This window comes from Paenibacillus sp. Y660 (genome assembly GCF_057221575.1).
Genome location: NZ_JBXBBJ010000005.1, coordinates 1 through 57,671 on the forward strand (window position 1 = coordinate 1; position 57,671 = coordinate 57,671).

At 49.1% G+C, this 57,671-nt stretch carries 53 protein-coding genes and 1 pseudogene (1 of these 54 running past the window's edge); 47 read left to right on the forward strand and 7 right to left on the reverse strand.

Features of this window, described 5'->3' with window-relative positions; translation table 11 throughout:
* Positions 1–644: transposase (locus AC2TDN_RS08110; RefSeq protein ID WP_484687588.1), on the forward strand; the 644-nt coding region annotated here is incomplete at its 5' end.
* Positions 645–904: 260 nt separating this feature from the next.
* On the opposite strand, the gene AC2TDN_RS08115 is transcribed toward AC2TDN_RS08110, so the two are convergent.
* Together AC2TDN_RS08115 and pdxR are read right to left on the reverse strand one after the other, a co-directional pair.
* The gene (locus AC2TDN_RS08115) at positions 905–1,039 is read right to left on the reverse strand and encodes a hypothetical protein (RefSeq protein WP_482066638.1); all 135 of its coding nucleotides are present in this window, start codon (positions 1,037–1,039) and stop codon (positions 905–907) included.
* 151 nt (positions 1,040–1,190) lie between these two features.
* Positions 1,191–2,621 (reverse strand): MocR-like pyridoxine biosynthesis transcription factor PdxR, encoded by a 1,431-nt coding sequence (gene pdxR / locus AC2TDN_RS08120; protein WP_484687589.1) that lies wholly within the window; start codon positions 2,619–2,621, stop codon positions 1,191–1,193.
* Positions 2,622–2,995: 374 nt separating this feature from the next.
* On the opposite strand from pdxR, the gene AC2TDN_RS08125 reads away from it, so the two are divergent.
* From AC2TDN_RS08125 to AC2TDN_RS08155, 7 genes are all read left to right on the forward strand, one after another.
* Positions 2,996–3,307, forward strand: coding sequence for a Dabb family protein (locus AC2TDN_RS08125; RefSeq protein ID WP_484687590.1), 312 nt, complete (start codon positions 2,996–2,998; stop codon positions 3,305–3,307).
* A 45-nt stretch (positions 3,308–3,352) separates the two neighbouring features.
* Entirely contained in the window at positions 3,353–3,838 is a 486-nt protein-coding gene (gene nikR / locus AC2TDN_RS08130; RefSeq protein WP_484687591.1) for a nickel-responsive transcriptional regulator NikR, read from the forward strand.
* Between the two features lie 360 nt (positions 3,839–4,198).
* Positions 4,199–5,746: an ABC transporter substrate-binding protein gene (locus AC2TDN_RS08135; protein WP_484687737.1), complete on the forward strand. Its 1,548-nt coding sequence runs from the start codon at positions 4,199–4,201 to the stop codon at positions 5,744–5,746.
* 25 nt (positions 5,747–5,771) lie between these two features.
* On the forward strand, positions 5,772–6,764 hold the full coding sequence (locus AC2TDN_RS08140; RefSeq protein WP_484687738.1) for an ABC transporter permease: 993 nt from the start codon (positions 5,772–5,774) through the stop codon (positions 6,762–6,764).
* Entirely contained in the window at positions 6,761–7,618 is an 858-nt protein-coding gene (locus AC2TDN_RS08145; protein WP_484687592.1) for an ABC transporter permease, read from the forward strand. The genes AC2TDN_RS08140 and AC2TDN_RS08145 overlap by 4 nt, the downstream gene beginning before the upstream one ends.
* A 24-nt stretch (positions 7,619–7,642) precedes the next feature.
* Positions 7,643–8,566, forward strand: a complete 924-nt coding sequence (locus AC2TDN_RS08150) for an oligopeptide/dipeptide ABC transporter ATP-binding protein (protein WP_484687593.1) — start codon at positions 7,643–7,645, stop codon at positions 8,564–8,566.
* Positions 8,556–9,155, forward strand: a complete 600-nt coding sequence (locus tag AC2TDN_RS08155; RefSeq protein ID WP_484687594.1) for an ABC transporter ATP-binding protein — start codon at positions 8,556–8,558, stop codon at positions 9,153–9,155. The genes AC2TDN_RS08150 and AC2TDN_RS08155 overlap by 11 nt, the downstream gene beginning before the upstream one ends.
* Positions 9,156–9,182: 27 nt before the next feature.
* On the opposite strand, the gene AC2TDN_RS08160 is transcribed toward AC2TDN_RS08155, so the two are convergent.
* Complete coding sequence (locus AC2TDN_RS08160) at positions 9,183–10,025, reverse strand: helix-turn-helix transcriptional regulator (protein ID WP_484687739.1); 843 nt, start codon at positions 10,023–10,025, stop codon at positions 9,183–9,185.
* 123 nt (positions 10,026–10,148) lie between these two features.
* On the opposite strand from AC2TDN_RS08160, the gene fabF reads away from it, so the two are divergent.
* The 3 genes from fabF (at position 10,149) to AC2TDN_RS08175 (ending at position 13,575) form a co-directional block, all read left to right on the forward strand.
* Positions 10,149–11,390 carry a beta-ketoacyl-ACP synthase II gene (gene fabF / locus AC2TDN_RS08165; protein ID WP_484687595.1) on the forward strand — a complete coding sequence of 414 codons (1,242 nt, stop codon included), beginning with the start codon at positions 10,149–10,151 and terminating at the stop codon, positions 11,388–11,390.
* Between the two features lie 183 nt (positions 11,391–11,573).
* On the forward strand, positions 11,574–12,653 hold the full coding sequence (locus AC2TDN_RS08170; RefSeq protein ID WP_484687596.1) for an AI-2E family transporter: 1,080 nt from the start codon (positions 11,574–11,576) through the stop codon (positions 12,651–12,653).
* Between the two features lie 94 nt (positions 12,654–12,747).
* Positions 12,748–13,575 (forward strand): uroporphyrinogen-III synthase, encoded by an 828-nt coding sequence (locus AC2TDN_RS08175; protein WP_484687597.1) that lies wholly within the window; start codon positions 12,748–12,750, stop codon positions 13,573–13,575.
* Between the two features lie 154 nt (positions 13,576–13,729).
* On the opposite strand, the pseudogene AC2TDN_RS08180 reads toward AC2TDN_RS08175, so the two are convergent.
* From AC2TDN_RS08180 to AC2TDN_RS08190, 3 genes and pseudogenes are all read right to left on the reverse strand, one after another.
* A pseudogene (locus tag AC2TDN_RS08180) lies at positions 13,730–14,656 on the reverse strand (alpha/beta hydrolase family protein).
* A complete protein-coding gene (locus tag AC2TDN_RS08185) occupies positions 14,584–15,153 on the reverse strand; it encodes a hypothetical protein (RefSeq protein WP_484687598.1) in 570 nt (189 codons plus the stop codon). Before AC2TDN_RS08185 ends, AC2TDN_RS08180 begins: the two are co-directional and overlap by 73 nt.
* Positions 15,154–15,649: 496 nt before the next feature.
* The gene (locus AC2TDN_RS08190) at positions 15,650–16,534 is read right to left on the reverse strand and encodes a helix-turn-helix domain-containing protein (RefSeq protein ID WP_484687599.1); all 885 of its coding nucleotides are present in this window, start codon (positions 16,532–16,534) and stop codon (positions 15,650–15,652) included.
* A 159-nt stretch (positions 16,535–16,693) separates the two neighbouring features.
* Here AC2TDN_RS08190 and AC2TDN_RS08195 point away from each other — a divergent pair, with 159 nt between their 5' ends.
* The 26 genes from AC2TDN_RS08195 to AC2TDN_RS08320 all read left to right on the forward strand — a co-directional run bounded on the left by AC2TDN_RS08195 (position 16,694) and on the right by AC2TDN_RS08320 (position 47,807).
* A complete protein-coding gene (locus tag AC2TDN_RS08195; protein ID WP_484687600.1) occupies positions 16,694–17,776 on the forward strand; it encodes a Gfo/Idh/MocA family protein in 1,083 nt (360 codons plus the stop codon).
* Between the two features lie 26 nt (positions 17,777–17,802).
* Entirely contained in the window at positions 17,803–18,639 is an 837-nt protein-coding gene (locus AC2TDN_RS08200) for a sugar phosphate isomerase/epimerase family protein (RefSeq protein WP_484687601.1), read from the forward strand.
* A gap of 632 nt (positions 18,640–19,271) precedes the next feature.
* On the forward strand, positions 19,272–21,656 hold the full coding sequence (locus AC2TDN_RS08205; protein WP_484687602.1) for a glycoside hydrolase family 95 protein: 2,385 nt from the start codon (positions 19,272–19,274) through the stop codon (positions 21,654–21,656).
* A gap of 5 nt (positions 21,657–21,661) precedes the next feature.
* The gene (locus AC2TDN_RS08210; RefSeq protein WP_484687603.1) at positions 21,662–24,496 is read left to right on the forward strand and encodes a glycoside hydrolase family 3 C-terminal domain-containing protein; all 2,835 of its coding nucleotides are present in this window, start codon (positions 21,662–21,664) and stop codon (positions 24,494–24,496) included.
* A 156-nt stretch (positions 24,497–24,652) separates the two neighbouring features.
* On the forward strand, positions 24,653–25,003 hold the full coding sequence (locus tag AC2TDN_RS08215; protein WP_484687604.1) for a hypothetical protein: 351 nt from the start codon (positions 24,653–24,655) through the stop codon (positions 25,001–25,003).
* A gap of 248 nt (positions 25,004–25,251) precedes the next feature.
* Positions 25,252–27,054 (forward strand): sensor histidine kinase, encoded by a 1,803-nt coding sequence (locus tag AC2TDN_RS08220; protein ID WP_484687605.1) that lies wholly within the window; start codon positions 25,252–25,254, stop codon positions 27,052–27,054.
* Positions 27,047–28,606: a response regulator transcription factor gene (locus AC2TDN_RS08225; protein WP_484687606.1), complete on the forward strand. Its 1,560-nt coding sequence runs from the start codon at positions 27,047–27,049 to the stop codon at positions 28,604–28,606. Before AC2TDN_RS08220 ends, AC2TDN_RS08225 begins: the two co-directional genes overlap by 8 nt.
* 300 nt (positions 28,607–28,906) lie before the next feature.
* On the forward strand, positions 28,907–29,866 hold the full coding sequence (locus tag AC2TDN_RS08230; protein ID WP_484687607.1) for an ABC transporter permease: 960 nt from the start codon (positions 28,907–28,909) through the stop codon (positions 29,864–29,866).
* Positions 29,867–29,878: 12 nt separating this feature from the next.
* Entirely contained in the window at positions 29,879–30,772 is an 894-nt protein-coding gene (locus tag AC2TDN_RS08235) for a carbohydrate ABC transporter permease (protein ID WP_482066657.1), read from the forward strand.
* A 71-nt stretch (positions 30,773–30,843) separates the two neighbouring features.
* Positions 30,844–32,532, forward strand: a complete 1,689-nt coding sequence (locus AC2TDN_RS08240) for an ABC transporter substrate-binding protein (protein ID WP_484687608.1) — start codon at positions 30,844–30,846, stop codon at positions 32,530–32,532.
* A gap of 92 nt (positions 32,533–32,624) precedes the next feature.
* Entirely contained in the window at positions 32,625–34,649 is a 2,025-nt protein-coding gene (locus tag AC2TDN_RS08245; RefSeq protein WP_482066659.1) for a beta-galactosidase, read from the forward strand.
* 353 nt (positions 34,650–35,002) lie between these two features.
* A complete protein-coding gene (gene spoVAC, locus AC2TDN_RS08250) occupies positions 35,003–35,494 on the forward strand; it encodes a stage V sporulation protein AC (RefSeq protein ID WP_482066660.1) in 492 nt (163 codons plus the stop codon).
* 1 nt (position 35,495) lies between these two features.
* Complete coding sequence (spoVAD, locus tag AC2TDN_RS08255) at positions 35,496–36,509, forward strand: stage V sporulation protein AD (protein WP_482066661.1); 1,014 nt, start codon at positions 35,496–35,498, stop codon at positions 36,507–36,509.
* A 6-nt stretch (positions 36,510–36,515) separates the two neighbouring features.
* Positions 36,516–36,866, forward strand: a complete 351-nt coding sequence (gene spoVAE / locus AC2TDN_RS08260) for a stage V sporulation protein AE (RefSeq protein WP_482066662.1) — start codon at positions 36,516–36,518, stop codon at positions 36,864–36,866.
* Positions 36,867–37,005: 139 nt separating this feature from the next.
* Complete coding sequence (locus AC2TDN_RS08265) at positions 37,006–37,962, forward strand: AAA family ATPase (protein ID WP_484687609.1); 957 nt, start codon at positions 37,006–37,008, stop codon at positions 37,960–37,962.
* A gap of 4 nt (positions 37,963–37,966) precedes the next feature.
* Positions 37,967–39,214 (forward strand): DUF58 domain-containing protein, encoded by a 1,248-nt coding sequence (locus AC2TDN_RS08270; protein WP_484687610.1) that lies wholly within the window; start codon positions 37,967–37,969, stop codon positions 39,212–39,214.
* 120 nt (positions 39,215–39,334) lie between these two features.
* Positions 39,335–41,443 (forward strand): DUF4129 domain-containing transglutaminase family protein, encoded by a 2,109-nt coding sequence (locus tag AC2TDN_RS08275; RefSeq protein ID WP_484687611.1) that lies wholly within the window; start codon positions 39,335–39,337, stop codon positions 41,441–41,443.
* 129 nt (positions 41,444–41,572) lie between these two features.
* A complete protein-coding gene (locus AC2TDN_RS08280) occupies positions 41,573–42,097 on the forward strand; it encodes a YqeG family HAD IIIA-type phosphatase (protein ID WP_484687612.1) in 525 nt (174 codons plus the stop codon).
* Positions 42,097–43,221 carry a ribosome biogenesis GTPase YqeH gene (gene yqeH / locus AC2TDN_RS08285; RefSeq protein ID WP_482066667.1) on the forward strand — a complete coding sequence of 375 codons (1,125 nt, stop codon included), beginning with the start codon at positions 42,097–42,099 and terminating at the stop codon, positions 43,219–43,221. The genes AC2TDN_RS08280 and yqeH overlap by 1 nt, the downstream gene beginning before the upstream one ends.
* Positions 43,222–43,258: 37 nt before the next feature.
* Positions 43,259–44,119, forward strand: coding sequence for a shikimate dehydrogenase (aroE, locus tag AC2TDN_RS08290; RefSeq protein WP_484687740.1), 861 nt, complete (start codon positions 43,259–43,261; stop codon positions 44,117–44,119).
* A 61-nt stretch (positions 44,120–44,180) separates the two neighbouring features.
* Positions 44,181–44,486 (forward strand): ribosome assembly RNA-binding protein YhbY, encoded by a 306-nt coding sequence (gene yhbY / locus AC2TDN_RS08295; protein WP_169083421.1) that lies wholly within the window; start codon positions 44,181–44,183, stop codon positions 44,484–44,486.
* Between the two features lie 95 nt (positions 44,487–44,581).
* A complete protein-coding gene (gene nadD, locus AC2TDN_RS08300) occupies positions 44,582–45,172 on the forward strand; it encodes a nicotinate-nucleotide adenylyltransferase (RefSeq protein WP_484687613.1) in 591 nt (196 codons plus the stop codon).
* Positions 45,162–45,716 carry a bis(5'-nucleosyl)-tetraphosphatase (symmetrical) YqeK gene (yqeK, locus tag AC2TDN_RS08305; protein ID WP_484687614.1) on the forward strand — a complete coding sequence of 185 codons (555 nt, stop codon included), beginning with the start codon at positions 45,162–45,164 and terminating at the stop codon, positions 45,714–45,716. Before nadD ends, yqeK begins: the two co-directional genes overlap by 11 nt.
* 26 nt (positions 45,717–45,742) lie before the next feature.
* Complete coding sequence (gene rsfS / locus AC2TDN_RS08310; protein ID WP_482066671.1) at positions 45,743–46,090, forward strand: ribosome silencing factor; 348 nt, start codon at positions 45,743–45,745, stop codon at positions 46,088–46,090.
* Positions 46,087–47,043: a CvfB family protein gene (locus AC2TDN_RS08315; protein WP_484687615.1), complete on the forward strand. Its 957-nt coding sequence runs from the start codon at positions 46,087–46,089 to the stop codon at positions 47,041–47,043. Before rsfS ends, AC2TDN_RS08315 begins: the two co-directional genes overlap by 4 nt.
* Complete coding sequence (locus tag AC2TDN_RS08320) at positions 47,040–47,807, forward strand: class I SAM-dependent DNA methyltransferase (protein WP_484687616.1); 768 nt, start codon at positions 47,040–47,042, stop codon at positions 47,805–47,807. Before AC2TDN_RS08315 ends, AC2TDN_RS08320 begins: the two co-directional genes overlap by 4 nt.
* Before the next feature lie 597 nt (positions 47,808–48,404).
* On the opposite strand, the gene AC2TDN_RS08325 is transcribed toward AC2TDN_RS08320, so the two are convergent.
* Complete coding sequence (locus AC2TDN_RS08325; protein ID WP_484687617.1) at positions 48,405–48,626, reverse strand: hypothetical protein; 222 nt, start codon at positions 48,624–48,626, stop codon at positions 48,405–48,407.
* Between the two features lie 278 nt (positions 48,627–48,904).
* Here AC2TDN_RS08325 and nrdI point away from each other — a divergent pair, with 278 nt between their 5' ends.
* The 10 genes from nrdI to AC2TDN_RS08375 form a co-directional block, all read left to right on the forward strand.
* The gene (nrdI, locus tag AC2TDN_RS08330) at positions 48,905–49,264 is read left to right on the forward strand and encodes a class Ib ribonucleoside-diphosphate reductase assembly flavoprotein NrdI (protein ID WP_482066675.1); all 360 of its coding nucleotides are present in this window, start codon (positions 48,905–48,907) and stop codon (positions 49,262–49,264) included.
* Complete coding sequence (gene nrdE / locus AC2TDN_RS08335) at positions 49,251–51,335, forward strand: class 1b ribonucleoside-diphosphate reductase subunit alpha (protein ID WP_484687618.1); 2,085 nt, start codon at positions 49,251–49,253, stop codon at positions 51,333–51,335. Before nrdI ends, nrdE begins: the two co-directional genes overlap by 14 nt.
* Positions 51,336–51,384: 49 nt before the next feature.
* On the forward strand, positions 51,385–52,341 hold the full coding sequence (gene nrdF, locus AC2TDN_RS08340; RefSeq protein ID WP_484687619.1) for a class 1b ribonucleoside-diphosphate reductase subunit beta: 957 nt from the start codon (positions 51,385–51,387) through the stop codon (positions 52,339–52,341).
* 155 nt (positions 52,342–52,496) lie between these two features.
* Positions 52,497–53,474 (forward strand): ABC transporter ATP-binding protein, encoded by a 978-nt coding sequence (locus AC2TDN_RS08345; protein ID WP_484687620.1) that lies wholly within the window; start codon positions 52,497–52,499, stop codon positions 53,472–53,474.
* Positions 53,474–54,277 (forward strand): ABC transporter permease, encoded by an 804-nt coding sequence (locus AC2TDN_RS08350; protein ID WP_484687621.1) that lies wholly within the window; start codon positions 53,474–53,476, stop codon positions 54,275–54,277. The genes AC2TDN_RS08345 and AC2TDN_RS08350 overlap by 1 nt, the downstream gene beginning before the upstream one ends.
* A gap of 5 nt (positions 54,278–54,282) precedes the next feature.
* The gene (locus AC2TDN_RS08355) at positions 54,283–55,065 is read left to right on the forward strand and encodes an ABC transporter permease (protein WP_482066680.1); all 783 of its coding nucleotides are present in this window, start codon (positions 54,283–54,285) and stop codon (positions 55,063–55,065) included.
* Positions 55,066–55,127: 62 nt separating this feature from the next.
* Positions 55,128–56,036 (forward strand): HPr(Ser) kinase/phosphatase, encoded by a 909-nt coding sequence (gene hprK, locus AC2TDN_RS08360; protein WP_484687622.1) that lies wholly within the window; start codon positions 55,128–55,130, stop codon positions 56,034–56,036.
* A gap of 146 nt (positions 56,037–56,182) precedes the next feature.
* A complete protein-coding gene (locus AC2TDN_RS08365; protein WP_482066682.1) occupies positions 56,183–56,635 on the forward strand; it encodes a GyrI-like domain-containing protein in 453 nt (150 codons plus the stop codon).
* 127 nt (positions 56,636–56,762) lie between these two features.
* Positions 56,763–57,554 (forward strand): PhzF family phenazine biosynthesis protein, encoded by a 792-nt coding sequence (locus AC2TDN_RS08370; RefSeq protein ID WP_484687623.1) that lies wholly within the window; start codon positions 56,763–56,765, stop codon positions 57,552–57,554.
* 4 nt (positions 57,555–57,558) lie between these two features.
* Positions 57,559–57,671, forward strand: partial view of a DUF2164 domain-containing protein gene (locus AC2TDN_RS08375; protein ID WP_482066684.1) — the start only. It continues 142 nt past the right edge of the window; only the first 113 of its 255 coding nucleotides appear in the window; its start codon is at positions 57,559–57,561; the stop codon falls past the right edge of the window.

Below are 57,671 nucleotides of genomic sequence, written 5' to 3' on the forward strand. Positions count from 1 at the left end.
GCTTTTCAAATTCACTAGAGGCAATAGCCTTGGACTCTGGGTATATGACGCCTTATATTTGTAAACAAACACTTGGTGAAAACCTCCTCACGGTTATAGCGGATCGCGGCGCTTCAACAAAAGAAGGAACACTTCCCAAAAAACAATTTACGTATCATGATGAACGGGATATTTACATATGTCCGGCGGGTGAATCCTTAACCTATGCCACTACGAACCGGAACGGATATAGAGAGTACCGCTCGAATTCAGCCATATGTTGTGAATGTCCGTTGCAAGAAAAGTGTACAACGAACGCTAACAAACAACGGACCATTCAGCGGCATGTGTGGGAAGACTACAAGGAACAGGTGATTCGGAACCGCCAAAGCGAAAACGGAGGGGCTGTGTACCAATTGCGCTGTCAAACCATAGAGCGAAGCTTCGCGGATGCCAAAGTGCTCCACGGGCTTCGCCGTTGCCGGTTTCGGGGAAGAAACAACACACAGGAACAAGTGTTGATGACGGCTATTGCACAGAATCTAAAGAAGATTGCGAGGCATCTAGCCAAGCAATCTACGCCACTAAATCACGGAAAAAGTATGCTATTTGCTACCACAACCCGAATTTCCAGTTCTTGGGGTGGGTACCGGCTTGCTGCTTAAAACTATTTCTAAACAGTCTGATTTTCTCCCGTTAATTTTTCGTTTTTGACCCAAATTCGGTAATGGTGCTAAGAATAACGGGAGATTTTCCAGTTAAATGGTCTAACTACCTTCTCGTTGGAAAAATAGATGGAGTTTTTCCAGTTAGTTCTACCGAAGTAGTTAGCGGATACTGGCTACAATGTCTCCCGAAACGCCAAACGAGCCTAAGAAGCGATTCTGAAGGCTCGTTTGATCTCTAATGTATCTATAAAGCTTCCTTAATGAGATTCGTTCAGCTGGTTCAATATTTGATCCTGAATGAGGTCATCCTCTCTTACAATTTGCGCACCAGCCATCAGAATATAAATAATGCCGCCGAAGAACAATGCGCTCAAAATAATAATATAAGTCACGTCAGTCTCCTTTCGTTAAAACAAGGTAATTTTAATGTTAATTTCAAATTCAAGATAAATTTCAAGATAAATTTCAAGATTAATATCCAAAGTAATAATCAGATAAATTAAAGGATCATTCAAGAGTTTAATCAAGAGATTAATTTGAAGCTCAAAAGCACTCCAATGCTTCCGAGAATGCGACTATTCCGGGATATATTTCTTCGTATTTAGGCTTCGAATAGCAAAAACGGATATAGCCGGGCTCCGAGCCGTAAACACTTCCAGGCACAAATGCCACTCCTCGTTTGATCGCTTCTTCCAGTAGCTTCGCATCATCTATTTTTTGATTAATTTTGCACCATAAGTTCAGTCCGCCGAGCGGAGGGACAAAGCTTACCTTTCCTTGAAGCGTGTCCTTTAAAGTCTGTACCATGATCTTCTGCTTCTGAAATAGAGCTTGACGCAATTGCACAAAATGCTGGTCAAAATGCTCAGAGGCGAGCAGTCGTTCCGCCACCCATTGCGACAGGATGCTTAAGCCAAAATCCATTTGCTGCCTTGCATCGGTAAGACGTTCAATGACTGATTGGGGAGCTACCATCCAACCGATCCTAAGCCCAGAAGCGGCAATTTTGGAAAGTGAGCCGATGTAGAGCACGATTCCGTCCGTATCCAGCGATTTGAGCGGTGCAGGGACATTTCCGTCAAAGGCGGTCAAGCTGAAAGGATCATCCTCTACGACTGGAATGCGCAAATCTGCAGCAATCTTAAGCAGCCGTTTTCTTTTTGAATCGCTGAGGATGGTGCCGGTTGGATTTTGGTAGTTGGGATTTAAAAAAACCATCCGAATGCGATGCTGGCGATATAAGCTCGTAATATCATCCGGATCGATCCCATCCTCATGTACGGGCAGCCGGAAGATCCGCAAGCCAGCCGATTGGAACATCGGCAGCGAATAGCTGTAAGAAGGGTCCTCAATAGCAACGGCATCGCCCGGAGACAGCAAGCATTGCGTAATCAAATATAAAGACTGCTGCGAACCGGATGTAATCAGCATAGACGACTCCGTCGTATGAATGCCGTTGTAATGTTTGAGGGAGCTGACGAGCGATTTTCTTAATGGAAAAAAGCCCTGCGGATCATCGTAGCCAAGATGCTCCTGAAACGACTGCTCCCGCAAAATCCGATTAACCAACTCATTTGGAAATAAATCGGACGACAGCTCTCCGCTTGCCATATTAATGATCGACGAGTCGTTTTGCGTAGCCTCACGAACGCGGCGCATTAGCGGGAGATTAGGAAGGAAGGTGCCGCCCTCCGTATATTGCCGCCAATTTGGCGTATTCGTAGGCGAGATGCCCCATTTGGTCAGACTGACCCGTGTACCGCTGCCGACCGTGCTTTCCACTAATCCAGATGCCCGCAGTTCTTCATAGGCCTGAATGATAGTGCTGCGGTTAACGCCAAGCTGCTCCGCCAGCTTGCGTTCGGAGGGCAGGCTGCTGCCAGGCGGAAGCTCCGCATAAGAGATGGCGCGCTGGATATGATCGACAATTTGCTGGTATAAGGGGGTTTGTGCTGAACGATCTGGTTTCCACATGGTCTACCAACACCTTTTGCGAATAATGACATGTCTGATCCTACCATAACGGTAATGGATTGGCTTTAATATGTACAGATCCAATTGGAAGTATTATAGACCCTCCAATTTAATTTTAACAAACGGTAGATAAAGCTTATATGCGATGTCGTATATTTTGCTGCACTAATCGTATTTTTCGTCGTCGATACGAATAATTTGATCCACAATGAGCTCTGTAGAACGACGACTCGAATTGATCTGCCGATCCTTCCGCTTCGTCATAACTCGAGCTCGACATCGCGTTCCAGTTTGTTTTGATTATAACATCTTGGCAGTTGTCCGTGATATGATAGAGGAAATGGTCATCGCAATTGAGGGGAGAATAACGTAACATGTACGAGCATTTAGTATCGTTTAAGTTTAAAGAGGAGCTGTCCGTCAGTATGGAAAAAGAGCTGCTGGACGCTTTATACGCGCTGCCTTCAGAAATTCCGGGTATCGTGGAGCTGACAGCCGGCATTAACGAAACGACGGAAACGGGCAACATCCAAGGCTATACGCTCGGACTCCGTGTGACATTTGCTGATCAGGAGGCGCTTCATGCATACGGACCGCATCCTGCTCATCAAAGCTTTGTGAGCAAGCTGGATGGCCTCATCGATAATGTTATCGTGATCGACTACCCAATTTCGAATAAACAATAGCAGCATTGCGAATGTGCTAATAAATGATACAGGCAGGGTGAATATATGGCTGACAAAGAAGAATTGGTCCGGTTTGGCGTATCGTTCCCGGCTCAGCTAATTGAACAGTTTGATCGATTTGCGGATGAGCAAGGCTATTCGAATCGATCGGAGGCCATTCGCGATTTGGCAAGGCGGGCTTTGCTTGAGCCTGCCCGCATGGAAGGTCAAGAGCATGTTGCAGGTACGATTGTTCTCGTCTATGATCACCATGCGAGCGATCTACCAATCGTACTCATGGAGGTGCAGCACCGCTTCCATCATGACATCATCTCCAACATGCATGTTCATTTGAATCACGATCAATGCTTAGAGGTAATCGTTGTTAGAGGGGAGCTCTCCCGGCTTCGATCGTTGCATCAGCAAATTCAAGCACAGAAGGGCGTTACCTACGCTGAGCTTTCCGTTACTTACGCGGATAAGCATGAGCATGTCACGGCGCATAAGCATGACACGGCACACAAGCATGACATGGCGCATAAGCATACCTAGTATTAGCGCTGCAGAGAAATGGTCACCATATTTCGATCGCACACATACGCCGATTTCACTCTATAAGCACCTATGTGAGCTTACAGCACACAAATTCGAGCTGCTCCATAGCTGTAAGCGCAAATACGTGCTTACAGCTATTTTTCGATCGCACATATACATCGATTTCACTCTATAAGCACCTAACTGTGCGAATAGACCAGATAGAGCCATTTTATAAGCAAATACCGTGAAAAAGATAATGAAATGATGTGCATATCGTGTTACAATATCGCATAATTGTGTTACGAAAGTTGACATTTGAAAAGGGGAGCTACTTTGAAAAGATTTATTACAGGTATCATCTCTACCATTATCGTGATGATCGTTGTATCAGGCTGTGCCGGAGCAAAGCCGCAAGCAAGAGAAACAAACTCCGATGACCTCGTTGTTGCGATAGGCGCTGAGCCGGAAACGGGCTTTGACCCGACCAGGGGCTGGGGACGCTATGGCTCTCCGCTATTCCAAAGCACGCTGCTGAAGCGTGATGATGATCTGAAAATCGTAAATGATTTGGCAACTGGCTACGAGATTAGCGAGGATGGAAAGGTATGGACGGTCAAGCTGAGGGAGGATGTGTTGTTCTCCGATGGGAAGCCGCTCTCGGCCGAGGATGTGAAATTTACCTTTGACACAGCAGCAACCAACGGAGCAGCCATTGATCTGACGAATTTGGCATCCGTTGAGGCGGGGCAAAATGAGGTTTCTTTTCACCTGAAGAAGCCGCAATCGACCTTTGTTTATTTCCTCATTACGACCGGCATAGTTCCTAAGCATACCTATAGCAGCACCTATGCAGAAAATCCAGTCGGCTCAGGTCCATATAAGTTTGTACAATGGGATCGCGGGCAGCAGTTAATCGTACAAGCAAATGACAATTACTATGGGCGCAAGCCTTATTTTCAAAAGCTGATCTTCCTATTTCTAAATGAGGATGCGGCTTTTGCAGCTGCCAAGGCGGGCACGGTTGATATTTCGTATATTCCGTCAGCCTTCAGCAAGCAGCAGGTCGCAGGCATGCATCTGGAAGCGGTGAAGTCGGTTGATAACCGCGGCATCGCGTTCCCTTATGTGAAGGCAGGCGGCAAGACAGAGGATGGCTATCCGATCGGCAATGATGTAACGGCGGATATCGCAATCCGCAAGGCCATCAACTTGGTCATTAATCGTCAGCAATTGGTCGACGGCATTTTGGAAGGCTACGGCTCACCGGCCTATACGGCCAACGATGGACTTCCGTGGTGGAACGAGGAGTCTGTCTTCAAGGACAACGACGCGGAAGCTGCTGCGAAAATTTTAACGGACGGCGGATGGACGGACAGCGACAACGACGGCATCGTAGAAAAAGGGGCGCTGAAAGCGGAGTTTACGCTTCTTTATCCGTCAGGAGACGTAACGAGGCAGTCACTCGCGCTTGCTGCAGCTGAAATGGTTCAAGCAGCAGGCATTCGGATGAACGTCGAGGGCAAGAGCTGGGATGAAATCGAAAAGCTGATGAACGCAAACGCGATTCTGCTTGGCTGGGGCAGCCATGATCCGCTAGAAATGTACAACCTGTACAGCAGCTCCTTTGGCGGCGTCGATTATTACAATACAGGCTATTACAGCAATCCGTCCGTCGACAAATGGTTCGAGCAAGCGCTTGATGCCCGTACGGAAGAGGAATCACTTGCTTTTTGGAAAAAAGCGCAGTGGGACGGTCAAACGGGGCTAAGCGTCAAAGGCGATGCGCCTTGGGCATGGCTCGTGAATATCGACCATCTTTATTTGGTCAAGGATGGCCTGGATATCGGCAAGCAGCGCATACAGCCGCATGGCCACGGATGGCCGCTAACGGACAATATCGAGAGCTGGAGCAGGAAAAAGTAGCGGGCGGGAAGAGGGAATTGGGATGATGCAAGGGTTGGCCTTATTTTTAGGAAAAAAGATCATTCGCCTGTTCGCGCTGCTCGCCTCTGTCAGCATCATAGCTTTTGCGCTTGTCGCCATGTCGCCGATCGATCCGGTGCAGTCGTACATCGGAGCAGATGTGATGCGAGTCGGGGCGGAGCAAAGGCAGGAAATCGCCGCTTATTGGGGGCTTGACCGGCCGTTTGCAGAGCGTTTTTTGAAGTGGGCGTCGGCTTTGCTTCAAGGCGATTTGGGAACATCAATGATCTACCGCGAGCCTGTAACCAAAGTGATTGCCGAACGATTTATGCATTCCGCATTGCTTATGGCGTTCGCATGGATGCTGTCAGGCATTATAGGCTTCACAGCAGGCATTGCCGCCGCGTTAAAAAAAGATACCTGGGTCGACCGTCTTATCAAAAGCTATTGCTACACGCTCGCATCGACGCCCGCCTTCTGGGTCGGCTTGCTGCTTATGATGATTTTCGCCGTATGGCTGGGCTGGCTCCCGGTTGGGCTAGGAGTTCCCGCGGGCGTCTTGTCAGGCAGCGTCACGATTGGCGATTATGTGAAGCATATGATCTTGCCAGCGATTACGCTTAGCGTCGTGGGTATCGCGCCTATTGCGCTTCATACGAGGCAAAAGCTTATTGATGTCATGGACAGCGACTATATTTTGTTTGCTAGAGCAAGAGGCGAAAGGGGAATGGGCTTGCTGCTGCGGCACGGGCTGCGAAATATCGCCCTGCCCGCCATTACGCTTCAGTTCGCTTCATTTGGCGAATTGTTCGGAGGCGCCGTGCTTGCGGAGCAGGTATTCTCATATCCCGGGCTCGGACAAGCTACGGTTGAGGCGGGCCTCAGAGGCGACGTGCCGCTGCTGATGGGACTTGTTCTGTGCAGCACGCTGTTCGTTTTTACGGGGAATGCGCTAGCGGATTATTTCTATCGTGTGGTTGATCCTAGGCTTCGGCTTGGGAAGGAGGTGCGGGAATGAGACAGCTTGCATCAACAAAGAAGCAAAGAGATCGAAGCTGGAACGAGAGGCGGCGTACGCTCATCTCCGCAGCAGGAGCGGCGATTCTGCTTGCAGGCATCGGACTAGGCAGCTGGCTGCTAGGCTCGGCAGGACTTGCCGTGCAGCTGGAAAATCGGAATTTGGCGCCGTCGCTTGCCCATTTGTTCGGAACGGATTGGCTCGGAAGAGATATGCTCTCTCGCACCGTAAAGGGACTCGCTTTAAGCATACAGGTGGGACTGCTAGGTGCGGCCAGCAGCGTAGTCATTGCTGCGATCATGGGATTGATGGCGGCTACGCTTGGAAAAACGGCTGACCGAATCATTACATGGCTAATCGATGTTTTTCTGAGCGTTCCTCATCTCGTCATGCTAATCCTGATCGCCTTCGTATGCGGGGGCGGCTTGAAGGGGATTGCGATCGGCATCATGCTCACCCATTGGCCTAGCCTTGCTCGCATTATACGCGCGGAGGCGCTTCAGCTCATGTCGGCGGAATACGTGCTTGTGGCGAGAAGGCTTGGACGATCGCGCTATCATGTTGCAGCGCGCCATTTGGCGCCTCATTTGTTTCCGCAATTGCTGGTGGGGTTTCTTATTCTATTTCCCCATGCTGTGCTTCATGAAGCAGCGATAACGTTTCTTGGCCTTGGCATGTCGCCGCATCAACCGGCAATCGGAATCATTTTGTCAGAATCGATGCGTTATTTATCGACAGGCATGTGGTGGCTGGCCGTATTTCCAGGCTTAGGCCTGCTGGCAATGGTACGTGCGTTCGATAAGCTGGGCAACCATCTTAGGCAGCATGTTGATCCTCGGAATACGCATCTATAATAGCAGGGGAAGGGAGGAACCAATATGCCTCTTCTTGAAGTAAGCAAATTATCGATTTCATTCATTCAATATACAAAAGGCAGCGCGCTGCAAAAGGTTGCCGTCATGGAGGAGCTTGATTTTGCCATTAACGAAGGCGAGATCGTAGCGGTCGTTGGTGCGAGCGGATCGGGCAAAAGCCTGCTCGCCCACGCCATTATGGGCATTCTTCCGAAAAACGTCGCCATGACGGGAACCATTTCTTATGGCGGCGAGCTGCTCGACGAGGCTAAGCTGAAGCTTTACCGCGGGAAGGAAATCGCACTTGTTCCGCAGTCGGTCAGCTATTTAGATCCATTAATGCGAGTAGGCAAGCAGCTGCGGACGCAGGCTGACGGGGACGAGCAGCGCAGGGAGCGGCAAGGCTTATTCGAGCGGTTTCAACTCGGCCGACATGTGGAGAAGCTCTTTCCGTTCCAGCTCTCGGGCGGCATGGCGCGCAAGGTGCTCGTCTCGACGGCAGCGCTTGGAAGGACGCGGCTCATCATTGCAGATGAACCGACACCGGGTATGCATCCGGATGATGTAACGGAGGCGCTGGGAAGATTCAAGCAGCTGGCCGAGGGGGGCTGCGCGATCTTGTTCATTACGCATGATATTGAGGCAGCGCTTCGCATCGCGGATAAAGTAGCCGTGTTTTATGCGGGGACGGCCGTCGAGCTTGCACCCGCAGCTGATTTTCAAGGGAACGGCGAGCGGCTGCGGCATCCTTACAGCCAAGCATTATGGCGCGCGCTGCCGCAAAACGGGTTTGAACCGATTGCCGGCACGCAGCCTGCAAGAAGCTCGGATGTACAAGGCTGTCTCTTCGCTGCGCGCTGCAGCCAAGCTGTAGAATCATGCGGCGCGAGCAGACCGGAGCCTCGCGAGCTAAGAGGCGGAATGGTGAGGTGCGTACATGCAACTTGAAGGCAGAAATCTTGGATGGCGTTATCCGGGCGGTGATTGGCTGTTTCAGGATTTCAGCATCGCCATTGCCCCCGGCGAAGCGGTTGGCCTCATCGGCCCAAGCGGAAGCGGCAAAACCTCGCTTGGGCGTCTATTAGCAGGCTATGCAAAGCCTATGACTGGCGAAGTTAGCGTTCCAGGCCGAAGCAATCGTGAGAGCAGCTATGATCCGGTTCAAATGATTTTTCAGCATCCGGAACGCGCGGTTAACCCAAGGTGGCGAATGGCTAAGACGCTAACGGAGGGCTGGACGCCAGATGCCGAGCTTCTTGCAGCGCTAGGCATACAAGAGGAGTGGCTGCTCCGCTATCCGAATGAATTGTCGGGAGGCGAGCTGCAGCGCTGCTGCGTGGCGAGAGCGTTAGGTCCGGAGACCAAATTTCTAATCGCAGATGAAATGACGACGATGCTTGATGCCATCACGCAGGCACAAATCTGGCATACCGTAATGGATATCGTTCATGCCCGTCAGATCGGCCTGCTCGTTATAAGCCATGATCATGCCCTCGTAAATAAAATTTGCAGCCGCACGGTCCAATTTGGCTCATGAAAGATGATGGATGTCCACCATCCTTCATTAATCCTGCTTCTCCATAAGCCGGCGCAGCTTCGCTTCTGTCGAGGATTCAGGCGCCGGCGTATATACGCTGCACCTTAGATCCGTACTTCCCTGCACCTGAAAGGAAGTCAGGTGAAACAGCATTTTCCCTACCTTCGCATGGCGAAATTCCAGCAGCACATCGGGAGCAGAGCTAACCTGGCTTTGCTCCCAAAGATATTGAAACTCCGGATGGCTCCCCTTCATTTCTTCAATAAAACGCTCATACCAATCATCCTGCACATATTGGCCGTAGTAAGCACGAAAGATAGCAAGAAAACCGCCGACAAAATGCTCCCAATTGCCGGCAAGCCGCCGGAATTCCTTCCGAGTGAACAACAGCTGGATCATATTTCGCTGCTCGGCCGGAATTTGCTCGAAATCCATAAACACATGAGAGGCCGCTTGATTCCAGCCGACAATCTGGCAGCGGCGATCGGAAATAATCGTCGGACAGAAGCGCAGCTCCTGCAATATTCGCTTTAGAGAAGGCGTAATCTCCGACTGTTCTTCGTTCATTTGTATGGCGCCGTGGCCGGTCTCAAGGGCGAGGGCATATAAGTACTTTCGCTCATCGTCATTCATTTGCAGCGCTGCGGCGACGCAATCAAGAACGGAGGCAGATACTTTAATATCACGGCCCTGCTCAAGCCATGTATACCAGGTTGGACTGACGCCGGCAAGGGAAGCGACCTCTTCGCGCCTTAATCCTGGCGTTCTCCTCCGTGTTCCCGCAGGAAAACCGGCATCCTCCGGCCTGATTTTGGCTCGTTTGGACTTAAGGAAGGTAGACAGCGCTTGAAGTCTCGTTTCTCGATTAATCATAGAATCCATCCTATTTCATTATAGTAGTACTGATTATACTATAATAAACTGCAACTTGTAATAGGATAACAACTATGACAAACTACACTTCATCAAGGTATTCGTGAAGGGGGATTAACGATGGAACGGGTCGTTATTACAGGGATGGGCGTTATTTCGCCGCTCGGAAACGATGTAGAGCAGTTTTGGAATCGGTTGGTTAAAGGTGAGTCAGGCATTTCCACGATTGACACCTTCGACACATCTAGACATAAAGCTAAAATCGCAGGTCTAGTAAAAGATTTTGATGCCGATGAGCGGTTTGGCCGCAAGGAGGCACGCCGGATGGACCGCTTCAGTCAATTTGCAATTGCGGCTGCGGAGCAAGCGCTGGAGGATGCGGCGCTTTCGCTGGATCAGACCGACCGGGAGCGCGTTGGCGTCTATGTTGGTTCCGGCATCGGCGGCATTCAGACTTTGCTGGGTCAAGCCGAGGTATTGCATGAACGCGGGCCTGAGCGGGTTAGCCCGACGCTGGTCCCGATGATGATCGCCAATATGGCTGCTGCGATGATCAGCATCCGGTTCGGCACGCAGGGGCCGTCGATGGCGCCGGTTACCGCGTGCTCGATCGGGAATACGGCAATTGGCGAAGCATGGCGCCTTATTCGGTCGGGCAGCGCGGATGTCGTGATCGCAGGGGGCTCGGAGGCAGCCATTACGGACATATCGCTTGCCAGCTTCGGCAACGCAACCTCGATTTCGACGCGAAACGAGGAGCCAGCGCTTGCAAGCCGGCCATTTGATGCGGGACGTGACGGATTTGTTATGGCAGAGGGAGCGGGCATTCTAATCCTCGAATCTTTGTCGCATGCGTTAGCTAGAGGAGCACGCATTCATGCGGAGGTGATCGGTTATGGCGCCAGCTCGGATGCGTATCACATGGTGGCGACTCATCCGGATGGCATCGGCGCGTATCAGGCGATGAAGCATGCGCTGCGCGAGGCTGGCCTGCAGCCGGAGCAAATTGATCTAATCAGCGCTCATGCGACCAGCACCGAAATAGGCGACCGTTCGGAAACGGCGGCAATCAAGAAACTGTTCGGCGAGCTTGCGTACCGCATTCCGGTGACGGCGAACAAGTCGATGACAGGCCATATGCTGGGTGCGGCAGGCGGTGTGGAAGCTATTGCTCTGGTGAAAAGCATACAGGAGGGCATCATTCCTCCGACGATTAATCAAGAGGAAGAAGATCCGATCTGCGATCTCGATTATGTGCCGAACCAAGCGCGCGAGACGAATATTGAAATCGGCATGTCCAATTCCTTTGGCTTCGGCGGCCATAATGCGGTTATTATTTTGAAGAAATATACAGCTGGTTAGAAGATCGCAGCAGGGGGCGGAGGCTCATTGCTGCGATCTTTTTTTGTTCCATAAAGTTTAAATTGACGTTGATGCGGGTAAAAGAGAAGTAACCTATTTTTGGGGACACCGGCTGTCACAGGCTTTCTGTTTTCTGTGCCGCTTGGCTTATTATCTCATCTAAAAAGAGAAGAAGGTGAACGCATGGCCAAGCATAACCGTTTTATCAGATGGTGCTTATCGATCATTTTGGTGCTGATCATCATTTATTTGGGATCGAAGGTCGATTTTATTTTCAAGCCTATTCTGTCCCTATTCAGTATGATTATCGTACCCCTTATGCTTGCAGGATTTTTCTACTACTTGCTCCGTCCGCTCGTTAATATGATGGAGAAACGCAAGGTGAATCGTACCTTTGCCGTTTTGCTCATTTATTTGGCGTTTGCCGTCATTATGGTTGGCTTTAGCATCATCGTATGGCCTTCGTTACGAACACAATTGGTTAATTTGGTCGAAAATGCGCCTACGCTGTTCACATCGTTAAGCAAGCAAGTGGAGGAGCTGGAGCATAACGGTTTTTTATCGTCTTTTTTGCCGCAGGATTCGAATTTACTCACTAAGCTGACCGAGTATTTGAACAAAGGCTTTACGCTCCTTACGGATTATTTATCCGGACTGTTTGCCTTTTTCTCGAATTTTGCAATCGTGCTTATTACGTTTCCGATTCTGCTGTTTTATATGCTCAAGGAAGGCGGGAAGTTTGGAGATCAGATCGTCAGCTTCATACCGAAGCGCTTCCGCAGGGACGGGACAGAGGTTATGGATGAAATCGATCATATGCTCAGCAGCTTTATCGTCGGGCGTGTCATCGTAAATTTGGCGCTTGGCGTATTGATGTATGTGGGCTTTCTCATTATCGATTTGCCATATTCGCTTCTGCTTACCGTCGTGGCGGTCATTTTAAATTTTATTCCGTTTATCGGATCATTCCTCTCATCGGTGCCTATCGTCATTATCGGATTTATTGAAGCGCCGTCCATTGCCGTCTGGTCGATTGTGATCATTACGATCGCTCAGCAAATCCAAGACAATGTGGTTGCTCCATATGTTTTTGGCAAGCAGCTGGATATCCATCCAATGACGACAATTATATTGGTGCTCGTTGGCGGAGATATAGCGGGGATTTTAGGCATTCTGCTGATCATTCCGGTTTATATGATTTTGAAAATCGTATATGGCAGAGTATATGAGCTATTCTTTAAGGAACAATGGGAAAATGCTTAATATTATTTGTCGCAGGGGATGCGTGCTAATTCTTTCTCTGGTATAATGACGTCGACTTAGGCAAATTAACCGAAAGTACGGTGGCAGAAACAATATGAGCATAAACGCTTTGAATAATAAACGAATCGTCATAGCCGGATCTCGTAAAACGGATGAAATGAGCTTAATTGTTGAAAAACAAGGCGGCATTCCGATCATTCGCTCGCTCCAGGGATTAACGATGTTTGATGAGGACCTGCTTGCGGAGCCGCTGCGGAAATTCGCAGAGCAGGGCACCGACTGGTTGATTTTAACGACGGGGATGGGATCGGACAGCTTGATCGCCGCTGCTCATAAGCTGGATATTGGACAGGCTGTTCTGGACCGTATGTCTCAGGCGAAAATTGCAACGAGAGGCTACAAAACGTCTGCGTTTCTCAAGCGGTCAGGACTAAAGGCGATTGTCAGCGATGACGACGGGACGATGCAAGGACTCATGGACAACCTGTCGGCTCATGATTTTGAAGGGCAGCGCGTATGGATTCAGCTGCATGGCGAGCCAGCGCCGGAGCTCGTGCGTTTTCTGCAATCAAAAGGCGCGCTTCAAGTTGAGACCGTACTGCCGTATAAACATGTTCCGCCAGATCCGGCTGCATTAGAGACGCTTATGGCTGAGCTAGCCGAGGGATCGGTGGATACGATTTGCTTCACAACTGCGGTTCAGGTGCATTATTTGTTCAAATATGCCGCTGAAACGATTCGCACGGAATTTCTGTTGGATGCCTTTGAAGGGCGAATTGTTGCAGCTGCGGTCGGCAAAGTAACGGAGGAGGCGCTCAAAGGGTACGGGGTAAAGCGAATTGTTGTCCCGGAGCTGGAGAGAATGGGCGCTTTGATTATTGAAATTGGCCGTTATTACGAGAGTGTTGAAGACAATGAATAATACGCTTTAGAGACCATTTGGAAATAGAAGAGCGATCCTGTTTTCGACTTTTAGTCGAGTGCGGGATCGCTTTTTTTGCTTTAGTTGGTCATTTATGAAGCTTATTGCTGTACCTTTGATCGATTCAGCCACCGTTTCTTTCTTAATCAAAAGATTATTTGTTGTACTTGCTATTAATCGAAACCTCCGGAAACATGGAGTAAGCCTCCTCTAACAGCTCCACGGGTTTATTCTTCAAACGGTGCTCAAAGAAAGCCAATGAGGTTTGGTTAATTATGCTATGTGCTCGATTCACACTGATTGTTTTACCCCTCGTATACGGAAACATAAATGAAATAAGCGGCGAATACAGGGCAGCATCGCTAAACATGAAATGATGCGTTCCCGATATATTAATATCCAACCCCCCATTTTGTAAGATTAGTCTTTTTTTGGTTTCTGCATCTGAATCTATATAGCGAGATGATGTTCCACGATGATCGTTCATGTATAGAATAGGCTGCTGTAATCCGTCAGTCATATTCTTACTGCCGTAGGGATGCCCATCTAGAAATATGCCTGCTTGGAATCTGGTATCCATATGCAAAGTTTCTAGCATTGTTGCTCCCCCGAGCGAATGACCGGCCATTCCAACCCTTTCCAAATCAAACCTCCCCCAAAAATCGGATGAAGCATCCTCTTCTTGCATGAGTTGCATCTTATTCAGAACAAACACAGCATCAAGTGATTGCGTATGAACGATTGGACTTAAAGCTTGATTGATTTCGACAAAATTACCTTTCAAGCTCGTGATTCTTTAATCGAAAGTAACGACGTGCTCGTCAGATAACGGTGTTGTAAGAGCTGTGTATGGATGCTGGAGCCCTACGACAATATAACCGTTGCTGACCAAATGTTCAGTGAAATAAGAATAGGCGAAACGTGTAGCTGAAAGGCCATGGGAGAAAAAAATAATTGGATACTTTTGCTGTGAGGATGAGATCTCCGTCTGGTCATAGGCATGGGTTTTCACCAAATCGAAATGCTGGAACAACCAACCGGGTAGACGGAAGGCTTCTTGCAGCTTCCGAGTCGCTTGCACCCGTCTGGAAAATAGGGGGAAGGGACGATCCCATTCCGGGTTTGCTTGTCAGTTGGATACCAAACTTGTACGACAACTTGCCGAGTATTTTGTTCAGCCGCTAATTCTTCTTCCCTCGTATCGTCTCTCCAAACGTAAGAAACCGTGCCGATACCGAGAGAGCCGCTTGGTTCTCTTAATGAAAATACAGGAAATAAATAGGACAGAATGGCAGAAAGGATAATAAGTAAGAAACAGAGCAGGATGATTATATGGCTGACCCACGGATAAAGCGTCTTCTGGTAATTGGTGTATAGGACGTATTGAATTAGAAGGAAGAGCGGCAGGATCGTCCCCGATCCATAGGCAGGCACCATTTGCCACCGCCAGTTTTGAAAGACTAGATGCAGGATAATTAGAAATAAGCCTAATGAGGCTGCCCATACAGCTTTTTGCTTCAATAGAATCAGTGTAATTGTCGCCACATTGGCGAGCAAAATAAAGATCTCTAAGAACAACTTGGTTCACTACCTTCCATTAGGAACGATTATCGAACTGAGTATGAAGCTACAGTCCATCTTAGCATAAACGAAACATCATGATTAGTATTTATTGGTAAATTTTATTAGAAAATGGTGGATCATGGCATCAAATCTGGAGCAGGAAAAGCTCCTATCACAGATGCGATTTCGTGCGAAGCTGTGATTTCTAAATCAAGTTCCTTCCTTTGCCTTTCGCAAGGACGATTTTCTCACTTGGACAATTTCCGCGTTGTCCCCATGCACATACAATAATGGTGTATAGCCTAATCGGTGCTGGGAGGGGAGTAGCGCTGTGAGTAAGCGGACTTTAATGATCATATCGCTTGTCATTTACGTATTGCTTGCCATCTTATTTGTGATTTTATCTATTTTTAACTAAACACATAACAGAGCAAGGGCTGCCTCAGGAGTAGAATGATCTACGATAGGCAGCCCTTGCTCGTTTTCATTTCGGAAAGTAAATGGCTACTCTCTAAGCTTCACTTGGTTTAATTTGGTTTAACTTCGTTTTACGGTAGTCCTTCGGCACGACCCCTTTCGTCTCACGGAAGATACGGGAGAACGTTTTGTAAGAGCCGTAGCCGACTTCAAGCGCGATTTCGGCGACGCTCATGTCGGTCGAGACGAGCAGGCTGCAAGCATGGCGCAAGCGCAAATCATGCAGAAAGTGGACGAAGGTCTGACCTGTCGTCTGCTTTATGACCTCGCTTATACGCGATACGCTGAGCGAGAAGCGGCTCGCAAGATCGGAGAGGGCGATCTCATCCTGATAATGGCGATGGATATAATGAATAATCGGCCATACGGATGCGCTGGACCTCGAACCAAGCGTCAATACTTCAGCAGAAGGCGCGGCTTTTCGGCGATAGCGGTCGAAGCAGGCTAATATTTCCTTTAATCGCACCTGAAGCATCGTACGGCGCCAAGGCTCCTGCCCATTATATTCTTGATACATATCTTCGATTAAATGCTTCATTCGCTCATTATCAGCGCCGCTGAGCTGAATGAAGGGCGGCAGCATATTTTGAGCGATTAGGTCCATCAGGCCGGTTTCTTGACCAGGTTCCATCAACAAATCCATGCTGAACATGCAATTATACAGCACTAAGGTGCTGCCAGGCTCCGTAAACAGCTCATGCACCTGGTAGGGCAGCACGAATGTAAATGTGCCTGGCAGCATTTGATGCTTGGCATCATTGATTGATTCGGAGCCTCTCCCGTCGACGACATATGAAAATTCCAAAAAATCGTGACGATGCGGGCGGTAGCCATGATAAAGCCGGTTCAGGCTAATATGAAGAGGGGAGGATGTATTCATATTTGGATACGTTTTCAAATAATCAGGTATATAAGTCATGAAATAATGGATTCCTCCGAAAAACTGAGACTTTTATCGAAAAACAAGCACGATTTCTGATCCCGTTTATTTTAACATAAAGATCAGGGTCAAGCGTTGGCGAATGTGAATGCTTGCGAAGATCGTTAGGTTAGTCGAACTTGATTAGGAGGAATTCCAGTGACCGTTGAAAATAAAATTAGAATCGGCATTATCGGCGCAGGCAATATCGGAAATGTGCATGCTGGACAATTTTCAAAGCTTGGCGACGAATGCGTCATTACGGCTATAACCGATTCCTTCTTGCCTCTAGCGGTGGAGCGGGCGAAGCAATACGGCATTGCAAACGTAGCCAATTCGGCAGAAGAGCTCATTCAGCGCTCCGACGTAGATGCGGTAATTATCGGTGTGCCTAACCAGTTCCACGCCCCGCTTGCGCTGCAAGCTTTGGCTGCTGGCAAGCATGTTCTGCTTGAGAAGCCGATGGGCATCAACGGCGACGCGGCTCGTCAAATTTTGAAAGCAAGCCAAGCTTCCGACCGTGTTGTAATGGTTGGCCATCAGATGCGCTGGGAGTCGGTGCCGATGCAAATTAAAGAGCAAATCGACCGCGGCGAGCTTGGCAAAATATATACGGCCAAAACCGGCTGGTTCCGTCGCAAAGGCATTCCGGGCTGGGGCACATGGTTTACACAAATGGATCAATCAGGCGGCGGTCCGCTTATCGATATCGGTGTTCATATGCTGGATCTTGCGCTGTACCTGATGGGCAATCCAAAGCCGGTATCCGTGTACGGGGCAACCTATGCCGAATTTGGCCCAAGCCGCAAAGGGATCGGTACTTGGGGTACGCCGAATTGGAACGGTTCTTACGATGTAGAGGATCTGGCAACCGCCTTGATCAAAATGGAAGACGGCAGCACGCTTTCGCTTGAAGTTAGCTGGGCAGTGCACATGGATACGGACAATTCGCCGTTCATTCATGTGATGGGCTCAGAGGGTGGCGCTAGCTACCGCGGAGCTGAGGGCAAGCTGCTTACAGAGAAGTTTGATCGTCCGATCGAAACGGTGCTGCGCAAAGCTGACAACGATGAAGGCGAACGCACGCGTCTCAGCCGTCACTTCCTGGCATGTATTCGCGAGGGCAATCAGCCGATTACTTCCGTACTGACTGGTTTTACGAACAACCTTGTGCTGGATGCGATCTATGAATCATCCCGTACGGGCAATGAAGTGAAGCTGGATTGGAATTTAGACGAATAGCATTGCGTGTATAAGGAGGAAACCACATGTTAAGAGGATTAACCGGAGCAGGGCTTGGCCGTATAGAAAGCGATGAGCGTTTTATTGAGCTCGCTGGCTCAAATGGTTTTCAGGCAGTTGATTTGGATGCTGGATCTTTGATCGAGCGTCATGGCATTGATCAGGCACGCGAGCTGCTTGCCAAGCACGGCGTAGTTATCGGCTCGATCGGTCTGCCCGTAGAATGGAGAACCACGGAAGAAGCATTTCTGGATGGCTTGGAAAAGCTTGCGGCTGCCGCTGCCGCTGCGGCCGCGCTTGGTTGCACGAGCTGCTGCACGTACATTTTGCCATCTACGGATTTAAAAGCCGCACGCTTTATGGCTCTGGCAACACGCAGATTGCGGACTTGCGCGCAAATTCTTGGCGCTTATGGCATTCGGCTCGGCCTTGAATTCGTTGGCCCTCACCATTTGCGCACGCGCTGGGCGAATCCATTCATTTGGACGCTTGAAGAGTCGCTGGAGTGGATCGACGCAATAGGCGAAAGCAATGTTGGGCTGCTGTTTGATGCGTACCACTGGTACACAAACGAATTGACCATCGCAGATATCGAGGCGCTTCGCGCCGATCAGATCGTGCATGTACATATTAATGACGCGCCAAATGTGCCGGTAGAGGAAGCGCTCGATAATGGCCGCATTTATCCGGGCGAGGGCGTTATTGATTTAGTGGGCTTCCTTCAGGCGCTTGATCGAATCGGCTACAAGGGCGCTGTGTCGCAGGAAATTTTGACGGCAGAGGCTCCATCGCAATCGCCGGAGGAGCTGATTCAGCGCTCCAAGGCTGGCTTCGATAAAGTATTTGGCGCAGCAGGACTTTAAAACGGAATTAAAAATGGTTGAGCGCTTAGTAGAGGCTGCTCAACCATTTTTTTAGTTTAGCGCATATTGTTGCTGCTTAGAGGATAATTTGTCTGATTTAAGCACATATAGGTGCTTACAGACCACAAACTCGGGCTGCTCATTCGCTGTAAGCGCATATGCGTGCTTACAGCACCGTTTTGAGGCTACTCACACGACGATTAGACTCTGTAAGCACACATTGGTGCTTATAGTGCAAAAACACACGCTACTCATTCGCTGTAAGCGCATATGCGTGCTTACAGCCCCTTTTCGAGGCTACTCGAGCGCCGAAATTGCTCGATAAGCACACATAGGTGCTTACAGGCCACAAACTCATGCCACTCTTTCGCTGTAAGCGCATATGCGTGCTTACAGCATCATTTCGAGGTAACTCATACACCGATTCTGTAAGCACACATAGGTGCTTACAGAGGAACTAATCAGAACGCCGATATACAGGCAGCCTCCCGAATAAATTTGAAATTTAACCGTTACCGCAAACAAGCGCTAATTTTCATATGATTTTGCATGAAATCTGATGGGTACTGTACAAGCTGACTATTCCGTTATGATGAATAATAACCGTTTTTTTAAAACAGGAGACCAAACATATGGCAAATCAAGCAGAGCAAATGCATCCGCTGAACCTTTGGTATAAGCAGCCGGCTTCAAGCTGGGAAGAAGCGCTGCCGATCGGCAATGGCCGTATAGGCGGCATGGTCTTTGGCGGCGTGAATGTGGAACGTATGCAATTAAATGAAGATACGCTATGGTCTGGCTTTCCCCGCGATACAAATAATTACGAGGCGCTGCGTTATTTGAAGCGTGCTCGGGAATTGATTGCAGAGAAGCAGTTCGTCCAGGCAGAGCAGCTCATCGAGGCGAAAATGCTCGGAACGAATACCGAATCGTATCAGCCGATGGCGGATTGGTACGTAGAGCAGCATTTTGCTCAAAAGCATGATCAACCGGAACACTATATTCGCAAGCTTGATATTGATGCGGGGATTGCTTCGACTCAGTTCCAGATCGGGCAGACCGCATATATGCGAGAGACGTTTATAAGCGCAGTCGATCAAGTGCTTTGCGCGCGTTACGAAGCGGATGGGGACGAGCTTCTTGAGCTTACGGCATCGCTGCAAGCTTCAGTGCAGTTTGAGCTTTCATCGCAGGGTAACGATTCAATCGTGCTGTACGGACGCTGTCCGAGCCATGTCGCGGACAATTATATGGGCGACCATCCAAAGGCTGTTCAATATGAGCAGAATCGCGGCATTACGTTCCAGACTAAGCTTCTCGTGAAGATAGACGGAGGCGAGGTCTCGGCAAGCGACGATAAGAAGCTGCAAATTCGCGGTGCTCGTACGGCTACATTTCTGTTAAGCGCGGCAACGAGCTTTGAAGGTTTTGATCGTCAGCCGGCAATGAGTGAGGCAATGGTAAGCATGCAAAACAATCTCGTGCTGGAAGCGGCTCTTGCACATAGCTATGAAGAGCTGCGAGAGCGCCATGTTGAAGATCATCGCCGTTTGTTCCAGCGCGTAGATATCCAATTAGGACATACGCCTAATGCTCAGCTGCCGACGGAAGAGCGTCTCGAAGCTTATAAAAGTGGTGAGCAGGACCCGCAGCTGGAAGCGTTGTATTTCCAATATGGCCGCTACCTGCTTATGGCGAGCTCTCGACCAGGTACGCAGCCGGCTAACCTGCAGGGCATTTGGAATGATCGGGTGCAGCCGCCGTGGAACAGCGATTATACGACAAATATCAATACGCAGATGAATTATTGGCCCGCCGAGTCAGGTAATTTGAGCGAGTGCCATGAGCCGCTGTTTCAGCTCATAGAGGAGCTAAGCGAGTCCGGCGCAAGAACAGCCGCGATTCATTACAATAGCGCGGGCTGGGTTGCGCATCACAATGTAGACTTATGGCGGACGTCGACGCCGACTGCCGGACATCCAAGCTGGGCATTCTGGCCGCTTGGCGGCGTATGGCTGACGCAGCATTTGTGGGAGCATTATTTGTATAATCCGAACGAGCATTTTCTGAGGGAGAAAGCCTATCCCCTTATGAAAGGCGCAGCGCTCTTTTGCTTGGACTGGCTGCAGGAGAACGAAGAGGGACTGCTTATGACCTCGCCGTCTACCTCGCCGGAAAATAAATTTCTTACCGCTGAAGGCGAAGCGAGCAGTGCAGCGGAATCGTCTGCCATGGACATTACGCTAATCGGCGAATTGTTTGAGCATTGCATTACGGCTGCAGGCCTGCTGCAGGATGATGAAGCATTTGCGGAGCGGCTCGCCGGTGCGAGAAGCAAGCTTCCGCCGCTGCAAATTGCACCTGACGGCTTATTGCAGGAATGGCATGAGCACTTCAAGGAGCATGAACCGGGTCATCGCCATGTCTCGCATTTATACGGCTTATATCCAGGTACAACGATCAATCAAGAAGAAACGCCGGAGCTTGTAGAAGCTGGACGGTTGTCGCTTGAGAGCCGCATTAAGAACGGGGGAGGCCACACAGGCTGGAGCTGCGCATGGCTTATCAATCTGTATGCGCGGCTTAAAGAACCAGAGTCCTCCTACCGATTCATTCATACGCTGCTCGCACGCTCGACGCATCCGAATTTGTTTGACGATCATCCGCCGTTTCAAATCGACGGCAACTTTGGCGGAGCGGCAGGTATTGCCGAGCTGCTGCTGCAAAGCCATTTGAATGGAATAGAGCTTCTGCCCGCTTTACCGGCTGCTTGGCCAAGCGGTTATATAAAAGGAATTAAGGCTCGCGGCGGCTTCGTCGTCGATATTGAATGGATGGACGGCAAGCTAATCAACGGCCGCATACTTTCCACACATGGCTTGCCATGCAGCCTGCGTTCCAAGGAAGCGCTCACGGTTCATGCTTCTGACGGCACAGCCATTGACGCTTCCGTACCGTTCCCAACGAGCAAGAACGAATGGTACAGCATCACTACGATAACCAATGAAGGGAAGTAACCATAATGACGACCCACACACGTTTTCCGTTTGAAAATATCGCGCTTCCGCTTGAAGAGCGGGTAACCGACCTTGTATCACGATTTACGCTCGATGAGAAAATCGATTCGATGGTTCAATACCAGCCTGAAATCGAGAGATTAGGCGTAAAGCCGTACAAGCACGGAACAGAAGCGGCGCATGGCATGGCATGGCTTGGCGAAGCGACGACATTCCCGCAGCCGATCGGACTTGGCTGTACGTGGAATCCCGTGCTGCTCAAGGAAGTTGGCTCTGTTATTGGCGACGAGGCGCGCGTGTACTTTCAGCGCAATCCAGCCATTAACGGCTTGACGCTTTGGGCGCCAACTGTCGACATGGAGCGTGATCCGCGCTGGGGCAGGACGGAGGAAGCTTACGGCGAAGATCCGAAGCTGACAGGCGAGCTGACGGCTTCGCTTGTGCAGGGCATTCAAGGCGATCATCCGCTTTATTTCAAAGCGGTAGCAACGTTGAAGCATTTTATCGGCAATAACAATGAAATTAATCGCGGCAGCTGCTCGGCTAGCATTGACCCTCGCAATATGAAGGAATATTATCAAGCGGCGTTTAAGCCAGCCTTCGTGAAGGGCGGCGCGCATTCCATGATGACCTCGTACAACTCGGTTAACGGCACGCCGACTATTTTGCATGCGGATGTAAACAAAGTAGTAAAAGAGGAGTGGGGCATGAACGGCTTCATCGTAAGCGATGCAGGCGACCTGCTCGGAATCGTCAACGATCATCACTATTACGACTCCTATAAGGATGCTGTGGCGCATGCAATCAAAGCTGGAATTGACAGCATTACGGACGATAAAGAGAAATCCTGTGCCGCGATCCGCGAGGCATTGGCAGAAGGCTTGCTATCGGAGCAGCATTTGGATAAAGCGCTCATCAATACGTTCCGCGTGCGCTTCCGCTTGGGCGAGTTTGATCCAGCAGACCAAAATCCTTACGCCAACGTACCGGAATCGAAGCTTTGCGCGCCTGAGCATGGTCAATTGTCGCTGCAAGCAGCGCGTGAATCTATCGTATTGTTGAAAAACGAAAACAACGCCCTTCCCCTTAATAAAGAGAAGCTAAGCAGTGTTGCTGTTATCGGGCCGCTAGCCGATGTCGTATACCGCGACTGGTATTCCGGTTCGCTTCCATACAAGGTTACGCCGCTTGAAGGCATTAAGAGCAAGCTGGCTGGCAAGTCCGTTTCGTACAGCAGCGGCAACGACCGCGTCGTATTGAAATCGGCTGCAAACGGCAAGGGTTTGCAGGCTTTCGCGGACAATGAAAACCGTCTGCAGGCTGGTGAATCGGATAATGCCGCGTCCGGCGAGACGTTTGAAGTAACCGATTGGGGCTGGGGCAGCTATACGCTCGAGAGCAAAAATTCCGGCAAGCTGCTTACAAGCGCTGACGATGTAAACATCGCTGCATCAGCAAGCGAAGCGTTCGGCTGGTATGTGAAGGAAGTGTTCAAGCTCGACGAGCAATCGAATAATCAATTTGCGATTAGGACATGGAACGGCAAGCTGGTAACGGCGCCGAATAGCGGAGCCGATTCGCTGCAAGTTACAGAAGGGGCAGAGATCGGAGCGAACGAGCTGTTCATGAAGGATGTGATTACGGATGGCATCGCGGAAGCGGTAGCGGCAGCGAAGGCAGCGGAAACCGCGATCGTATTCGTCGGCAACAATCCGCTTATTAACGGCAAGGAAGAGATCGATCGCCCGAGCCTAGATCTGGCAGCATCGCAAAATGAATTGATTAGCGCTGTATTTGCGGCCAACCCGAACACGGTTGTTGTTGTCATCGGCAGCTACCCGTTTGCGCTGAACGCGGTTAACGAGAAAATACCGGCGATCGTTTATCTGTCGCATGCCGGACAAGAGATTGGCAACGCCATCGCTGACATGCTGTTTGGCGACTACTCGCCGGCGGGACGGCTGAACATGACCTGGTACAAATCAGAAGAGCAGCTGACGGATCTGATGGACTATGACATTTTAAAAGGCAAAAGAACGTATTTGTATTTCGACGGCGAGCCATTGTACCCATTCGGCTATGGGCTCAGCTACGGTACATTCCGATATAGCCAGCTTGAAATAACGAACAACGCAACAAGCATTGACGGCAGCATAACCGTTCATCTGCAAGTGACGAATGAATCTGGTGTTGCAGCCGATGAGGTCGTACAGTTATATGTTCGTACGGAAGGCTCAAGGGTGGAGCGTCCGCTTAAGAAGCTGGTCGGCTTTACGCGCATAGCGTTGCAGCCGGGAGAGACCAAGGCTGTGCAATTGATCGTGCCAGCGGAAGAGCTGGCGATTTGGGATGTGACGCGTGATCGGTTCTGCCTTGAAGCTGCGGAATACACATTTGCGGCTGGAGGCTCATCCGTTGACGTCAAGGTGTCCGGAACAATCACAATTGAAGGCGAAACGATTCCGCCGCGCAACCTGTCGCAGCAAACCCGCGCGGAGAACTATGATGATTATGCGCATGTTTACTTGGACGAGAGCAAGGAGGGCGGCACGGCTATTAGGCTGTCGCAATCCGGAGGCTGGATCAAGTTCAAGGATATCGATTGGTCGAGGGGTTCTTCTGCGTTTGAAGCACGCGTTAGCGGCGGTGAGCAGGGCGGCGAGCTTACTATTCTGATAGGCAGCCAAGCGGGTACCGTTATCGGTGCTTGCAACGTTGCTGCGAACGGCGAACAGGAATGGCAAACCGTTCGGATTGAGCTGCCAAGCATTAAGCCGGATGGCGACTTGGTTATCGGCTTGAAGGGAAGCGTGAAGCTGAGCTATTTTCACATACAATAATAACAACGTCCAATGAAAAAACTCGAGCGGAGCTGCTCAAGGCTGCAAGTCTGGCCTTAGACAGCTCCGCTTTCTTGTGCGGCTGAGGTTGCATTTTGCCAAATACGGCTTTATTGTTTATAGGAGCATTGAACATAGGCAGAGGAGCTAGTTATAGTGAAGAACGAGATTGAAATAGACTTGTACAAGGATTGGATCGATACGGTGAAGGAAGTATTTCGAGGCTCCGGGCATCCATTGCCTGCTGCGATCAGCGACAGAGATGCTGCTTTTGCATACTTCGCGCAGACTGCCCAATCGGATGAAGAGGCCGAGCAGCAGCTTGAGGCGAATGAGGAGCGGCTTTCCTCGATGCAGCAGATCATTTTGGACCATTTTGAAACGGTGATCCTTACGGATATTCGAAGCAAGACGGGTTATACAGGCGATAGATTTAAGTTTCAATGGCTGTATAACAAAGGTGAGCATGTCGTGGAGCAGCATTCATCGTACCGCATACCGCTCTAATCAGAGCGGTTTTTTTGTGCGGTTATGATGTCCTATTTTGACCAACTAAAGTTACTTTAATATCAGATACCAGAAGATCGCTATCTCATCGCATTTGCAAGCCATGAAGAGCAATGTCTAATTTCCATATGATAAAATGACGAATAAGTCATGTATGAATGCGTCCCTCTCCGCTTTATAATATAGGATGCTTCAAAACTTCGCGCAAAAAAGTAAACGCTTACCTATTGAAGGGAGGAGCAGCCTTTATGAAGAAAGGCATCCGTTCGATTGCAAACAGAATGAACAATGTACGCATCAAAAACAAGCTTATTTTTTCTTTCATCCTCGTCGTTTTTGTTCCGGTGCTTATCGTAGGCATATTTTTGACCGTTGCTTTCCGGCAAAATGTGCTTGACCAAGCGACGCAGCAAATTACGAATAACGTAGAGCGAATCAAGAAGCAGACGCTCGATATTATACGGATGCCGATTGAGATTTCAGATAAGCTGCTCGTCGACAACCGATTGACTAATGTCGTCAATACGCAATACAATTCCACCTTCGAGGTTGTAAAGGCATTTTGGGATTATCGTGATTTTCGCGACTATGTTCATCTGTACACTGAAATTTACAACATTCGTTTCTACACGACGAATATGACGATATTGGATAACTGGGAGTTTCTTAAGCTGACTGATTCCATTGCGCAGGAGCCCTGGTATAAGACCGCGATAGAGGAAGACGGCATTCATTGGGGGTATATACCCGACGAAACGAAGAACAACCGTAACTATTTGAGTTTAATTAGAAAAATTTCGTTTCCTACCTACCGGACAAGCGGTGTGCTCGTTATAGGTGTCAACCAGGACGAGCTGAACGCGATGATCAGCCAGGAGCCGTTCGATACGATGATTATCGATGATAGCGGTTATATGATCGCGGCCAAGAACCCCGATTGGGTCGGCAAAAACATAGCTGAATTGGACTTTGCCAGCAAACTGACGAATAAAGCGGAGGGCACCTACGAGCTTAAATATGACGGCAAGCCTTCCAAAATCGTAATCGAGGACCTGCTTCCCGATTCAAGCCGCAACGGGCTCAAAATCGTCTCTGTATTTACGATTGAAAGCATCGTAAGCGGAGCCAATCGCATTAGCTTGCTTGGATTCGGCATCATTATGCTAAGTCTCCTTATCGCGTTCGTATTGATCTATATTTTCTCGGCGATTTTAGCGAAGCGGATGCTTGTGCTGAATAAAGATTTGAACAAGGTTGCAATGGGCGATTTGAATGTCATATCCCATGTGACAGGCAGCGACGAGATCGGCATATTATCCAAGCAATTCAACAATATGGTCGTCAGCATACGCGGCTTGATGGACGAGGTAGCGGAATCGCACAAACAGCAAGCGCAGCTGCAGCTGAGACAGAAAGAAATTAAGCTAAAAATGATGGCAAGCCAAATCAATCCTCATTTTCTGTTCAATGCGCTGGAATCGATTCGGATGAAGGCTCATATCAAGGGCGAGACCGAAATATCGTCGATCGTCCGTATGCTTGGTAAAATGATACGTCGAAATTTAGAGGTCGGAACGCGCAAAATTGCCCTGAAGGACGAGCTCGAAATGGTCCGCTGTTATTTGGAAATCCAAAAGTTCAGATACGGGAACGATCGGTTAACCTTTCGCCTCGATATCGATGAATCCGGACAAGAGATAGAAATACCGCCGCTTATCATTCAGCCGCTCATCGAGAATGCTGTCGTGCATGGGCTGGAAAATGTGGCGGAGGGCGGCTTCGTTTCGTTAACGACGCTGGTTAGCGATCGATTGCTTCGCGTAGAGGTTGCTGACAATGGCGTAGGCATCAGCGAGGACAAAATCAATCAAATTAATGTAGCGCTGCATGATATGGAGGAAGAGGAGGAGTACCGGATCGGGCTGCGCAACGTTCATCAGCGGCTCGTTATGATCTACGGCGACAGCTGCGGCTTAACGATAATGAGTGAGCTGGGATCGGGTACTCGCATTGCTTTTGAAATTCCGATAGGGGGTCATCCTTTTGCATAAGGTACTTATAGTCGACGATGAGCCGATGATTCGAGAAGGGCTGCAGACTTTAGTGGATTGGAATAAGTACGGCTACACCGTCGTTGGAGTAGGATCAAACGGACGAGAAGCCGTGGAGAAGCATGCGATGCTTCATCCCGATTTGATTTTAATCGACATTCGTATGCCTGGCATGGACGGGCTGCAGGCGATAGAGCAAATAAGGAAGACGGATACGGTTTGCCATTTTTTAATTTTGAGCGGCTATGCCGAGTTCGATTATGCGAAGCAAGCGATCGCGCATCATGTAGACGGTTATATACTGAAGCCGATCGATGAGGTTGAGCTTGAGAGCTACGTTGAGCGCATCAGCACCCAGCTCAAGAAGCAAACCGAGCAGCAGCAGAATGTGGAGCAATCGACGGTGCTCCTGCGCGAGGAGATGCTTCAGCAGCTTGCCGCGGGCAAGCTCGATCCTGGCACATCGGGCAGTCAGGAGCTAAAAACGCACTTGGGCACGCCTGCGAAATATTATCAGCTGCTCTTAATCGAGCTTTACAGCAGGGAGCATTCCCTTACGATGAATGCTACCCTTAAGAAGAAGCTTGCGGACATCATCGAGCAGAAGCAGCTAGGCTGGGTATTTTCTGCTGAGCCCTATGTGGGTGTGCTGCTGAAAGATTTTTTGCTGCAAAACGGCTCGCGCGAGCAAATGAAGCAATGGATCGAGGAATGCTGCGGATCGCGTGTACGCTTCGCGGCTGCCGCAAGTGATTCGGTTCGCGAGCCTGCGGAGCTGCAGAAGTGGACGCCAGCTGTTCGCGGCTTGCTGAAGCAGCGCTTTATGCTGCAGGGTCAGCAAATTCATCTGGCATCCTTATCTGATTATGACAAGCAATCGAAGGAGCCTATCCATAGCGAGGCGCCGTCGATTGACAGCCTTGCTCAGAAGCTTTATTACATGCTGGATATTGGGAGCAAGGATGGAGTGGACAAGGCGATCCAAGAGGCATCTGATCAAATTTGCGCCTATGAAACATCGGAGCAATCCATTAAGTCGAGCTGGGCGCAGCTGCTTACAATTGTGTTGAACAAAGCGGCCGCTTCTAGCCCGGGGGTTTCCGTGCAAGAGGATTTGTCGATGGTTACAGCGCTATATCTCGCGCATCATTATAATGAAATGATCGAGCAGCTGCAGAAGCGATTGTCGGATCTGGCAGCGAAGATCGGCAAATCGGACAGTCTTTCCGTAATGAAGCAGATGACGGATTTCATTGAACGGCACTATAGCGAGAACATTAAGCTGGAGACGCTGGCCGATCTATTCAATTACAATAGCGGCTATCTCGGTAAAATGTTCAAAAACTATACGGGCGAGCATTTCAATACTTATTTGGATCAAGTCCGCATTCAGCATGCGATCGAGCTGCTGCAGGAGGGACTTAAGGTGCATCAGGTATCGGAGCGGGTCGGCTATGCGAATGTCGATTACTTCCATAGCAAATTCAAAAAGTATAAGGGCGTTTCTCCTTCCTCCTTCAAGAGCGTATCTGGGAAGCCGGCTTCGGAATAAAGAAAATAGAAAGCTATTAATCCAAATGCAATTAGGTTAAATGACGTCTATATCGCTAGGCTGATAGAGCTGGGCGAGAAATAGACGTCTTTTTTATTGTCTTTTCATTTGTAACCATTGGTTATGAAAGCGTTTGAAAGTACGTATTTTGATATGATTTTAGGTCTAATTTGTCGGGTGCAAGGCAGTGGCATCCATCGTTTATGATAAGTACAGATAAGAGAGGGTAAGCTACTAGAGACAAGAAGGTAGCTTGCGAAGCCGTTTTTGCAGGACGCGAAAACATGAGGAGGAGCAGCGATGAAACCGCTAACAGAAGGTGGCCTTAAAACAGGGACCACAAACAAAAAGAACCGATTCTGGTTCAGAGCTATCCAGCAGCGTTACTTGTATATGATGTCATTGCCATTCGTCATCTGGATATTCATATTCAGCTATGTACCTGTCTGGGGCTGGTTAACCGCATTTCAAAATTACAAACCGAAAAACGCTATACTGGATCAGAAGTGGGTAGGGCTTGACAACTTCATAGAGTTGTTCCAGGACGAGCGATTTTATATCGTTTTGCGAAATACGCTTGCGATGAGCACGATGGGGCTGGTTGTTAGCTTTACGATTCCAGTCATCTTCGCTCTGCTTCTGAATGAAATGAGAGGACAGTTCTTCAAGCGTTCCGTTCAAACCATTTCCTATTTGCCTCACTTTGTTTCATGGGTTGTCGTTGCCGGACTTGTATCAAAGATGCTTTCGACGGACGGCGGCGCAGTCAATCAACTGCTTATGTACTTAAATATCATTGATTCGCCGATTCAGTTCATGGCTAGGGGCGAATGGTTCTGGGGCATCGTAACGCTATCGGATCTGTGGAAGGAAATGGGCTGGAACTCGATTATCTTCCTAGCAGCGATGGCGGGTATCGATCCCGAGCTTTACGAGGCATCAACGGTAGATGGAGCAGGCCGCTTCCGTAAAATGTGGCATATCACGCTGCCGGGCATTCGGACAACCTTCATGGTATTGTTCATTCTATCGATTGGTCATTTAGTAAGCATTGGCTTTGAAAAACAGTTTTTGCTGGGCAATCCTCTCGTATCCGATTTTTCAGAGGTTCTCGATCTGTATGCGCTCAAGTACGGTATTCAGATGAGCCGGTATTCGTATGGTACGGCCATCGGTATATTCAACTCCGTAGTCAGCATCCTGCTCGTGTTTATCGCGAACGGAATATACAAACGAGTCACCAAAGAATCAATCATATAGGAGGCAGGGCATATGCAAGGAACGTCTAGAAGAGCTACCGGCGATAAAATATTCGACACATTCGTGTATGTATTCATGGCAATCGTTGCTATTGTAACGTTATATCCATTCCTTAACGTACTTGCGATTTCGTTTAACGATTCAGTGGACACCGTCAGAGGCGGTGTGACCATCTATCCTCGGGAATTTACTTTAAAAAACTACGAGACGATTTTTGGCTTCGACGGCTTGCTGGTCGGCTTTCAAAACTCCGTTATCCGTACGTTATTAGGTACTGCAATCGGTGTACTGTCAGCTTCCATGATGGCTTACACGTTAAGCCGTCCTGACTTTCAGGCAAGAAGATGGATGTCAGTTGTATTCGCTCTGACGATGTATTTCACGGGCGGCCTGATCCCGGGCTTCCTGCTTATGAAAAACCTTGGATTGATCGGAACGTTCTCGGTTTACATCATTCCAGCTATTTTGAGCGTTTGGAACGTGTTCGTAGTCCGCTCCTACATTGACGGACTGCCATACGCGCTTCAAGAATCGGCCAAAATCGACGGCGCGAACGATTGGACGATATTTTGGAAGATCATCCTTCCGCTTTGCCAGCCTGTACTTGCAACAATCGCTTTGTTCATTGCAGTCGGACACTGGAATTCCTGGTTTGATACTTACCTGTACAACAACAGGAGTCCCGAGAATACGACGCTGCAGTACGAGCTGATGAAGGTGCTGCTGTCCACGCAAACGGGCAGCAATTACCGCGACCCGAATGCGCAGCAAGCGATCGCATCGGTTTCACCTGAGTCCATTAAGATGGCGATTACGATTGTTGTTACCGTCCCTATCCTAATGGTTTATCCTTTCCTTCAGAAGTATTTCGTGAAAGGGATGACGCTTGGAGCTGTAAAAAGCTAATTTTGGTAATAGCAGGTTTCCTGTTATATACATGTACATCACGCACAAGAAAAAAGGGAGGCTTTCCAGCAATGAAAAGAAAGATGCAAATGGCACTAAGCCTGATGTTGGCACTTGTATTTGTATTCGTAACAGCTTGCGGCAATTCGAATAATGAAGGCGGCACGGGCAACGGAACGACGAATGAAGGCGCAGCAGCTGAACCGATTACCATTCGCGCAGCATCGGGAGACAACAACGCGAACTGGGATGATATGCAATCCGACGTAGGTAAAGCGATTCAAGAAAAAACAGGTATTACGATTAAACAGGAATTTCCTGTTGGCGGTACCGATTCCGATATGTTCGCCCTAATGGTAGCAAGCGACGATTATCCGGACCTTGTTATGCCAAAAGGCAGCGCAGGCAAATTGGTTGATGCTGGCGCAATGATCGACCTGCGTCCTTTGATTGAGGAGCACGCGCCGAACCTGAAAAAGGTTTATGGCGAATACTTCAACCGCCTTCGGTGGAGCGAGGACGACGATGCGATTTACATGCTTCCACAAGACGGCGTAGGACAAACGTACTTTGAAGCGGGCGGCGGCTTCCAGCTGCAGCATCAAGTGCTTGAAGCAGCCGGTTATCCGGAAATCAAAACCGTACAAGATTACGAAGCGGCAATCAAAGCTTATATCGAGAAAAACCCAAAAACACCAGATGGCCAACCAACAATTGGGATGTCGCTTAATGGCGGCGAATGGCAAATTCTGATTTCCGTGACGAACCCTGCTTTCTATGCAACAGGAGCACCGGATGACGGCGAGTTCTACGTTAACCAGGAAACGCATGAAGCGATCATGCACTATCAGCGTCCGGAAGAAAGAGAATATTTCCGCTGGTTGAACCACATGAACGATATCGGCTTGCTTGACAAAGAAAGCTTCGTTCAAAAGTACGACCAATACAAAGCTAAAGTGGCATCTGGACGGGTTCTGGGCCTTATCGACCAACAATGGGATTACGCCGATGCGGAAAACGCATTGAAAGCAGAAGGTAAATTCAAAGCAACTTACGCTCGTTTCCCAGTTACATTGAATGACACGTTCCAGGATCACTCTTTCCAAGGCACGGGATACCTTTCCGGCTACGGAATAGGGATCACAAAGGATGCTAAAGATCCTGTTCGTCTGATCAAATTCCTTGATTACCTGGCTTCCGATGAAGGCCAAGTGCTTGTTAACTGGGGTATTGAAGGCAAGCACTACAACATTGAAGACGGCAAACGCGTTATTCCTGCCGATGTTCAAGCTCAGAAGTCGAATGACAACAATACGTTTAAGAAAACGACAGGTATCGGCAACTACTTGCTGTCGGCTCGTTATGGCGACGGCGTGAAGGATCCTTCCGGCAACTATTACACGACGACATTCCCTGAGCAAATTCAAACGGCGTATTCGGAGGAAGACAAGAAGACGCTTGCGAAATACAATGCGAAAACCTACAGAGATTTGTGGCCGGCTGACGATGCATTCCCAGAGCGCAAATACGGCGCGGCTTGGACGCTTCCGTTCGAGACGGGTTCACAAGCAAACGTTATTTTCCAAAAAACGCAAGACATTATGAAAAAACGCATTCCTGAAGCGATTCTTGCTAAACCGGCTGACTTTGATAAAATCTACGATGCCTTCCTTAAGGATCTTGAGGATGCGGGCGTAGCCAAACTGAATGCTGAATTTACAAAAATGGTACAGGATCGCGTGGCGCTCTGGTCCAAATAAGTTTAAAATAAGCAGCGAAGAAGAGGGCTCATTACATGGGCTCTCTTCCCACGTTGTCAATAAGTGAAATTCGAAGGGAGAACGACAAACGCATGATCAATCATAAACTTCCAAAAATTTGGTACGGTGGCGACTATAATCCTGAGCAGTGGGACGAGGAAACGATGAAAGAGGATATTCGCATGTTCAAGCTTGCGGATATTGATGTGGCGACGGTGAATGTGTTCTCATGGGCGCGTATCCAGCCAAATGAAGATTCGTATCATTTTGAAGAGTTGGACAACATAATAAACAAACTGCATCAGGACAATATTTCGGTCTGCTTGGCAACGAGTACGGGCGCTCATCCCGCATGGATGGCCAAAAGATACCCAGATGTTACACGTGTCGATTATGAAGGCCGCAAGCGCAAATTCGGCGGCCGCCACAATTCCTGCCCAAGCAGCCCGGCGTACCGCAAATATTCGCAGCTGATTGCAAGCAAATTAGCAGAGCGCTATAAGGATCATCCAGCGCTAGTAGCATGGCATATTTCCAATGAATATGGCGGCTATTGCTATTGCGACAACTGCGCCGAGGCTTTCCAAGCATGGCTGCAAAAAAGATACGGTACGATTGAGCAATTAAATAAAGCTTGGTATACGAGCTTCTGGGGCCACACGTTCTATGATTGGGATGAGATTGTTCCTCCGAACGCGCTAAGCGAGGAGTGGGGCGGAAATCGCTCGAACTTCCAAAGCATTTCGCTGGATTACCGCAGATTTCAATCGGATGCGCTGCTGGATTGCTACTTAATCGAATACGATGAGATCCGCAAGCATTCGCCTAACATACAGATCACAACGAACCTGATGGGGACCTATCCAGAGCTAGATTATTTCAAATGGGCGAAGCATATGGATGTCGTGTCTTGGGACAACTATCCTTCCATTGACACGCCTGTCAGCTATACTGCGATGACGCATGCATTGATGCGCGGCCTGAAGAGCGGACAGCCCTTCATGCTCATGGAGCAAACGCCAAGCCAGCAAAACTGGCAAGCCTATAACGCGCTGAAGCGTCCAGGCGTTATGCGGCTGTGGAGCTACCAGGCTGTGGCCCATGGCGCCGACACCGTTATGTTCTTCCAGCTGCGCCGCTCGATTGGGGCATGCGAGAAATATCATGGCGCGGTCATTGAGCATGTTGGCCATGAGCATACCCGCGTATTCCGCGAATGCGCAGAGCTGGGCCGCGAGCTTACCAAGCTTTCGGATAAGCTGCTCGATTCGCGTATCGATGCGAAAGCGGCAATTGTGTTCGATTGGGAAAACCGCTGGGCTGTCGAATTATCGAGCGGGCCAAGCATCGCGCTTAAATATGTGGACGAGGTTCATAAATATTACGATGCCCTGTTCGAGCTGAACGTTCAAACCGATATGATCAGCGTGGAAGAAAGTCTTGATCAGTACGATCTCGTTATAGCGCCGGTTATGTACATGATTAAACCGGGCTTTGCAGAGAAGGTAGAAGCATTCGTCGAGCGCGGCGGCACCTTTATCACGACCTTCTTCAGCGGCATCGTAAACGAGAATGACCTTGTCACAACAGGCGGTTACCCTGGCAAGCTTCGCAAAGTACTTGGCATTTGGGCCGAGGAAATCGACGCGCTGCTGCCTGGCCAGCAAAATCAGATGGTGATGACAAAAGTAGACGGCGAGCTTAGCGGAACTTACACTTGCAGCCTGCTCTGCGACCTGATTCACGCAGAAGGAGCTGAAGTAGTCGCTGAATACGGATCTGATTTCTACAAAGGCATGCCTGCTGTTACGGTCAATAAATTCGGCAAAGGCGAGGCTTGGTATATCGCTTCCAGCCCTGACCAGCATTTCCTGCAATCGCTTCTAACGAATCTTTGCAAGGAAAAAGGAATTGAGCCGTTGCTTGCTGCACCTACTGGTGTTGAAGTTACGCGCCGGAGCAAAGACGGCAACTCGTTTACGTTTATTTTGAACCATAATGCAGAAGCTGCCGAGCTGCAGCTCGGAGCGCAGCCTCGCAATGAGCTATTGACTGAAAGTCTGGTAAGCGGGACTTACAGCTTGGCAGCCAAAGGCGTTATGATAATCGAGGGCTAACAATTGCCCAGCTTAATCGCAAGGGATAGGCTCAACTCCGGGCATTAAGCATATGCTGTAGATAAATGCCCGGTATGAGGGGAGCAGCGCCTTGTGTCCACGAAGCGGCGGCAACGTTATTTAATGAGCATATATGTGTTAGCATTGTACGTTTTGCTCGTTCTTTTATTATTTGCGAAATGCTTATAAATGAAGGATTGTCCACGACTAGACATTAGTCTGCGGGCAATCCTTTTTTTGCTGGAATATTGCTACCTCCTATTACAAATAATGAACGAGAAGAATGCAAAACGGTTACGGAGCTTCGAGTTCGCGCATATGGAGAAGCCGTAGCGGAATAGGAGGATGCTGCAATGGCTGTAAAAAGCAAAAGTAAAAACAATTATAAAAAAATGTCGATGTCGCCTAAAGAATATCAGTCCTTCGCAAAGACCATGGAGCCTCCGCGGTCGATTCTCGGGAATTGCCTGAAGGCATTTGTTTTTGGCGGAGCGATATGCGTAGTGGGACAATGCATTCAAGAGCTTTTTGTACATGGGATGGGAATGAGCGAGGTAGCGGCAAGCAACCCTACAGTTGCAACGCTTATTCTGATCTCCGTTATTTTAACAAGCCTTGGCGTGTATGACAAAATCGCACAATGGGCCGGTGCTGGCTCCGCCGTCCCTGTAACAGGGTTTGCGAATTCCATGTGCTCAGCGGCGCTGGAGCACCGCAGCGAAGGACTAGTGCTTGGCGTAGGCGGAAATATGTTCAAGCTTGCAGGCTCCGTTCTTGTGTTCGGCACGGTCGCGGCTTTCTTCGTCGGTATTGCCCATCTCATACTTGGCACTGGAGGTCAATAATATGCTGCGCGGGAAACAGACATGGTGGTTCGAGAAGCGACCGGTTATTATTGGCGAAGCGACTGTGGTTGGTCCGGACGAGGGACAAGGTCCGCTGGCAGCAGAGTTTGATCTTGTCCATCCCGAGCTAGATATGCAGCAGAAGAGCTGGGAGAAGGCGGAACGGCTATTGCTTGAGCAAGCATCTGAATTCGCTATTCAGAATGCCGGCATCCAGCGCGATCAGCTTCAATTTTATTTTGGCGGCGATTTGATGAATCAGATCATTAGCAGCAGCTTTGCGGCAAGATCGCTCGGCGTTCCATATATCGGTTTGTTCGGCGCATGCTCCACCTCCATGGAGTCGCTGGCGCTCGCTTCGTTTGTCGTGAACGCGGGCGGAGGCAGCCATGTGCTTGCCGGTACGTGCAGCCACAACTGTACTGCGGAGAAGCAGTTCCGCTATCCGACGGAATATGGCTCCCAAAAGCCGCCAACGGCGCAATATACTGTCACGGGAGCAGGCGCAGCCATCATTGCCGATAAAGGTGACGGTCCGGTCGTGGAGTGCGCGACTATCGGCAAAGTCATCGATTTGGGCATTACTGATCCTTTTAATATGGGAGCTGCAATGGCGCCCGCAGCGGTCGACACGATCCAAGCCCATTTTAACGATACGGGACGCCAGCCTAAAGATTATGACTTAATCGTAACGGGCGATTTAGCCGGAGTTGGGCATCCGATTGCGAAGAAGCTTCTGATTCAAAACGGCGTACCGATGGACGATACGGTGTTTGACGATTGCGGCCTCATGATATTTGACGTTCAGAAGCAAAAGGTCCAAGCTGGCGGCAGCGGCTGCGGCTGTTCCGCGGTCGTCACTTACGGGCATTTGCTTAAACGGATCAAGAAAGGCGAATTGAAACGAATTTTGGTCGTTGCTACCGGGGCGCTGTTATCTCCGCTATCGTTCCAGCAAGGCGAGAGCATTCCATGCATTGCACATGCGGTGGCAATAAGTGCGAAAGGGGGGTGAGGCGGTATGATTTTTTTATGGGCGTTTCTAGTCGGCGGAGCAATATGCGTAATCGGCCAGCTTATGTTCGATGTGCTTAAGCTGACACCGGCGCATACGATGTCCACATTAGTTGTTATCGGAGCCATCGTTGACGGCTTCGACTTATACGAGCCACTGGTTAAGTTCGCTGGAGCAGGAGCTACTGTTCCGATAACAAGCTTCGGTAATGCACTCGTTCATGGGGCGCTTACCGAGCTGCATAATCAAGGCTGGATCGGCGTAATATCCGGTATCTTTAAAGTAACAAGCGCGGGCATATCGGCGGCCATCATTTTCTCCTTTCTGGCAGCGCTCGTGGTCAGGCCAAAAGGATAATAATATGATTTTCAAATTGGGGGATCCTGTGGGATCTTCCAATTTTTTTTGGAGCGAAAAAATTTGTGTACACGAAAGAAAGTACTGTAAAATAGTAGTATTGAGTATGAACATAGGCATTATTTTGGGAGGTAATGAAATGGATATTCGTCCTGCGGACATGCAATTATGCGCTGCTATACTACGAAACTTAGAAACTTGTATCCTAGGCAAACAGGAAGAGATCCAGAGATTGCTCATCGCCGTTATTGCAGGCGGTCATGTACTTTTAGAAGATGTACCAGGCACTGGAAAGACGCAATTAGTGAAAGCGCTGGCAAAATCAATCGGCGGTCAATTCCGGCGGATTCAATGCAACCCAGACTTGCTTCCCACTGATATTACAGGCGTTTCCATTTACCATCCCAAGCAGGAAGCTTTCATATTCCGCCCAGGTCCAGTAATGGCTAATATATTGCTCGCCGATGAAATCAATCGAGCGACAACGAAGACGCAATCCGCTTTGCTGGAGGCCATGGAGGAAGGGCATGTAACGGTTGACGGAGATACTTACGAGCTGCCGCGTCCGTTCGTTCTGCTAGCTACCCAAAACCCGATTGAATTTGAAGGCACCTATACGCTTCCTGAGGCACAGCTTGACCGTTTCATGATGAAGCTGTCGCTCGGCTATCCGAGTGAATCCGACGAGCAGCGAATGGTGATATCTAATGAAGGAATACATCCGTCCGATCGGATTGAGCCAATGATCAACATCAATGACATGATCCATATTCAGGATCAAGTACAGCAGGTTCATATTGATGATGCTGTAGGCAAATATTTGGTTGGCATTATAAGAGGGACTAGAGAGCATGGAAGCGTCATGCTTGGGGCAAGTCCGCGTGCGGCACTTGCGCTAGCAAGAGCAGCCAAGGCGAGCGCCTACATCCAGCAGCGTCAATTCGTTACGCCTGACGATGTAAAGGAGCTTGCGCCATACGTACTATCGCATAGGCTGCTGCTCCGGACGGAAGCTAGAATGAACGGGCTGAAAGCGGAGGACATCATCTCGCAGGTGATTCAGTCCACGAAAGTGCCGGTTCGGCTGGAGCGTTAGTCTGATGACAGCGACCAAATCCACGAAGCTGCGTTGGCAGCTTGTCGCAGTTATTTATTTGACCAGTCTTTTTTATTTTTTGTTTCAAGGCGGCAAAACCGCAATGATGCTCTTTATGATATTAAATTTAATGCTCATTTATTTGGTACTTGGAAGGTGGAGCGGCATCAATAAAGTAATGGGCAGCAGAACCTATCAAGCTCCAGGCGCGTCAGGGCTTGATCACTCTTTATCTGCAGGCAGCGTGCTCGATGTCAGTCTACAAGTGAAAATTCCAGGCTTTTATCCGCTGCCCTATGTCATCGTTAGAGATCAACTGCAGCGCCATAACGGGCAAAAGCTTGCGTTCGAGACATCCTTTGTTCCCAATTGGAAGCGCAGCGGACAGGTCGCCTATCAAACGCCTCCTCTGCACCGCGGGGAATATCGGTTTAAGCATACGCAATGCTTATCTTACGATGTGTTCGGACTGTTTGAACACTCCGGCCGATTCGGTTCCGAAACCATTTTTAGCGTACAACCTCAGACGGTTCCGCTCAGACAGTGGAACGTCATTCAGCGAGGCATACGCGGCCCTTATTCACATGCTATTGCTTCACGCTCGGCAAAGGAAACGACGCAAATTAACGGTGTTCGCGAATATTTGTACGGCGATCGCTTGTCTCGCGTGCATTGGAATGCGACGGCGAAGACCGGCGAGTGGAAATCAAAAGCATTTGAGCGCGAATCACTCCCGCGTACGGTTGTCATCCTTGACCGCCATCCGGGAGGCTATGGAGGCGAGCTTGCGACACGCTTTGAACTAGCTGTGTCTGCTGCGGCCTCGCTGCTCGAAAACGGATTGAAGGATGATACGGCGATGGGCTTGCTCTCGGTGGGCGAGACGATGACGCTGCTCCCGCCTAAATCCGGTCTGGATCAAAGGAATTTGCTTATGAAGCATTTAACCTTCGTTGATGCGGATGCAGCCCAGCCGCTTTATGCGTCGCTGCAGCGCGCAGATTCCATGCTCGAGCCCGGAAGCTTCGCCGTTGTAATCACACCTGAAGTAGGCGCAGATATCATTCGGAGCATGGAGTGGCTGTCTCGAAAAGGCATAACGCCTTGCATGCTGCATATTTCATCCTCGGTTGATATGCTTAGCCATAATACTTCATGGAAGCATATGATGCGGGAACGCGGTTGGCCCGTATTTGAAATTCGTCAGCTGCAGGAGCTCCCAGCCGCTCTGGAAGGGAGTGGAATTGCATGAAGCAAGCATTAAAATCGATGGGTCGTTATTTTACGTCCGACTGGTATGAGAAGCTTAGATTTATATTTATAGCCATTATTCTTGCGAATACAATATCTATTTTTGAAGGCTACTGGTGGGATGAAACATTCGCCATCGTCTACTATACGCTATTTGCTGCTGCCGCTTCGCAGCCGCTATTACAAGCTTATTGTTCAAATATGTGCCGCCATACTTATTACAACCCAGCTAGCCAGAATGGATTGGCTGGTTGCGAGCCCTCAGCGTTGGGAGGAATGGATTTGGTGGCTGCAAGCGCATTTCGTACAGCTGAACCCATATATTTGGATTAGCGCTGCGATGCTTTTGCTTCATGTATTGTTCGGTATTTGGACGACTACGCGGATCCGCATGATCGGGTTTGTCGGCGCGAGCATTCTAGTGCTGACGATAGCGGACTCCTTTACTCCGATTTGGCTTTGGGATGAAGTAGGTATGGTCGTATTCATAGGGCTGCTATGGCTTGTCGCAAGCCATATGTCGAGGCTTAAGCGCGAGCATCCGAACAGCTGGAAGGAGCTCATTGAATATCCGCTTCAATTAATAATGCCAATTGCACTCGTACTTGCAGTGGTAATGACGGTCGGGCTGAATATGCCGTCCATATCTCCGATTTTGCAGGATCCCTACACGATCTGGAAGGAAGCGAAGGGCGAGACGGTACAAGTATTTCTTGGCGATAAAGGGGCCGATTCGGATATTCCTGGAAGTACTGGCAATGCGAGCTCTGGCTATAGCAGAAGTGATGAAGAACTCGGCGGCGGATTTGAGTACGACTATTCGCCGATGATGACGGTTACCACCTCGCACCGGAGCTATTGGCGCGGTGAATCGAAAACATTTTACACAGGAGAAGGCTGGATAGACGGTGACTTAGAGGAAGCTGGAGACCGAGTTGTTAATGTACAGAAAGGTGAACGGCTTTTATCCTTAGATGTACCGCCTGTGGAGGGAACGATAGAGATTGATCAAATCGTAACGATGATACGTAAGGATGCTTATCCTGTATTGTTCGGTGCGGCTCCTATTAGTATGGTAAATTGGATGGAAAATGAAGGAGCGCCTTTACCGACCGGAACAGCCTGGGTGCCTAACTCGAGCGAGCTGCGTCTGTTGAACTGGTCAATAAAAAACCGGATATATCCGAAAACCTACTCCGTTACTTCCTCTGTACCTTTTCTGGACGAGGAAATGCTTAAGAAGGCAAAAGCAGGTTGGAAGGATAAAACGGCAGCTTCAACTTATCGTTATTACTTGCAATTGCCGGATACACTGCCTGATCGTGTGAAGCAATTAGCTCAGGATGTAACCGCTGAGGCAACCAACGATTATGACAAAGCAAAAATGCTGGAAACGTATTTAAGACTCCATTATAACTACAACAACAAGCCGGATGTATCGAAGCTTTCAGGCTCGACAACTGATTTTGTCGATCAGTTCCTGTTTGAGCTTAAGGAAGGCTATTGCGACTATTTCTCCACCTCGATGGCGGTAATGGCGCGAAGCCTTGGTCTTCCTACAAGATGGGTTAAAGGATTTGCTCCGGGGGTGCTTCCGGCTAGCGACTTTGGACCTCCAACTGAATTTAGGGAGGATATCAATCCTAGCGGTGCCGGTACTTATACGGTACGCAATTCCGATGCCCATTCTTGGGTCGAGATCTACTTTGAGGGCTTCGGCTGGCTTCCCTTTGAAGCGACGGCTGGCTTCTCGTTCCCTTATACGTTCGCGGAGGAAGAGAAGGATACACTGCCTGACCTTGGCACCGATTCGGAGGAAGCTGCCGAAGCTGTAAAAACGGAAAGCAAATCGAATGCGAGAATTTGGGCATGGAGCTCTGTTGGATTGCTTGCTGCAGCTGCAGCAGCGTGGCTTTTCGTTAGACGTGACAAGCTTATTGCTTTCGTGCGCAAGCTCCGTCACGGCTCGTACTCATCCAATGACCGAATTGTACTTGAGACGCAGAAGCTGCTTCGCATTTGCAAGAAGCGCGGGCTGGAGCGCGAGGAGCATGAGACGCTGCGAGAGGCAGTCATGCGCTGGTCCCAGAGCCAGAAGCGTCTGCGCGATGATTTCAATGCGGTGCTGGATCGGTTCGAGCAAGCCAAATACAGCCCGGTTATCGCAACAAACGAGGATGCTGATCGTTTTGTACTGAAGGTGAAGTCATTAATCGATCAGTTAAGGTAACAATATTCGTCATAATTTGAACAAATACCGCGCGCCAGTGAAATGGGCAGCGGTATTTTTTTGCAACAAATTTGGTTTGTATGGTATAGTTTCGTAAGAAAGCAGGCAGAAAGCAGAGGGATATCCATTATGTTTGAACGGCTGTTGCCGCATATGCGCGTCAATACAGTGTATGAAATTAATTTAGATGAGCTGCACGCAAGAGGCGTACGCGGCATCATTACGGATCTGGATAATACGCTCGTCGGTGCGAAGGAGGCGCTAGCAACGCCTGAGCTTGTGCAGTGGCTTGATTACGTGCGCTCACGGGGCTTTCAGGTCGTTATCGTCTCTAATAATAATGAAACGCGTGTCGGGAAATTTTCATCACCGCTGAATATTCCATATATTCATGCCGCGCGCAAGCCCGCAGGCAAATCTTTCCGGAGAGCGCTTAGCGTACTCGGACTACCGGCTGAGCATGCTGTCGTTATCGGTGATCAAATGCTGACAGACGTGCTTGGCGGCAATCGAATGGGACTGTACACCATTCTTGTTACGCCAATCGCTCCTTTAGATGAAGGGATTATGACACGAGTTAATCGCCGGATTGAACGGTTTGCATTAGTGCGCTTGAGAAAAAAAGGGCTATGGTATGAGGGGGAAACAAAGTAATGGAACAACAACTAAGTCAGACATCTGGCTCATGTGCGGGCTGCGGCGTCGCGCTGCAGACGAAAAATCCTGAGTTGCCAGGATATTTGCCGGAATCGGCAAATGGGCGCGATCCAGTTATTTGCCAGAGATGCTTCCGTATTCGCAACTATAATGAAGCGTCATCCGTTGCGGTTGATCAGGATGACTTCTTAAAATTGCTTGGAAGCATTGGAAATACGGACAGTCTTGTCGTACATATTGTCGATTTGTACGATTTTGAAGGAAGTTTGATTTCAGGCTTGCAGCGCTTCGTCGGCAATAATCCAGTGCTGCTTGTCGTTAACAAAATTGATCTGCTGCCGAAAGCGATGAATGTGAATCGACTTCGGAACTGGGTTCAGAAGCAAGCGAAGGAAGAAGGACTGCGGACGGTCGACGTCGTATTGTGCAGCGCAAAGCGCAATATGGGCTTCGAGCGCGTTATTGAAGCGCTGGAGCAATACCGGAACGGTCGCGATGTCTATGTGGTCGGCGCAACGAATGTCGGCAAGTCCACATTAATCAACCGACTTATTCGCGATTACAGCGATATGGAGCGTGAGCTAACGACGTCGCGTTATCCGGGAACGACGCTTGACGCCGTTCATATTCCGCTTGAGGATGGCAAAGCGATTATTGATACGCCCGGTATCGTCTATTCAACGCGGATGACGGAAGTTGTGCCGCGCAGCTTTCTCGGCTCTCTATTGCCGGACAAGCCGATTAAACCGCTCGTCTATCAATTAAACTCAGGCCAGTCGCTGTTTATTGGCAGCCTTGTGCGATTTGATTTTGTCGAGGGCGACCGCCAATCCTTTACGTTCTACGTATCGAATGCGCTTAACATGCACCGGACGAAGCTTGAGCGTGCTGATGAGCTCTATGCGGATCACCGCGGGCAATTGCTTGGCGGGCCAAGCCTCGAGGAGCTGGAGACCATCCCGGCTTGGACTAGACATTCGCTCCGAGTGAAGCGCGGCTTGAATAAGGATGTATTCATATCCGGTCTTGGCTGGATTCAAGTGAACGGTACCGGCGGAGCTGTGATTGATATTTATGCACCGAAGGGCGTTAAGGTCATGCTTCGCGATTCGATGATCTAAAGAATTGGCTTTGGAAGGGGAATTCACTGTGACGAGTGTGGGCGCAGAAAACCGAATTGACAGCAATACCGTTTTGTATGGCGTAATCGGCGACCCGATTCGTCATTCAAAGTCACCGATCATGATGAATCGTGCCTTTCGGGAAACGGGAATTAACGGCGTGTATAACGCTTTTCACGTAACGAGCGATCGTATAGCGGATTTCGCTGCAGGCGTGCGGGCCATGGGCATTCGCGGCGTCAACGTTACGATTCCGCACAAGCTGGACATTATGTCCGTATTGGACGAGATTGACGCAGGGGCGCAGGCGATCGGCGCACTCAATACGATTGTGAACGATGATGGACGGCTAATCGGTTATAATACGGATGGCATCGGTTATGTACGTTCGCTGAAGGAAGAAGCGGAACATGAGCTTGCAGGCAAGCGAATCGTCGTAATTGGAGCAGGCGGAGCGGCTCGCGGAATCGTCTATGCTTTAACGAGCGAGAATCCCTCGCGCATCACGGTAGCCAATCGTTCAGTAGAACGTGCCCAAGAGCTCGCATCGACCTTTCAACACCTTGCGGATATCGAAGCGATCTCGAATGAGCAGCTGCAAGCTGCTTGCGGGGAGGCGGACATCGTCATTAATACGACATCCGTAGGCATGTTCCCGAAAACGGGCGAGACGCCGATCGATGCAGCCTGGCTGAGGCCAGGCGCAGTTGCAAGCGATCTAATATACAATCCTCTAAAAACAACATTTTTAGAGCAAGCGGAGCAGCGCGGCTGCCGCATTCATGGCGGCTTAGGCATGTTCATCTATCAGGGCGCATACGCCTTTGAGTATTGGACTGGACAGCCTGCTCCGGTCACAGCGATGCGGGAAACTGTGCTGGCTGCGCTGCAAGGCTGACAAGCTTAATCATAATGGCAAGAAACAGACGAATTATTGAGATGAAAGAAGGAACACATACATGCTTACAGGTAAACAAAAACGTTATTTAAGATCACTCGCACATCATTTGACGCCGATTTTCCAAGTTGGCAAAGGCGGCACAAACGATCACCTCGTCCGTCATATCGAAGAGGCTATCGAATCGCGGGAGCTTATTAAAGTTTCCGTGCTCAACAACTGCCTGGACGATCCAAGGGAAATCGGAGCAGAGGTCGCAGCAGCAGCAGGTGCAGAGCTGGTCCAAGTGATCGGCAAGACGATTGTCCTCTACAAAGAATCCAAGGACAACAAGCAAATCGAGCTTCCTAGCGCAGCACGCAGGTAATCGTAACATTCAAAAGCTGGGAAATAGGGCATACTATCATTCGCAGCGGTTGCTGGTTTGCCTTTTTATGGTTGATGTAAGGAGGAGTTCGACTAGTGAGTAAGATTGGTATTATGGGCGGAACCTTCGATCCCATCCATATCGGTCATTTGATCGCGGCGGAAACAGCGCGCGAGCAATGCGGCCTGCATGAGGTATGGTTCATTCCGTCTTACGGTCCTCCGCTCAAAGCGAATGAACCGGGCGTTAGCGGACAGCATCGTTTCGAGATGGTGTGCGAGGCAATCGAAAGCAATGCTTCCTTCCGCGCACTTGACATTGAATTGCTGCGCGGCGGAGTAAGCTATTCCTATGATACGGTGCTGGAGCTGTGGAGGCTCTATCCGAGCGATTCATTTTCCTACATTATTGGCTCAGACCGGGTTAATGATCTCCCGAAGTGGTATCAGATTGAGCAGCTTGCGGCCCAAATCACATTTATCGGATTAGAGCGTCCAGGTGAACCCATTGCTATTGACGCGCTGCCAAGCTTTTTGAAGGAGCGAATCACGCTGATTCAAATGCCTGGAATCGATATTTCGTCAACTGCGATTAGAAGCATGGTGAATGCTGGACAATCGGTTCAATATTTAGTGCCGGATTCGGTGAATAGCTACATGAGGAGGTACAACCTGTATGAATCGTGAGCAAATGATCGCTAAGGTAAAGGCGGAAATGCCAGAGCGGAGATGGCTTCACACGCAAGGCGTGATGGAAACTGCGGTCATATTGGCGAATAGATTCGGGGAGGACCCGGTTCGCTCCGAGCTGGCTGCCATTTTGCATGATGTGGCTAAATATTGGAAAGTAGAACGGATGGAGCAGGTCATTCGCGATCAGGATTTGCCATCCATACTGCTCCAATACGATAAAGAACTATGGCATGCGCCTGTCGGAGCTTGGGTGGCCGAGCATGAATATGGCGTCACGGATGCTGAGGTGCTGGATGCGATTCGTTACCATACCTCCGGACGCCGCGGAATGTCGAACCTTGAGAAAATCGTTTGTCTGGCTGACTATATGGAGCCTGGGCGGGATTTTCCGGGAGTAGCAGTTATACGCGAGTTAAGCGAGAAGGATTTGAATGCAGCTTTGCTTGCAGGATTCAACTCTACTATTGCCTTCTTATTAGAAAAAGGAAAACGTATATTTCCGCTAACGATAGAAGCACGGAATGGATTATTGGAATAATATAGAAAATAACAGGAGGCTGAGCTATGGCGTTACATTCGGATGAATTGCTGCAAATTACGGTCACAGCAGCGGAAGACAAAAAAGCGGTACGGGTAGTTGCCTTGAATTTAAAGGAAATTTCTTTGGTGGCGGATTATTTCGTTATCTGCAGCGGCAACTCGGATACACAGGTGCAGGCAATCGCAACTGAAATTCGCAAGCAAGCAGAAAAAAGCGGCAATCGCGTTCGCGGTATTGAAGGCATGGATTCGGCAAGATGGGTGTTAATCGATCTCGGCGATGTTATCGTACACGTATTCCACCGCGACGAGCGTGAATACTATAACATTGAGCGTCTTTGGTCCGATGCGAAGGTTGTGGAGTTCGCATGAGCTTTTTAGCTGGAACAACACAAATGTTAAGGGTGGCACGCGAAGTGTCGCCCTACGGCTATTTCCTTAGCGATGGGGAATCGGATGTGCTTATGCATTATACCGAGCTTGTTGGCTCCAAGCCAAAAATCGGCGATGATGTGGAAGCCTTTATTTTCTATGACTCGGAGGACCGCTTAGCCGCTACGATGAAGAAGCCTCTACTACAGCTTGGCGAGCTCGCACGGCTGAAGGTAGCGGACGTTCACCCAAGGCTCGGATGCTTTCTGGAAATGGGCTTAGGCAGACAATTGCTGCTGCCGCTGTCAGAGCTGCCCGAGAGCATTGAATATAGACCGCTACCAGGTGACGAAGTGTTTGTCGTGATGAAGCATGACAAAATCGGAAGACTGGTCGCGAAAATCGCCTTTGAGGAAGAGCTCTCGGAGCTCGTATTCCCAGCGCCAGAGAGCTGGAACAATCAATGGGTCGAGGGCTGGGTAACGAAAACGCTCCAGCTTGGCTCATTCGTCATGATTGACGGAGGCGTTGTAGGGTTTGGCGTTTACGGGCTTATTCCAAGCGCTGAACGGATCAGGCAGCTGCGGCTGGGAGAGCGTGTGAGCGCACGCGTAACCTTCATTCGGGAAGACGGCAGAGCCAATCTCTCGATGGCGCAGCGCAAGGAAATTGGAAGAGTAGAGGATGCCGATCGTATTCTTGCCTTTATGAAGGAAAGACCAGGCGGCGGAATGCCTTACTCTGATGAGACGGATGCCGACATTATTAAACAAAAATTCGGAATCAGCAAGGGCGCGTTCAAACGTGCGCTGGGCAAGCTGATGAGAGAAAGGTTAGTCACTCAGAAGGGCAGCTGGACGTATCTGGCTGTAGAACAGGCTGATGATGCAGTTGGACAATCAGCTGAGACGCAGGCGCAAGGGTCCGATTCCGAAGGGGCTGATCAGCAATGACACGCTCTTACGGACAGTTTGCAAAGGTCTACGATCAGCTAATGGAGGACATGCCCTACGCGGAATGGCTTGGCTTTGCTAGAGCGGGCTGGTCGCGTTATGGCATGCCTTCGACAGTCGTTGACCTTGGCTGCGGTACCGGGAGCATATCAATTCCGCTTGCCCGCTCGGGCTTTCAGGTCTACGGCATCGACCTGTCCTCGGACATGCTTACCGTTGCCCGAAGCAAGTGGGATGAGACGCCTCAGCTGGTCACAAGACCGCGTTCGGGCACCATCCGATGGCTGCAACAGGACATGCGCGAGTGGGAGCTCCAGGAGCCTGTGGATGCGGTCATTTCCTTTTGCGATTGCTTGAACTACTTGACGGAGGAAGCTGATATTGAAGCTGCTTTCCGTGCAACCTTCGCAGGCCTGCGCAGCGGCGGGACATTTCTATTCGATATGCACCCTCCCGAGCAGCTGATCCGCTATGCGGAGGAGCAGCCTTTCGTGCTTGATGAGCGGGATGTCGCATATATTTGGACATGCGATTTCGAGGAGGAGCGCTGCGAGATCGAGCATCATTTAACGATTTTCTCGCGCGACGGCGACTCCAAGTTTTTTCGTTTTGAGGAATCGCATGTGCAGCGCGCATACGATCCAGCGTGGATCGAATCTGCGCTGCGGCGAGCAGGCTTTCAAACGGTCGACCGCTACGCCGATTTCGAGCTGCTGCCGCCAAACAGCGAGTCGGAGCGTCTGTTCTTCGCAGCTGTTAAATAACAAAATGAATAGCGAAGGGTGTCAAATAAGGTCTGATAGGACTTTATGGGACGCTCTTTTTTGATTGGACGCTTAGTGGGCTGTAAGCACCTATATGTACTCGCAGAGTGTAATCAGCTTGTGAGTGCGGTTGAAAGTGGGCAATAAGCACGCATATGCGCTTACAGGCAAAGAATAACCCGAGTTTGTGGGCTGTAAGCACCAATATGTGCTTAAAGAGTGAAATCGGCGTATGAGTGCGGTCGAAAGTGGGCAATAAGCACACATATGCGCTTACAGGAGAAGAGTAACCAGATATTGAAGCCTGTAAGCACCTATATGTCCTTACAGAGTGAAATCGGCTTATGAATGAAGTCCAAGGCAGTTGCGCAGCACTTATGTGCTGCTCTGGTAACTACATCTTGTGGTATGAGGGGCGAATGTGCTCTGGAAGCAACCTGATCGCTGGCTTCTAGATGTGGTGTTCGAGTCGAATGATGTCGATTTGTGTGCTGATTGTAATATTTTATCAGCGGAGCATGGGTGAACGAGAAGTGCTATTGATTTTGTGGGTACTTCGGCTTGCAAATGTCTAGATGTTGTGACACTCGGCGTTCATTATTCGCGAAGGGCATCTTTCAATCGGCTGTTCATTCCTGCTTCGGCAGAAGCTTTGCGGATGGAATCGAGCTTCATTTTCTTAATCGTTTGGGTCATTTGTTCATGGTCTTTTTCTAATTTTTCGATGTAGATTAGCAGCTCAGGCACCGAATATCCGGCATCCTTGAACAGTTTTTCAATGGATACTCGTATTTGTTCTGCGGTAGTTTTTGGGTTCATTTGGGCCTCCAAAATAGCAATAAAATGTCACTATCCCATCATATCCTCATCTGTTAAAATAGTCGAGTGCGTCCGAAAAATAGATTAATATTTTCTCCATAATTTTCATTGACTACTCCTATATATTGATGTAGAATCAAAAACACAAACTACATATTGATGTAGAAGAGAGCCTTTAATGATAAGACCTTTGTAAATCATGAACCTGCGCAGCTGACGGAAATGATAGTCAGAAGCGCTTTTTAATTGCTTATTTTCAGTAGGGGAGCGAACGTGTTATGCTAGTCGTCTATGATTCCAAAACAGGCAATGTCAAGCGTTTCATTAGAAAATTGAATATGCGGGCAGTGCCTATCGATGAGAAGGAAGAAGTGGACGAGCCGTTCGTGCTGGTCACGTACACAACTGGGTTCGGGCAAGTACCGGAGAAGGTCACTTCGTTTCTAGAAACCAACTCCGAAATGCTCCGCGGCGTTTCCGCCAGCGGCAACCGAAACTGGGGAGCCGGGTTCGCAAAAAGCGCGGATACGATCTCAGAAAAGTACGATGTCCCCGTCATTTTGAAATTTGAGTTATCAGGTACGAATCAAGATACGCAGCATTTTGTCGAAAGGGTGCGAACCATTGAAGCATATTGAACTGAATAACGAGTTGATGCAGCGCGGTGCAGACGGATTTTACCAGCTGGATAAAGATAAAGAGGCTGTTGCCGCATTTATGGAAGAAGTAGAAGAGAAGAGCGTGAAGTTCGACTCCCTTCGTCACAAGCTAGATTATTTAATCGAAAACGATTATTACGATAATGTATTCGAAAAGTATACATACGAGCAGGTTGAGGCTGTATTCACGCTAACGGCGAACAGCGGCTTTGAATTCCAATCGTATATGGCAGCGTCGAAGTTCTATAAGGACTATGCGATGAAAACGAACAACAAATCGCAATATTTAGAGCAATACTCCGATCGGGTATCGATTGTAGCTTTGCATCTAGGTGAAGGAGATGCGGATAAAGCACTCCGTATTGCCGAAGCGATGATCGACCAGCGCTTGCAGCCAGCTACGCCAACCTTCCTGAACGCGGGCAAGAGCCGCCGCGGCGAAATGGTTTCTTGCTTCCTGCTCGAAATGGACGACTCTCTTAATTCAATTAACTACGTGCTAGGCACATGCATGCAGCTCTCCAAAATCGGCGGCGGCGTTGCCGTTAACCTATCGAAGCTTCGTGGACGCGGTGAACCGATCAAAGGCGTTGAAGGCGCAGCAAAAGGCATTATGCCCGTGCTGAAGCTGATGGAGGATGCTTTCTCCTACGCAGATCAAATGGGACAACGCAAAGGCTCGGGAGCCGGCTATTACAATATTTTCGGCTGGGACATTATCGAGTTCCTTGATTGCAAAAAAATTAACGCCGACGAGAAGGCACGTATCAAAACGCTGTCTATCGGCCTTATTATTCCGAATAAATTTTATGAGCTTGCTGCACAAAACAAGCCGCTTTTCGTATTTGGTCCACATTCCGTACAAAAAGCTTACGGCAAACATCTTGACGACATGGACATGGATGAAATGTACGAGGAATTGCTCGCTAACGAGCTTGTAACGAAGAAAAAAGTGATGAACGCACGCGACATGCTGACAAAGATCGCCTCGATTCAGCTAGAATCCGGCTACCCATACATTATGAACAAATCCAATGCCAACAGCATTCATGCTTTGAAGGATATTGGCTCTATTAAAATGTCCAACCTGTGCACGGAAATATTCCAGCTGCAGGAGACTTCGGAAATTAAAGATTACGGCTACGCGGATGTTATTCAGCGCGATATTAGCTGTAACCTCGCTTCACTAAACATTGTTAACGTAATGGAGCACAAGAAAGTGAAGGAATCGGTTCACGTTGGGATCGAAGCCTTGACGACGGTCAGCGATTTGTCCAATATCGACAATGCACCGGGCGTTCGCAAAGCGAATGAGGAGCTTCACTCTGTCGGACTTGGCGCGATGAACCTGAACGGCTACCTTGCCAAAAACAAAATCGCATACGAAAGTGCAGAAGCGAAGGATTTTGCCGGCGTGTTCTTCATGATGATGAACTACTACTCCCTTGAGCAAAGCATGGAAATTGCTAAAGAGCGCGGCATCACGTTCAAAGATTTTGATCGTTCCGAATATGCCAAAGGCACTTATTTCACTCGTTATGTAGAGAATGATTTCCGTCCAAAGACGGCAAGAGTGAAAGAATTGTTCGAGGGCATGGACATTCCATCGCCTGAGGATTGGGCAGAGCTGCAAGCGAAAGTGCAGAAGCATGGCCTATACCACGCATACCGTCTAGCGATTGCGCCGACACAAAGTATTTCGTATATCCAAAATGCGACTTCGAGCGTTATGCCGATCGTTGAACATATCGAGACGCGAACGTACGCGAACTCGACAACGTATTACCCAATGCCGTATTTGTCGCAAGACAACTACTTCTATTACAAATCGGCTTACAACATCGATCAGTTCAAGCTGATTGACCTAATTGCAGAAATTCAGCAGCACGTTGACCAAGGTATTTCGTCCGTCCTGCATGTAAATAGCAATGTAACGACACGCGAGCTGGCGCGGTTCTATGTCTATGCTGCGCAAAAAGGGCTTAAATCGCTCTACTATACTAGAACGAAGCGGCTTTCTGTTGAGGAATGCACGAGCTGCGCAGTTTAAGTAGTTCAATTTTAATCGACGCTTACGTAGCAAAGAAGGAGCTCACCAAATGAAAGCAGTAAACTGGAACCGCCCGGATGACGATTTCACTTTAACATTCTGGCAGCAAAACGTGATGCAATTTTGGACGGATGAAGAGATTCCGTTATCTGACGATAAAATGGATTGGATGGAAATGACCGACGCGGAGCGTACGCTTTACAAAAACGTGCTCGGCGGTCTGACCTTGCTTGATACGATTCAAGGCGGCATCGGCATGCCGAAAATTTTGGAGCATGTAGATGGCTTGCAGCGCAAAGCGGTGCTGTCGTTTATGTCAATGATGGAGCAAATCCACGCCAAATCGTACAGCAGCATCTTTACAACGCTCGCATCGGGAGAAGAGATCGACGAAATTTTCCAATGGGTGGAGAAAAATGAACAGCTGCAAAAGAAAGCAAATCTGATTTCTTCGTGGTATTCGAATATTACGGGACCGAAAGAGCTGTATAAAGCGATGGCAGCTTCCGTATTTCTAGAAAGCTACTTGTTCTACAGCGGATTCTTCTATCCGCTCTACTTGGCTGGCCAAGGCAAAATGACGAGCAGCGGCGAAATTATCGATTTGATTTTGCGCGATGAGAGCATTCATGGTTTGTATGTTGGCGTTCTTGCACAGGAGCTGTTCCAAACGTTCAGCCCTGAGGAGCAAGCACAGCTGCAAATCGAGATTTATGCATTGCTGAACGAGCTGTACAAGAACGAGATCGTGTATACCGAGCATCTGTATGCACCACTCGGCTTGGCTGAAGAAGTGAATGTCTACGTCCGCTACAATGCGAACAAAGCGCTTATGAACCTTGGCATGGAGCTTCACTTCCCTGAGGAGCCGGTTAACCCAATCGTGTTCAACGGCATCAGCACGCACACGAAGCAGCATGATTTCTTCTCCAAAAAAGGTAATGGCTACGTACGTACGATTCACGTTGAGCCATTGAATGACGATGACTTCGTTTTCAATTTTTAATATAACTTAATCGTATTTCCACCTATGAATCGCTCTTCATTCAGCCTTATGGCAGAAGAAGAGCGATTTTGATTTTTTAAAATAAGAAAATGATTGACACCAAATAGGCGGGATGTTAATATCTTCCTCTCAAATCTTGTACGGAGGTAACAAGCGTGATAACAGTTCATGGATTAAGCAAATCGTATCAGGTTGCAAAACGCTCATCCGGCGTCAGACAGGCTGTGAAGGCTTTATTTAAAAGGGATTATAAGATCGTGGAAGCGCTTAATGATATTTCTTTCACGATTGAGCCCGGCGAAATCGTAGGCTACATCGGGCCAAATGGCGCCGGCAAATCTACGACAATCAAAGTGATGAGCGGCATTCTTGTCCCAGACAGCGGCACCTGTACAGTAATGGGATACACGCCTTGGAAGGATCGGGTTGACTATGTAAAAAATATCGGTGTCGTTTTTGGACAGCGATCTCAGCTATGGTGGGATGTTCCTGTCATCGACTCCTTCGATCTGCTTCGGGATATTTACAAAGTGCCGGAACAGGAATATAGAGACACGCTGGCTTTACTCACGGAAACGCTGGAGCTTCAGGACATTATTCAAATGCCCGTTAGGCAGCTTAGCTTAGGGCAGCGGATGCGCTGCGAGATAGCGGCTTCGCTGCTGCACAGCCCAAGCGTCCTCTTTCTGGACGAGCCGACGATTGGACTTGACGCGGTATCCAAAATTGCAGTACGGCGATTTATACGCACCATTAATGAGGAGAAGGGCGTTACGATTATTTTGACCACGCATGATATGAACGACATTGAAGCGCTGGCGAACAGGATCATTTTGATCGGAAAAGGGAGACTTCTATACGACGGAAGTGTAAACGCCATTCGGAATCAGTTCGGAACAAGGAAGACGATTACCGTCTTATACAGCCATCAGGAGAAGCCGCTTCAGGTGCCCGGCGCGGTCGTTGAGTCATGGTCTCCCGAGCGAGCGGTTCTTAGCGTCGATACGGCAGAGGTCAATATTTCGGAGCTGTTGATCGGCATATCCGCACAGGTAGAGCTTCTTGATATGACGATAGACACGCTGCCAATCGAGGATATGATTGTACAATTGTACAAGGAGCATCAAATATAATGAAGGCGTATCTATCGGTTTTTAAGCTGCGCCTGACGAATGGATTGCAATACCGTACAGCAGCGCTTGCGGGAATCGCAACCCAATTTTTCTGGGGCTTCATTATCATTATGGTGTTTGAAGCGTTCTACAGCGGGGCTGTTACGCAGCCTCCCATTTCATTAAAACAACTCATTACGTATGTGTGGCTGCAGCAAGCGTTTTTAGCTTTTATTATGCTTTGGTTCCGTGACAATGAGCTGTTCCAGCTCATTACAACGGGCAATATCGCATATGAGCTTTGCAGGCCTAGCGGCATCTATGGGTTATGGTATGCCAAGCTGATCGCACAACGACTGGCAAGCGCGATTCTCAGAAGCCTGCCTATTTTGGCCGTTGCTTTTTTTCTGCCAGAACCTTATCGATTGCCGGCTCCGTCAGACCCGCTTGCTTTATTATTGTTTATCGTGGCACTCGTTCTTGGGTTATTCTTGATTGTCTCTCTTTCCATGCTGATGTACATATCGGTCTTCGTCACGCTATCACCGGCGGGCTCGCTGCTTATGTTCGGCGTTATCGGCGAGTTTTTGGCAGGCATGGTCATACCTGTTCCGCTTATGCCATCCTGGCTGCAAAGCATCGTAAATGTACTTCCATTTCGCTTTACTGCCGATTTCCCATTTCGCGTCTATTCCGGTCATATTCCGAGGGAAGAAGCGCTTATCGGCATTGCTATCCAACTCGTATGGTTCATCGTATTGGTGGGGCTTGGCAGAGCAGCGATGGCAAAAGCACTCCGCAGAGTAGTCGTAAATGGAGGGTAACGAAGATGAAATTGTATTTAAAATATATGCTGATCCTGTTTAAGTCGCAAATGCAGTATCGTACTTCGTTTTGGCTGCTCTCTTTCGGACAATTCCTCTTGCCGTTTTCTATATTTGCAGGCTTGTATTTTCTGTTCGATCGATTTGGACAGATCAAGGGCTGGGATTTTCAAGAGGTAGCGCTTTGTTTCTCTATCATCCATATGGCGTTTGCAATCAGCGAATGTTTTGCGCGCGGGTTCGATTCGTTTTCCAGTTTGGTCGCAAATGGCGACTTTGACCGCTTGCTGGTGCGTCCGCGCAGCACCGTCCTGCAGGTGCTAGGCTCGAAGTTCGAATTCACTAGAGTCGGACGGCTGCTGCAAAGCGCCATGGTGCTTGCTTGGTCGATCAGCCAGCTTTCACTTGATTGGTCGCTGCTGAAGATCATCACTCTCTTATTTATGATTGCGAGCGGCGTATTTATTTTTACCGGCATCTTTATGCTGGCTGCAACGATGTGCTTCTGGACGATTCAGGGCCTTGAAATCGCTAATATTTTTACAGACGGCGGCAGGGAAATGGCCCAGTATCCGCTTAATATTTATCAGAAATGGGTTACGCGCTTTTTTACGTTTATCATTCCTTTCGGCTGCGTCAACTACTTGCCCTTGCTCTATCTGCTGGACAAAACATCAGGCAATGACCTGCCGTACATGCTGGCGCCAATCGCGGGTATTGTTTTTATTTTACCGTGTCTGCTCATTTGGCGCTTTGGCGTTCGTCACTATCGCTCTACTGGATCGTAAGCAGGGATAAGAAGGACGTTGTGGAATATGATCATAAATGACAGCAAAGGGGGATTTTCGCTTTGAAATCGATAACGGTACGAGAGCTTGCGGAGCGATTTTCATTAGAAGTGCTTGCAGGAGAGGATAATCTGGATCGGCAAATCGCGAAGGCAAGGGCTTATCGCCCGGGACTCGAGTTTGTTGGGTACTTTGAGTTTTTCCCGCAGGAGCATGTCCAAATATTAGGAAAAAAAGAAATTACGTATTTGCATACCTTAACCGAGGACGAACGAAATCATCATATCGGGAATATCGTCAAATATCATCCGCCATGCTTCGTCGTTACAGCAGGTCAAGAAGGGTTGAAATATTTGACTAAATATTGCGATCAAGAGGGAATACCTCTGCTGCGAACAAATGTTCCTACGGCACAATTTTTGGGGATGCTCGATGCTTATCTTCTCAATACGCTTGCCCCGGAAATTTCAATACATGGCATCATTTTGAACGTATCGGGCATTGGCATTTTGCTGCGCGGCAAATCAGGCATCGGCAAGAGCGAAACCGCACATACGCTGATCAAACGCGGCTCTAGGCTGGTAGCTGACGATATTGTCGTATTGAAAAAGCTAAGCTCGCAAACGCTGCTGGGCACACACAACGGGAAAACGAAGGAGTTTCTAGCGCTGAGGAGCATCGGTTTGATTAATGTAGTCAGGCTGTACGGCAGGCAGGCCTTTCAGGATGAGACGCGTATTGTACTGGATATTGAGCTGACCAAATGGCGGGACAATGAGCTGAACAATGATTTGGAGCTTGTGCCAAAGTTTACGGAATATATTGGCGTGCAAATCCCGCATATCGAAATTCAGGTTCAGCCGGGAAGAGATATCGCTGGCTTGATTGAGGCGGCTGCTAATAACTGGTACCTAAGACAGCAAGGGTACAGCGCGGTAGAAGAATTTATGAAGCGGCTTGAAATGGAGTAGCAATTGCCGCGCAGCAGGTATATTCTGTTACTTGGAACGATTAAAGGCGAAACGACTATCCATTTACTAGTAAAGCATGATACACTAAGTGCAGAGAAAGCTCATCCTTGCGCACAAGTCCTGACAGATTCGAAGGAGGAAACCGCGTGGAAAACTGCTCAATCGTCACAAAGCCTGCGCTCCAATTGGCAGGAATTAGCTACTGCGGCCCGTATTCATCCTTTCCGGATGAGGCGATTCGGCTGCAAACCGAGTTTTTGACACGCAAACATGAGTTGAATGACGCTGCAAAATCTACGGTGCTGTATAGTCCCTATTTCGGAAATGAAGTTTTTGCAACGTACTTTGCTTGCTATGAGGTTCAGCATCTCGAGGAGATTCCTCCCGGCATGGTGCAGTTCACGATTCCTGAGCATCGATACGCGATGGTAGCCTGTTCAAACAAAAGAATCGGCGAAGGGTATGAGCAGCTTCATACTTGGATAAACGAGCTGCGGCTAGAGAAGCAGGAAAACGCCGTATCGCTGGAACTATTTTATATCGACGAGCATCATTTGGAGGAAGAGCCGGTAGAATTGCTTATTCCGCTCAAAGGATAATTTATATGAAGTGCTTGCGCGCAAACGAACGGAGTATCGAATGGAAGACATTCGCTCCGGCTCGTTTTGCGAAGGCAGGCTCTTTTTTGTTTGGAGATGCAAGGATGAAGGGAGGTAGGATAGAGAGATGAGCCATGAATTATATATCGTAGATGCTTTCACAAATGAACGATTCAAAGGAAATCCGGCTGCCATCTGTTTATTGGAGCAGCCGCAGCCTGAAGGCTGGATGCAGCAGGTAGCTGCTGAAATGAATCTACCGGAAACGGCATTTATTGTGCCGGGAGCGGAGAGCTATGGCCTGCGGTGGTTTACGCCTGTTGCGGAAGTTGATTTATGCGGACATGCGACGCTTGCGACTGCGCATGTTTTATGGGAGACAGGCAAATTGTCTGCACAGGAAATGGCTCGCTTCATGACGAGAAGCGGTTTATTAACGGCCAAGCTTGATGGTGCTTGGATCGAGATGGATTTTCCAGCCGAGCCGCCGGAAGCAGCAATAGCGCCTGAGGAGCTTGTTCAAGGCTTGGGACTTATTCCTAGGTATGTTGGCCGCAATCGGATGGATTATTTTGTTGAGGTGGACAGCGAGGAGACGGTTCGCACGCTGCAACCGGACTTCGCGATGCTTGCGAGGCTGGAAGCTCGAGGCGTTATCGTAACGAGTCGATCGACTGGCTCTGTATATGACTTTGTGTCACGGGCTTTCTATCCTGGAACTGGAATCGATGAGGACCCCGTTACGGGCTCGGCCCACTGCGCGCTTGCGCCATACTGGGCGAAGCGGCTTCGCAAGGACAAGCTCGTCGGTTATCAGGCGTCTCAGCGTGGCGGAATCGTTAAGGTGAAGCCGGTTGGCGATAGAGTTTATTTGTCGGGACAAGCGGTAACGGTACTAAAAGGACAATTGGAGGGGTAAAACGATGTTAATGATGAAGCTGCCAAAGGAACAGAAGGAGCAGATGACCGGCCGGATTCAGCAGTATTTCGAGCTGGAGCGTTCAGAGACGCTCGGATCAATCGCAGCGGAGCAGCT

What these genes read in the sequence shown, in the direction of transcription:
- AC2TDN_RS08135 (WP_484687737.1), top strand. Translation starts at nt 4,199, where the DNA reads ATGATCGTTGTATCAGGCTGTGCCGGAGCAAAGCCGCAAGCAAGAGAA.
- AC2TDN_RS08200 (WP_484687601.1), top strand. Translation starts at nt 17,803, where the DNA reads ATGTTAAGAGGATTAACCGGAGCAGGGCTTGGCCGTATAGAAAGCGAT.
- AC2TDN_RS08210 (WP_484687603.1), top strand. Translation starts at nt 21,662, where the DNA reads ATGACGACCCACACACGTTTTCCGTTTGAAAATATCGCGCTTCCGCTT.
- AC2TDN_RS08315 (WP_484687615.1), top strand. Translation starts at nt 46,087, where the DNA reads ATGAGCTTTTTAGCTGGAACAACACAAATGTTAAGGGTGGCACGCGAA.
- yhbY (WP_169083421.1), top strand. Translation starts at nt 44,181, where the DNA reads ATGCTTACAGGTAAACAAAAACGTTATTTAAGATCACTCGCACATCAT.
- AC2TDN_RS08275 (WP_484687611.1), top strand. Translation starts at nt 39,335, where the DNA reads ATGAAACATTCGCCATCGTCTACTATACGCTATTTGCTGCTGCCGCTT.
- AC2TDN_RS08325 (WP_484687617.1), bottom strand. Translation starts at nt 48,626, where the DNA reads ATGAACCCAAAAACTACCGCAGAACAAATACGAGTATCCATTGAAAAA.
- AC2TDN_RS08265 (WP_484687609.1), top strand. Translation starts at nt 37,006, where the DNA reads ATGGATATTCGTCCTGCGGACATGCAATTATGCGCTGCTATACTACGA.
- fabF (WP_484687595.1), top strand. Translation starts at nt 10,149, where the DNA reads ATGGAACGGGTCGTTATTACAGGGATGGGCGTTATTTCGCCGCTCGGA.
- nrdF (WP_484687619.1), top strand. Translation starts at nt 51,385, where the DNA reads ATGAAAGCAGTAAACTGGAACCGCCCGGATGACGATTTCACTTTAACA.
- AC2TDN_RS08125 (WP_484687590.1), top strand. Translation starts at nt 2,996, where the DNA reads ATGTACGAGCATTTAGTATCGTTTAAGTTTAAAGAGGAGCTGTCCGTC.
- AC2TDN_RS08350 (WP_484687621.1), top strand. Translation starts at nt 53,474, where the DNA reads ATGAAGGCGTATCTATCGGTTTTTAAGCTGCGCCTGACGAATGGATTG.
- AC2TDN_RS08240 (WP_484687608.1), top strand. Translation starts at nt 30,844, where the DNA reads ATGAAAAGAAAGATGCAAATGGCACTAAGCCTGATGTTGGCACTTGTA.
- AC2TDN_RS08145 (WP_484687592.1), top strand. Translation starts at nt 6,761, where the DNA reads ATGAGACAGCTTGCATCAACAAAGAAGCAAAGAGATCGAAGCTGGAAC.
- AC2TDN_RS08190 (WP_484687599.1), bottom strand. Translation starts at nt 16,534, where the DNA reads ATGACTTATATACCTGATTATTTGAAAACGTATCCAAATATGAATACA.
- AC2TDN_RS08140 (WP_484687738.1), top strand. Translation starts at nt 5,772, where the DNA reads ATGCAAGGGTTGGCCTTATTTTTAGGAAAAAAGATCATTCGCCTGTTC.
- spoVAD (WP_482066661.1), top strand. Translation starts at nt 35,496, where the DNA reads ATGCTGCGCGGGAAACAGACATGGTGGTTCGAGAAGCGACCGGTTATT.
- AC2TDN_RS08205 (WP_484687602.1), top strand. Translation starts at nt 19,272, where the DNA reads ATGGCAAATCAAGCAGAGCAAATGCATCCGCTGAACCTTTGGTATAAG.
- AC2TDN_RS08320 (WP_484687616.1), top strand. Translation starts at nt 47,040, where the DNA reads ATGACACGCTCTTACGGACAGTTTGCAAAGGTCTACGATCAGCTAATG.
- AC2TDN_RS08245 (WP_482066659.1), top strand. Translation starts at nt 32,625, where the DNA reads ATGATCAATCATAAACTTCCAAAAATTTGGTACGGTGGCGACTATAAT.
- AC2TDN_RS08230 (WP_484687607.1), top strand. Translation starts at nt 28,907, where the DNA reads ATGAAACCGCTAACAGAAGGTGGCCTTAAAACAGGGACCACAAACAAA.
- nrdI (WP_482066675.1), top strand. Translation starts at nt 48,905, where the DNA reads ATGCTAGTCGTCTATGATTCCAAAACAGGCAATGTCAAGCGTTTCATT.
- yqeK (WP_484687614.1), top strand. Translation starts at nt 45,162, where the DNA reads ATGAATCGTGAGCAAATGATCGCTAAGGTAAAGGCGGAAATGCCAGAG.
- AC2TDN_RS08370 (WP_484687623.1), top strand. Translation starts at nt 56,763, where the DNA reads ATGAGCCATGAATTATATATCGTAGATGCTTTCACAAATGAACGATTC.
- AC2TDN_RS08155 (WP_484687594.1), top strand. Translation starts at nt 8,556, where the DNA reads ATGCAACTTGAAGGCAGAAATCTTGGATGGCGTTATCCGGGCGGTGAT.
- AC2TDN_RS08235 (WP_482066657.1), top strand. Translation starts at nt 29,879, where the DNA reads ATGCAAGGAACGTCTAGAAGAGCTACCGGCGATAAAATATTCGACACA.
- AC2TDN_RS08280 (WP_484687612.1), top strand. Translation starts at nt 41,573, where the DNA reads ATGTTTGAACGGCTGTTGCCGCATATGCGCGTCAATACAGTGTATGAA.
- nikR (WP_484687591.1), top strand. Translation starts at nt 3,353, where the DNA reads ATGGCTGACAAAGAAGAATTGGTCCGGTTTGGCGTATCGTTCCCGGCT.
- AC2TDN_RS08175 (WP_484687597.1), top strand. Translation starts at nt 12,748, where the DNA reads ATGAGCATAAACGCTTTGAATAATAAACGAATCGTCATAGCCGGATCT.
- AC2TDN_RS08355 (WP_482066680.1), top strand. Translation starts at nt 54,283, where the DNA reads ATGAAATTGTATTTAAAATATATGCTGATCCTGTTTAAGTCGCAAATG.
- AC2TDN_RS08150 (WP_484687593.1), top strand. Translation starts at nt 7,643, where the DNA reads ATGCCTCTTCTTGAAGTAAGCAAATTATCGATTTCATTCATTCAATAT.
- AC2TDN_RS08270 (WP_484687610.1), top strand. Translation starts at nt 37,967, where the DNA reads ATGACAGCGACCAAATCCACGAAGCTGCGTTGGCAGCTTGTCGCAGTT.
- spoVAE (WP_482066662.1), top strand. Translation starts at nt 36,516, where the DNA reads ATGATTTTTTTATGGGCGTTTCTAGTCGGCGGAGCAATATGCGTAATC.
- AC2TDN_RS08220 (WP_484687605.1), top strand. Translation starts at nt 25,252, where the DNA reads ATGAAGAAAGGCATCCGTTCGATTGCAAACAGAATGAACAATGTACGC.
- AC2TDN_RS08170 (WP_484687596.1), top strand. Translation starts at nt 11,574, where the DNA reads ATGGCCAAGCATAACCGTTTTATCAGATGGTGCTTATCGATCATTTTG.
- spoVAC (WP_482066660.1), top strand. Translation starts at nt 35,003, where the DNA reads ATGGCTGTAAAAAGCAAAAGTAAAAACAATTATAAAAAAATGTCGATG.
- rsfS (WP_482066671.1), top strand. Translation starts at nt 45,743, where the DNA reads ATGGCGTTACATTCGGATGAATTGCTGCAAATTACGGTCACAGCAGCG.
- pdxR (WP_484687589.1), bottom strand. Translation starts at nt 2,621, where the DNA reads ATGTGGAAACCAGATCGTTCAGCACAAACCCCCTTATACCAGCAAATT.
- yqeH (WP_482066667.1), top strand. Translation starts at nt 42,097, where the DNA reads ATGGAACAACAACTAAGTCAGACATCTGGCTCATGTGCGGGCTGCGGC.